Source organism: Pseudoalteromonas sp. SG44-8 (assembly GCF_014164125.1).
GTDB lineage: Bacteria > Pseudomonadota > Gammaproteobacteria > Enterobacterales > Alteromonadaceae > Pseudoalteromonas > Pseudoalteromonas rhizosphaerae.
Genome location: NZ_JACJEQ010000010.1, coordinates 1 through 57671 on the forward strand (window position 1 = coordinate 1; position 57671 = coordinate 57671).

At 40.6% G+C, this 57671-nt stretch carries 46 protein-coding genes (1 of these 46 running past the window's edge); 25 read left to right on the forward strand and 21 right to left on the reverse strand.

What is annotated here, in order from left to right; translation table 11 throughout:
- Positions 1 to 160: 160 nt before the first annotated feature.
- The 7 genes from H5163_RS10050 to H5163_RS10080 all read left to right on the forward strand — a co-directional run bounded on the left by H5163_RS10050 (position 161) and on the right by H5163_RS10080 (position 10006).
- Complete coding sequence (locus H5163_RS10050) at positions 161 to 1750, forward strand: alkaline phosphatase (RefSeq protein ID WP_145238328.1); 1590 nt, start codon at positions 161 to 163, stop codon at positions 1748 to 1750.
- A gap of 11 nt (positions 1751 to 1761) precedes the next feature.
- Positions 1762 to 3552 (forward strand): alkaline phosphatase, encoded by a 1791-nt coding sequence (locus H5163_RS10055; RefSeq protein WP_145238331.1) that lies wholly within the window; start codon positions 1762 to 1764, stop codon positions 3550 to 3552.
- Between the two features lie 120 nt (positions 3553 to 3672).
- On the forward strand, positions 3673 to 4383 hold the full coding sequence (locus H5163_RS10060) for a hypothetical protein (RefSeq protein WP_182735043.1): 711 nt from the start codon (positions 3673 to 3675) through the stop codon (positions 4381 to 4383).
- 278 nt (positions 4384 to 4661) lie between these two features.
- The gene (locus H5163_RS10065; protein WP_182735044.1) at positions 4662 to 5327 is read left to right on the forward strand and encodes an SDR family oxidoreductase; all 666 of its coding nucleotides are present in this window, start codon (positions 4662 to 4664) and stop codon (positions 5325 to 5327) included.
- 127 nt (positions 5328 to 5454) lie between these two features.
- Positions 5455 to 5817: a hypothetical protein gene (locus H5163_RS10070; protein WP_182731668.1), complete on the forward strand. Its 363-nt coding sequence runs from the start codon at positions 5455 to 5457 to the stop codon at positions 5815 to 5817.
- A gap of 4 nt (positions 5818 to 5821) precedes the next feature.
- Entirely contained in the window at positions 5822 to 8155 is a 2334-nt protein-coding gene (locus H5163_RS10075) for a fatty acid cis/trans isomerase (protein WP_182735045.1), read from the forward strand.
- A 123-nt stretch (positions 8156 to 8278) separates the two neighbouring features.
- Complete coding sequence (locus H5163_RS10080) at positions 8279 to 10006, forward strand: response regulator (protein ID WP_182735046.1); 1728 nt, start codon at positions 8279 to 8281, stop codon at positions 10004 to 10006.
- A 5-nt stretch (positions 10007 to 10011) separates the two neighbouring features.
- Here H5163_RS10080 and H5163_RS10085 read toward each other — a convergent pair whose 3' ends face one another.
- Positions 10012 to 10629 (reverse strand): hypothetical protein, encoded by a 618-nt coding sequence (locus H5163_RS10085; RefSeq protein ID WP_182735047.1) that lies wholly within the window; start codon positions 10627 to 10629, stop codon positions 10012 to 10014.
- 145 nt (positions 10630 to 10774) lie between these two features.
- Here H5163_RS10085 and H5163_RS10090 point away from each other — a divergent pair, with 145 nt between their 5' ends.
- From H5163_RS10090 to H5163_RS10100, 3 genes are all read left to right on the forward strand, one after another.
- Entirely contained in the window at positions 10775 to 12217 is a 1443-nt protein-coding gene (locus tag H5163_RS10090; RefSeq protein WP_182735048.1) for an ATP-binding cassette domain-containing protein, read from the forward strand.
- A gap of 498 nt (positions 12218 to 12715) precedes the next feature.
- Positions 12716 to 13498 (forward strand): RES family NAD+ phosphorylase, encoded by a 783-nt coding sequence (locus tag H5163_RS10095; RefSeq protein WP_220494570.1) that lies wholly within the window; start codon positions 12716 to 12718, stop codon positions 13496 to 13498.
- A gap of 592 nt (positions 13499 to 14090) precedes the next feature.
- Positions 14091 to 15773 carry an SUMF1/EgtB/PvdO family nonheme iron enzyme gene (locus H5163_RS10100; RefSeq protein WP_145238352.1) on the forward strand — a complete coding sequence of 561 codons (1683 nt, stop codon included), beginning with the start codon at positions 14091 to 14093 and terminating at the stop codon, positions 15771 to 15773.
- Between the two features lie 117 nt (positions 15774 to 15890).
- On the opposite strand, the gene H5163_RS10105 is transcribed toward H5163_RS10100, so the two are convergent.
- The 7 genes from H5163_RS10105 to H5163_RS10135 all read right to left on the reverse strand — a co-directional run bounded on the left by H5163_RS10105 (position 15891) and on the right by H5163_RS10135 (position 25234).
- On the reverse strand, positions 15891 to 17810 hold the full coding sequence (locus H5163_RS10105; RefSeq protein WP_182735049.1) for a transcriptional regulator: 1920 nt from the start codon (positions 17808 to 17810) through the stop codon (positions 15891 to 15893).
- Between the two features lie 346 nt (positions 17811 to 18156).
- Complete coding sequence (locus tag H5163_RS10110) at positions 18157 to 19035, reverse strand: TraB/GumN family protein (RefSeq protein WP_145238356.1); 879 nt, start codon at positions 19033 to 19035, stop codon at positions 18157 to 18159.
- Between the two features lie 46 nt (positions 19036 to 19081).
- Complete coding sequence (locus H5163_RS10115) at positions 19082 to 20530, reverse strand: sensor histidine kinase KdpD (protein ID WP_182735050.1); 1449 nt, start codon at positions 20528 to 20530, stop codon at positions 19082 to 19084.
- Complete coding sequence (locus H5163_RS10120) at positions 20511 to 21185, reverse strand: response regulator transcription factor (RefSeq protein WP_145238362.1); 675 nt, start codon at positions 21183 to 21185, stop codon at positions 20511 to 20513. Before H5163_RS10120 ends, H5163_RS10115 begins: the two co-directional genes overlap by 20 nt.
- Before the next feature lie 59 nt (positions 21186 to 21244).
- Entirely contained in the window at positions 21245 to 23209 is a 1965-nt protein-coding gene (locus H5163_RS10125; RefSeq protein ID WP_145238365.1) for an LTA synthase family protein, read from the reverse strand.
- Positions 23200 to 23574 (reverse strand): diacylglycerol kinase, encoded by a 375-nt coding sequence (locus H5163_RS10130; protein ID WP_145238368.1) that lies wholly within the window; start codon positions 23572 to 23574, stop codon positions 23200 to 23202. Before H5163_RS10130 ends, H5163_RS10125 begins: the two co-directional genes overlap by 10 nt.
- Entirely contained in the window at positions 23567 to 25234 is a 1668-nt protein-coding gene (locus H5163_RS10135) for a phosphoethanolamine transferase (protein ID WP_182731676.1), read from the reverse strand. Before H5163_RS10135 ends, H5163_RS10130 begins: the two co-directional genes overlap by 8 nt.
- 566 nt (positions 25235 to 25800) lie before the next feature.
- Between H5163_RS10135 and ilvG the strand changes: the two genes are divergently transcribed.
- The 7 genes from ilvG (at position 25801) to can (ending at position 34322) form a co-directional block, all read left to right on the forward strand.
- On the forward strand, positions 25801 to 27450 hold the full coding sequence (ilvG, locus tag H5163_RS10140; RefSeq protein ID WP_145238374.1) for an acetolactate synthase 2 catalytic subunit: 1650 nt from the start codon (positions 25801 to 25803) through the stop codon (positions 27448 to 27450).
- The gene (gene ilvM, locus H5163_RS10145) at positions 27447 to 27689 is read left to right on the forward strand and encodes an acetolactate synthase 2 small subunit (protein WP_182731677.1); all 243 of its coding nucleotides are present in this window, start codon (positions 27447 to 27449) and stop codon (positions 27687 to 27689) included. Before ilvG ends, ilvM begins: the two co-directional genes overlap by 4 nt.
- Before the next feature lie 114 nt (positions 27690 to 27803).
- Entirely contained in the window at positions 27804 to 29660 is a 1857-nt protein-coding gene (gene ilvD, locus H5163_RS10150; RefSeq protein ID WP_182731678.1) for a dihydroxy-acid dehydratase, read from the forward strand.
- A gap of 2 nt (positions 29661 to 29662) precedes the next feature.
- Entirely contained in the window at positions 29663 to 31213 is a 1551-nt protein-coding gene (gene ilvA, locus H5163_RS10155) for a threonine ammonia-lyase, biosynthetic (protein WP_182717671.1), read from the forward strand.
- A 189-nt stretch (positions 31214 to 31402) separates the two neighbouring features.
- The gene (locus H5163_RS10160) at positions 31403 to 32437 is read left to right on the forward strand and encodes an ABC transporter substrate-binding protein (protein WP_404936309.1); all 1035 of its coding nucleotides are present in this window, start codon (positions 31403 to 31405) and stop codon (positions 32435 to 32437) included.
- 32 nt (positions 32438 to 32469) lie between these two features.
- Positions 32470 to 33666 (forward strand): methyltransferase, encoded by a 1197-nt coding sequence (locus H5163_RS10165; protein WP_182735052.1) that lies wholly within the window; start codon positions 32470 to 32472, stop codon positions 33664 to 33666.
- Positions 33663 to 34322 carry a carbonate dehydratase gene (gene can / locus H5163_RS10170; protein ID WP_182731681.1) on the forward strand — a complete coding sequence of 220 codons (660 nt, stop codon included), beginning with the start codon at positions 33663 to 33665 and terminating at the stop codon, positions 34320 to 34322. Before H5163_RS10165 ends, can begins: the two co-directional genes overlap by 4 nt.
- Before the next feature lie 124 nt (positions 34323 to 34446).
- On the opposite strand, the gene H5163_RS10175 is transcribed toward can, so the two are convergent.
- The 4 genes from H5163_RS10175 to H5163_RS10190 form a co-directional block, all read right to left on the reverse strand.
- Positions 34447 to 35244 (reverse strand): AraC family transcriptional regulator, encoded by a 798-nt coding sequence (locus H5163_RS10175; protein WP_182735053.1) that lies wholly within the window; start codon positions 35242 to 35244, stop codon positions 34447 to 34449.
- Between the two features lie 14 nt (positions 35245 to 35258).
- Complete coding sequence (map, locus tag H5163_RS10180; RefSeq protein WP_145238400.1) at positions 35259 to 36044, reverse strand: type I methionyl aminopeptidase; 786 nt, start codon at positions 36042 to 36044, stop codon at positions 35259 to 35261.
- Complete coding sequence (locus H5163_RS10185; protein ID WP_145238403.1) at positions 36037 to 36243, reverse strand: ParD-like family protein; 207 nt, start codon at positions 36241 to 36243, stop codon at positions 36037 to 36039. The genes map and H5163_RS10185 overlap by 8 nt, the downstream gene beginning before the upstream one ends.
- 112 nt (positions 36244 to 36355) lie before the next feature.
- A complete protein-coding gene (locus H5163_RS10190) occupies positions 36356 to 36628 on the reverse strand; it encodes a ubiquinone biosynthesis accessory factor UbiK (protein WP_145238407.1) in 273 nt (90 codons plus the stop codon).
- Between the two features lie 113 nt (positions 36629 to 36741).
- Here H5163_RS10190 and rep point away from each other — a divergent pair, with 113 nt between their 5' ends.
- Positions 36742 to 38760 (forward strand): DNA helicase Rep, encoded by a 2019-nt coding sequence (rep, locus tag H5163_RS10195; RefSeq protein ID WP_145238754.1) that lies wholly within the window; start codon positions 36742 to 36744, stop codon positions 38758 to 38760.
- Between the two features lie 47 nt (positions 38761 to 38807).
- Here the strand turns inward: rep and H5163_RS10200 are convergent, their stop codons facing one another.
- From H5163_RS10200 to elbB, 3 genes are all read right to left on the reverse strand, one after another.
- Positions 38808 to 41381 (reverse strand): diguanylate cyclase domain-containing protein, encoded by a 2574-nt coding sequence (locus H5163_RS10200; protein ID WP_404936310.1) that lies wholly within the window; start codon positions 41379 to 41381, stop codon positions 38808 to 38810.
- A 193-nt stretch (positions 41382 to 41574) separates the two neighbouring features.
- Positions 41575 to 41967 carry a cytochrome c5 family protein gene (locus tag H5163_RS10205; RefSeq protein WP_145238413.1) on the reverse strand — a complete coding sequence of 131 codons (393 nt, stop codon included), beginning with the start codon at positions 41965 to 41967 and terminating at the stop codon, positions 41575 to 41577.
- A 191-nt stretch (positions 41968 to 42158) separates the two neighbouring features.
- Entirely contained in the window at positions 42159 to 42809 is a 651-nt protein-coding gene (gene elbB, locus H5163_RS10210; protein WP_182735055.1) for an isoprenoid biosynthesis glyoxalase ElbB, read from the reverse strand.
- A 567-nt stretch (positions 42810 to 43376) separates the two neighbouring features.
- Here elbB and polA point away from each other — a divergent pair.
- Positions 43377 to 46112: a DNA polymerase I gene (polA, locus tag H5163_RS10215; protein ID WP_182735056.1), complete on the forward strand. Its 2736-nt coding sequence runs from the start codon at positions 43377 to 43379 to the stop codon at positions 46110 to 46112.
- A 136-nt stretch (positions 46113 to 46248) separates the two neighbouring features.
- On the opposite strand, the gene H5163_RS10220 is transcribed toward polA, so the two are convergent.
- Together H5163_RS10220 and H5163_RS10225 are read right to left on the reverse strand one after the other, a co-directional pair.
- Positions 46249 to 47058 (reverse strand): lipase secretion chaperone, encoded by an 810-nt coding sequence (locus H5163_RS10220; RefSeq protein ID WP_182735057.1) that lies wholly within the window; start codon positions 47056 to 47058, stop codon positions 46249 to 46251.
- Positions 47059 to 47061: 3 nt separating this feature from the next.
- A complete protein-coding gene (locus H5163_RS10225; RefSeq protein ID WP_182735058.1) occupies positions 47062 to 47982 on the reverse strand; it encodes a triacylglycerol lipase in 921 nt (306 codons plus the stop codon).
- 437 nt (positions 47983 to 48419) lie between these two features.
- Between H5163_RS10225 and H5163_RS10230 the strand changes: the two genes are divergently transcribed.
- Complete coding sequence (locus H5163_RS10230; RefSeq protein WP_182735059.1) at positions 48420 to 49007, forward strand: YceI family protein; 588 nt, start codon at positions 48420 to 48422, stop codon at positions 49005 to 49007.
- The gene (locus H5163_RS10235) at positions 49007 to 49528 is read left to right on the forward strand and encodes a DUF1285 domain-containing protein (RefSeq protein WP_145238431.1); all 522 of its coding nucleotides are present in this window, start codon (positions 49007 to 49009) and stop codon (positions 49526 to 49528) included. The genes H5163_RS10230 and H5163_RS10235 overlap by 1 nt, the downstream gene beginning before the upstream one ends.
- On the opposite strand, the gene yihA is transcribed toward H5163_RS10235, so the two are convergent.
- Positions 49529 to 50191, reverse strand: a complete 663-nt coding sequence (gene yihA / locus H5163_RS10240) for a ribosome biogenesis GTP-binding protein YihA/YsxC (protein WP_145238434.1) — start codon at positions 50189 to 50191, stop codon at positions 49529 to 49531.
- A gap of 295 nt (positions 50192 to 50486) precedes the next feature.
- Between yihA and H5163_RS10245 the strand changes: the two genes are divergently transcribed.
- The 3 genes from H5163_RS10245 to H5163_RS10255 all read left to right on the forward strand — a co-directional run bounded on the left by H5163_RS10245 (position 50487) and on the right by H5163_RS10255 (position 52972).
- Positions 50487 to 51119, forward strand: a complete 633-nt coding sequence (locus H5163_RS10245; RefSeq protein ID WP_182735060.1) for a cytochrome c — start codon at positions 50487 to 50489, stop codon at positions 51117 to 51119.
- Positions 51120 to 51875: 756 nt separating this feature from the next.
- On the forward strand, positions 51876 to 52460 hold the full coding sequence (gene yihI, locus H5163_RS10250; RefSeq protein WP_145238440.1) for a Der GTPase-activating protein YihI: 585 nt from the start codon (positions 51876 to 51878) through the stop codon (positions 52458 to 52460).
- Complete coding sequence (locus H5163_RS10255; RefSeq protein WP_220494571.1) at positions 52460 to 52972, forward strand: DUF2489 domain-containing protein; 513 nt, start codon at positions 52460 to 52462, stop codon at positions 52970 to 52972. Before yihI ends, H5163_RS10255 begins: the two co-directional genes overlap by 1 nt.
- Positions 52973 to 53033: 61 nt before the next feature.
- Here the strand turns inward: H5163_RS10255 and hemN are convergent, their stop codons facing one another.
- Both hemN and H5163_RS10265 read right to left on the reverse strand, forming a co-directional pair.
- Complete coding sequence (hemN, locus tag H5163_RS10260; protein WP_145238446.1) at positions 53034 to 54407, reverse strand: oxygen-independent coproporphyrinogen III oxidase; 1374 nt, start codon at positions 54405 to 54407, stop codon at positions 53034 to 53036.
- A 110-nt stretch (positions 54408 to 54517) separates the two neighbouring features.
- A complete protein-coding gene (locus tag H5163_RS10265) occupies positions 54518 to 56548 on the reverse strand; it encodes a methyl-accepting chemotaxis protein (RefSeq protein WP_145238449.1) in 2031 nt (676 codons plus the stop codon).
- Between the two features lie 126 nt (positions 56549 to 56674).
- Between H5163_RS10265 and H5163_RS10270 the strand changes: the two genes are divergently transcribed.
- On the forward strand, positions 56675 to 57448 hold the full coding sequence (locus tag H5163_RS10270) for an NADP-binding protein (RefSeq protein WP_182735061.1): 774 nt from the start codon (positions 56675 to 56677) through the stop codon (positions 57446 to 57448).
- Here the strand turns inward: H5163_RS10270 and hutH are convergent.
- Positions 57445 to 57671: the 3' end of a histidine ammonia-lyase gene (hutH, locus tag H5163_RS10275; protein WP_182735062.1), read on the reverse strand. 1306 nt of this gene lie beyond the right edge of the window; only the last 227 of its 1533 coding nucleotides appear in the window; its start codon lies off the right edge, out of view; its stop codon occupies positions 57445 to 57447. The genes H5163_RS10270 and hutH overlap by 4 nt on opposite strands.

Consider the following 57671-nt stretch of genomic DNA (forward strand, 5'->3'; position numbering starts at 1 on the left):
CCGCTGAATCATTGTAACGTTATGATATAACAAACAAAAATAATGTAACTTTTAATTTTTATGTAACATAAAGTCACTTTTTAAGTAACAAAACCTACCTAATATGATGCTCTCATTACTACAGACATTCTTGACCAAATCGTATCAATGGAACTTAAAAATGAAAATTAATAAAATTGCGACTGCAATTGGTTTAACACTGGCGTTGTCAGCGGGTGCTAATGCAGGTGTGTTACCTGATAACCAAATGAAAAGTGATTGGTATAGCGCTGCACAGGCTAAATTAACCTCTAAAGAAACGATGGCTAATGCAACACCAGCCACTAAAGCAAAGAACGTAATTCTATTTGTTGGTGATGGCATGGGTATATCAACCCTCACCGCAGCACGTATCCTTGCAGGCCAAAAACAAGGCGCTTTAGGAGAAGAGGGCTTTTTGAGCTTTGAAGAATTTCCGTATTCGGCACAAATAAAAACGTATAACGTCGATGCGCAAACACCGGATTCAGCAGGCACCATGACGGCTATTATCTCAGGTGTTAAAACGGATGTTGGTGTTATTGGTGTTAACGAAGACATTGAACGTGGCAAATGTGCAACTGTAGCAGGTAATGAATTAATTACAGCTACAGAGCTTGCAGAAATTAAAGGCCTAGCCACAGGTATTATTTCTACTGCACGGATCACCCACGCAACGCCAGCTGCAACGTATGCAAAATCAGCTGATCGTAATTGGGAAGACATTTCCGACATGCCTGCAGATGCAGTCACTGCAGGTTGTGAAGATATTGCGTCGCAATTAGTTAATTTCGAAAAAAATCTTGAAGCGCGCTTTGCGGGTGTTGATGTTGATGGTCTAGAAGTGGTGATGGGTGGCGGCCGTCGTCATTTCTTACCAAAAGATGCTGCATTTAACTCTAATGATGCTATGAGTGCAGTCGAAGGTGATCGTACTGATGAACGTGATTTAACAGCGCAATGGCAGCAAATGTATAGCGATGGTAAATACATTACTGATCAGGCCGGCTTTGACGCAATAAATGGCGATACCAAACGCGTATTTGGATTATTTAATGAATCGCATATGCAATATGAAGCGGATCGCAGTAATGATATTGCAGGTGAGCCTTCATTAACGCAAATGACGACTAAAGCGATTGATATCTTAAAGAATAATGAAAAAGGGTTTTTCCTAACGGTTGAATCGGGTCGTATCGATCACGCCCACCATGCCGGTAATGCTTACAACGCATTAAATGACACAATTGAATTTGCCAATGCGGTAAAAGCAGCAGTAGAAAATACCGATCCAAATGAAACACTTATTTTAGTCACTGCGGATCACAGCCATGTATTTACCATTGCTGGCTATCCAAAACGCGGTAACCCAATTTTGGGTCAAGTTGTAGCAGTAGGTCGCGATACTCCAACCCTTGCAGCTGACGGTATGCCTTATACCACAGTCGGTTACGCAAATGGCTTGGGCTTTAGAGATTTAGGTGATGAAACAGATGCAGACGCTTCATATTTAGCCGCAGCAGTTGCTGGGCGTGTTGAATTAAGTGGTGTTGATACCTTAACACCGGGCTTTCATCAAGAAGCAGCAGTCCCACTTAGCTCGGAAACTCATGCAGGTGAAGATATTTCATTGCATGCTAAGGGCCCTGGGGCACAGTTGGCACAAGGCGTTGTGGAGCAAAATGTTATTTTCCACATTATCAGTCAAGCGCTCGAACTAATAGAAGAATAATGGTGATTACAATGAAAAAACTTAACTTAATATCTCTTGCTGTGGTTGTTGCGTTAGCGGGTTGCTCTGATGATGACGATAAAATTGAGTCACTGACGGTTAAAAATACGCTTGCAGTTGGCTCTGAGCAATGTATCAATGGTGGCATTGAAACCCTAACAGGTGACGACAGCAATCAAAATGGTGAGCTTGATGCAGATGAAGTAACTACAACCACTGTAGTGTGTAACGATGCTGAAACTTCATTGAATCCACAACAGTTAGCGCCGCTTACTACCAATACTTGGTATAAAGAAGCACACACTAAATTAGCTAGTAGCCAAGATAATATTGCTAATATTGTTAAAGAGTCTGGCAAAGCGAAAAACGTCATTTTGTTTGTTGGCGACGGTATGGGGATTTCAACAGTAACAGCTGCGCGTATTTTAGCGGGTCAGTTACAGGGCAAAATGGGTGAAGAACATCAGTTAAGCTTTGAAACACTACCGTTTTCAGGGTTTGCTAAAACTTATAATGTTGATGCACAAACACCTGATTCTGCAGGTACGATGACAGCAATGGCATCAGGCGTAAAAACTGATGTCGGTGTTATTGGTATTGATGAAGCAGTGGTTAATGGTAATTGTTTGTCAGGTAAAGGCCATGAATTAGTAACGTCATTAGAGCTTGCGGAAATTGCAGGTAAATCAACGGGACTTATTTCAACGGCACGTATTACCCATGCCACACCAGCTGCAACGTATGCAAAAGCGGCAAACCGCAATTGGGAAGATGTTTCAGATATGCCTGAGTCGGAAGCGGCTAATTGTGAAGATATTGCATCGCAACTGGTTAACTTTGAAAAGAACTTAGAAGCGCGTTTTGCTGGGATCGATGTTGATGGTCTTGAAGTGGTAATGGGTGGCGGTCGTCGTCATTTCTTACCAAAAGACGCAGCATATAATTCAGCTGATGCAGTAAGCTCGGTAGAAGGCGATCGTACTGATGGCCGTGATTTAACTGCTGAATGGCAAGCTCAGTATCCAAATGGTCAATACGTAATGGATCAAGCAGGTTTTAATGCGATTGATGTGACTAACACTAAACAAATTTTTGGCTTGTTTAATGAATCTCACATGCAATACGAAGCTGACCGTGGCAATGATATTGCGGGTGAACCATCGTTATCAGAGATGACAGCAAAAGCACTGGATGTATTGGATAACAACGAGAAAGGCTTTTTCTTAACGGTTGAAGCTGGACGAATTGACCATGCTCACCATGCGGGCAATGCCTATAACGCTTTAAGCGATACCATTGAGTTATCAAAAGCGGTGCAAGTGGCGCTTGATAAAACCAGCATTGAAGATACGCTGATTATTGTCACTGCCGATCACAGCCATGTATTTACTATCGCAGGCTACCCAAAACGCGGTAATCCAATTTTAGGTAAAGTGGTTGCCGTGGGTGAAACCGAGCCAACACTTGCTGCCGATAATATGCCATACACCACTGTAGGCTATGCTAATGGTGGCGGCTTTAGAGATTTAGGTCAGGAAACGGATGCTGAAGTAGGTTACGACTTTGCCCCAGTAACCGGTCGTGTTGATTTAACCGATGTGGATACGCAAAGTCCAGGTTTCCACCAAGAAGCACTTGTGCCGCTGTCATCTGAAACTCATGCGGGTGAAGATGTTGGTGTTTATGCAATTGGCCCTGGTGCGCATTTGGTAACAGGTACTAACGAGCAGAGCTTTATTTTTCACGTGATGGATTATGCAGCTGACTTAGTAAAACAAGCGGATGCTAAAGTTACAAATTAAGTAATTGTCATGTAATACGCTTTACTAAAGAGCAACTCAAAACTGAGTTGCTCTTTGTCATTAATCTGCAAAATAAACACATTACAGTGACCCACGGTATTAAATCGAAAAGAGAATCCAGTGAAAAAAATTATCCTATCTTTAGCGTTAATAAGTCCATTGGCCAGTGCCACGCAGTGCGCGTTGGACAGTCAATATGTGCAAGCAAGCTATCAGGTTAGTAAGCAAGTTGCGGGCAAAGCTGTAGCTGAATCTCAACAGTTTACATTATGGCGAACACCCCATCAGGTTGCAGAGCAAGGCCTTGAATTAGTTGAAGTGTGGCAACAGTTGAGTAATCAGCAAATTCGGCCAATTCGTTACTTTCAAACACCGCAGCGTGGTATTGAATATCAACCTTCAGAGGTGCAAGGTCAGCAAGATTGGAGTACTAAATACCAATTAGTTAGTGATGATTTTATTGCTAAGATGACTTTAACCGATGAGCAAGGTGATGGCTGCAAGAAAATACAGCATTATCAATTAGTGCAAGGTGATACTACGATTGAGCTTGCATGGTTGGTAAATCAAAAGCTGGTAGGCGCAATGAGTATTAGTAAACCGCAACTTACTCAAACATTAACGTTGGGCACTGTGGACTTTAAAAAAGCTCCGATACAGCAGCAATTTGCCCTATGGGATGCTTATCAAACGACTGACTATGCGGATATCGGTGATAACGAAGGCGACCCATTTTTAGCCAAAATGATTAACTTAGGATTTATCGAGCATGGTGCGTCGGGCTTTTATGATGCTAATGGTAAAGCGCTTGGTGGTGGGCATAGCCACTAAAAAGAGCCGAGTGTTAAACGGCCAAGTTCCAGTTTCAAGATTAATAGCCAGATGGAAAGGTTTGTGTACCACCAACCGATATTCCCGAATTGGGCAGCTTTAGTGTGATCACCGCTCAACAAGGGCGGTGTTTTCAATTATGTTCTCCTTCATAAATGATCTGAAATGCAGCTAGTTATGCTTAATTTAATTGACTAAAAAAGCACTCAGGTGCTTTTTTTATTTTTGTTTGCCCCAAACTCTCAGTTATAGAGTGTATATAGAATGGGAGTAAAAGTATGGCAAAGCACGTGGTAATTACAGGTGCAAATCGTGGCATCGGTCTTAATTTATGTCAGCAATATTTAGCAAAGGGATATCAGGTAACTGCAGTGGTACGAAGCCCTAGTGCCGAACTTAAAGCGTTAGATGTAACTGTGATCAGTAATATTGATGTTGCCAATGCAGCAGATATCGAAACGCTTGAGAGCCAATTGCACGGTCATAAGATTGATGTGTTGATCAACAATGCCGGTATTTTCCATAATGAAAGTATGGCAGAGATGGATTTTGATACCATCAATCAACAAATTGCGGTCAATGCGGTAGCACCGATCCGAGTGACTCATGCTTTGATCCACAGTTTAGGTGTTGATGCTAAAGTCGCTATGATCACCAGCCGTATGGGTTCTATTGCCGATAATGGTTCTGGTGGTTATATTGGTTATCGTATGTCAAAGGCTGCACTTAATGCCGCATCAGTGAGCTTAGCTCATGAATTAAAAAGTAAAAAAATTGCTGTTGGTTTATTTCATCCGGGTTTTGTGCAAACGCAAATGGTTAATTTTGCAGGCGATATCTCAGCAGAGGAATCTGCACAGCGCTTAACACAGCGTATTGATGAACTAAATCTCAGTAATAGCGGTGGTTTTTGGCATTCAAATGGTGAAACCCTGCCTTGGTAAATAATATTTAATGTAGGTTATCTTTAATAGCTAAACAGGCTGTAAATCAGCAGTCAGTTTAGCTAAATTTAATTAATTTTTGCTATAATGCTGTCATATTAACGATTTAAGTATTTGAGAGCAGCACATGGAATTAGAGCAAGATAGTAGTTTAACCCTTCCGTTATTTCTTTTTGATGAGACCTTAAATGAGCGAGATTTATCGACTCCAGATCTCTCAATAAGCGTACTTTTAGATGACGATTTACTGACCCAGCTTTGTCAAAATCCAGCACCGGATAGCAGCATTGCTATTACTATTTCAGATTATATTGTAGAAGCCCATAACCCGGCGTTTGCAGACTTAGCAAGCGATGCACATCAAGCACAGCTAACTTTAACGCGTGGACCATTATTGAGCGCAGTACTCGAGACCCAATCAGAGCAAACATTTGTGTCCCCACAAATGGATATGATGCCGACGTTTGACTTGGGCGATGAGGACGAGTAATTCGATGAGAAAGTCTTTTTTGCTGAGTGCACTAATTATTGTGCTCAGTGGCTGCGCTTATTTAGGTGCCGCTCATTACAATGAGCTATTCGGGCCAGAGCAAACACAGCAGCGTATGGTTGAACATAACTCAGGTAGCGGTGCTGAGTTTTTACAACATGTACAACCGGTGATCGAGAGTCGCTGTGTGGTTTGTCATGGCTGCTATGATGCACCATGCCAACTGAAACTTTCATCTCCAGAAGGAATTGACCGCGGCCTAAGTAAGGAACGTGTTTACAATGGTACTCGTTTATTAGCATCGACTCCCAGCCGCTTACTTTTTGATGCAACGAATACTAGCCAGTGGCGTGATAAAGACTTTACCCCTGTATTGAATGAACGAGCGCAAACAGAGCAAGCAAATCTTGCTGGTAGCGTGTTGTACAACAGTTTAGTTTTAAAAATGAGCTCACCGCTACCAAATGATGAGATTCTAGGTGATGAGTTTGATTTTTCTCTGGATCGCTCGCAAAGCTGCGCCACTATAGGAGAATTTGACAGCCTTGCCAACAGTCAACCTCATTCCGGGATGCCATATGGGTTACCTGGTATTTCGCGTACTGAATTTAAGCACCTTGAAAAGTGGCTTAAAGAGGGCGGTAAAATGGCGCATATTAAACCGCCAAGCAAAGCTGCTTTAGCTCAAGCACAACGCTGGGAGAGCTTTTTAAACCAAGACGATTTAAAGTATCAATTAACAGCACGTTATGTGTTTGAACATTGGTATTTAGCGCATATTTATTTTGCTCAAGATGATGAAAAAAGCTTTTTTAAATTGGTGCGTTCGAGTACGCCACCAGGGCAGGACATTGAGTTAATAAATACCCGCCGCCCTTACGATGATCCTAAAGTGGAACGTGTGTATTATCGCTTAATGCATGACCGTTCGACTATTTTGGCAAAAACGCATTTACCACTGGCACTGAATGACAGTAAGTTAGCGCGCTTGTACAGCCAGTTTATTGCGCCTGATTATCACGTTGAAAGCATGCCAAGTTACTTGCCAGAAATAGCATCCAACCCATTTAAAGTGTTTGCCGACATGCCGGTTAAATCTAAATATCAATTCATGCTAGATGAAGCTGAATTAATTATTATGGGCTTTATTAAAGGGCCTGTTTGTCGTGGTCAAATAGCGTTAAATGTTATTAATGATCATTTTTGGGTGGCATTTGCTGATCCTGCTAAAGTTGCAACGCCAGAAGTGGGTGAAATGCTGCTACAACATGAAGATGCCTTGGCATTGCCAGCGGCTGAAGAAAGCAATACTTTAGCTATATCTAGCTGGGTCAAATACGCCAAACGTCAGAATACTTACCTTAAAGGCAAGGTTACGTTGGCAAATAGTATGTTCAAAAATGGTGAAAACCTAACCACCGACCTATTATGGCGTGGTGACGAGGTAAATGATAATGCTGCTCTGACTATTTTCCGCCATTTTGATAGTGCGACTGTGGTTAAAGGTTTTATTGGCCAAGAGCCAAAAACCATGTGGGTATTAGATTACGCACTTTTTGAGCGGATACATTATTTATTAGTTGCCGGGTTTGATGTCTACGGTAATGTTGGCCATCAGTTGATCACTCGTTTATACATGGATTTTTTGCGTCTAGAAGGCGAGCAAAACTTTTTAGCATTGTTACCTAAGCCACAGCGTAAAGAGTTAAAAGCAAACTGGTATCGTAAAGCACCACCGAGTTTAACTAATTTCTTTGAAAGTGGTGATAAGTTTAGTCAGCCAACAGGAATTGACTACAAAACACAGGATCAACAACACGAGTTATATGGCTTAATTAAACAAACGCTAAAACCGGTGTTAAGTCCGCGCTTCGATTACACACAAGTACCAGAGCCGTTACAGCAATTAAATAATATGCCTGCAAAAGCAATTAATTTACTGCCGCAAATCTCGTTTATATTAGTGAAAGACGGTGCTGCAGAGCATCAAGCGTATACCGTGATCCATCACAATGCTCATTATAATATTTCTAGTTTATTGAACGAAGAAGGGCAGCGCGCTTATGCAGAAGATACAGTCACCATTGTGCCTGGTTTTATTGGTGATTACCCTGAAACAATTTGGTATTTGAATAATCCACAACAACTTGCATCATTTGCCGAGCAACTACCATTGATGCAAATAGAAGCCGATTACAGAGCATTAAAGAGTCAGTTTGCAATTCGCCGAACACATCCGCAATTTTGGCAATACAGTGATATTTTGCACAAAGTTGCCAAGCAATACCGTGGTGTGGAGTACGGTTTGTTTGATTATAATCGTTTAGAAAATCGTTAATTATAAAAGCAAAATTAATAAACCCCGCATTTAAGCGGGGTTTATTTTTTTCATTAATATCATTGCTTAAAGTGTCGCTTTATCCCCTTTGGTCTACACTTATTAAAAAAAATAGGGCCTATTATGATTCAAATTATTGCTAATATTCGGTCGCGTTATCGTTGGGCGTTATTAGCGATAGCGATTCTCTCGAGCGCGAGTGCTCTGCTTATTCAGTTTATGTTTTTTGTGCAAAAAGATGATGCTCATATTATCAATGTTGCGGGTAAGCAGCGGATGTTGTCACAAAAAATCGCTTGGCATAGTAATGCCTTGGTTACTGAGATTGGTAGCAATATTAAATTACACCGTGATGTATTAGCTAAAGCGAGCGCAGAGTTTAGATCAGGGCATGAATTTTTAGTGCAACAGCATTCTAATGGCGATTATTTATATTTAGACGACCAGTTAGTTGCTTATTATTTTTCATCACCAATTAACCTTGCGCAAACGTCGCTGGCGTATTTGGCTAAAGTGCAGCTACTGTTAAATGCTCCTAGTGCAAATACAGCAGAAAAGCGATTTAAAGTTGCTGAGGTTGAACGCTTGCTCAAGGAGCTTGATGGTGCAGTCACGCTATTTGAACAACAAGCAAAGTTCAAAACCCGAGTGCTGTCCAACTTAGAGCTGGCTTTTTGGCTATTAACTTTAGTGTTGCTATTCATTGAGCTGAAATTTATATTTCAGCCTATGGAGCTGCAAATTACCGCTGCGATTAATAAATACCAACAGCAAAAGTTGCGAGCAGAGCAGATAAGCACTTATAAAGAGCGCTTTATCGCACGGGCAAGTCATGAATTTAGAACACCGCTACAAGGGCTGGTAGACTCGATTGAGCAACTTAAGCTATCAGAATCTCAGCAAGCATTGCAAAAACAAGCAAAATATTGTGCCAGCAGAATTGTAAGTATGCTGGATGAGTTATATGAACTACAGCAGTTTAATACTGGGCAATGGCAGTTAAAATTTATCAAGCGTAATTTAATAACCACGCTTGAGTCGGCTATTACACCTTTTCAGTTTGCCTGTGATAACAAACAGTTAAAGTTTGAAGTAAAACTTAGTCCTGAGTTAGATCGCTATACAGAATTTGATCATTTACGATTGCAGCAAATCATTACCGAGCTACTTAGTAATGCCATTAAATTTACTAGCACTGGACAGGTTTCAATATCCGTTAGTTACCAAGATGGTCATATTAAAATAGTGGTCGCTGATAGCGGCGTTGGTTTTGCTCAATGCTATCCATATTTAAATCATCATAGCATCGAACAGGGCAATGATTTTCAGGGCTTACAAACCGGTTTAGCGCGTGTGCAACATATTGTCAGTGCTATGCAAGGCGGCATTGAGTTTAAAGATGTCATACCGCATGGTGCACAGATTAAGATCCGTTTGCCATTATCTAAAGCTGCACTACTAACGAAGCAAGGCAACTTACCTGCACAACTGCATTGCTTAATCGTAGAAGACAATTTATTAAACGCGACAATTTTATCGCGAATTTTAACCGAGCTTAATTACACGGTTGAAGTTGCTGAAAACGGTTTAATAGCAACACAAAAAATTGCTGAAAGTGAGTTTAATGTGATTTTTATGGATTTGAACATGCCGGTGATGGATGGCTTTCAAGCGATTGATATTATCCGCCAAGAACTAAATTCAACGGTTCCGATCATTGTGATCACCGCCAACACTGCGCCAAGTGATTTAGAGCGAACTTATGAACTTGGCTCTAATGTACATGTTTATAAACCATTTTCGGTTGCGGATATTAAAAAAGCCCTCATGAATGTATTTAACGAGGGCTGATAATTTTAGTGGCTGATTTTAATATCACCTACACCGACTTTAACGTTAATGCGGTATTGGCCGTCACCGTTATATTTACTAGTTGAGGTGACCAGCTTACGGCTATGTTTAGCATCATTTTTCATGCCTGCTATTTTGGTGTCGCCAACACCACTATCTAGGGTGATCGTTTGATAGTCAGCTAACGCGCTGCTGATCCTTACTGCGCCCACACCGACATCGATGCTGGCAGTATTAGCAAAATTATTTACTTCAATATCGCCCACACCTAGCTCTAAATCTATCGCCATGGTTGTTGGTATACTTACTAGCCAGCTTTGTTGCACATCGTCATTATCAATCGAGAGGCTCAGCTTATCGCTACTTTGTTGATGTTTTAAAGTGATATCTTCAAGTGCAACATCATCACTAAACCAATTATCATTTTTCGCTTTTAGCTCAATCGACACGGTTACTTGGTTGCCTTGATGGGTGCTAAGGTCTAGGCTGCCAACGGGCACGTTGATCGCCAATGCCTGCTTGGCAGTGACATCAAAGGTCTGTTCAATTTTTTGCTCAGCATGAGCAGCTAAACTACTGGTTAATAAGATTACGGCTAAACTAGAGATACTAAGTGTATTCATTATTTTTACTCGTTGTTAATGGCTTTATAGATTAGACGTTAGCAGATTTAAAAAGGTTTAAACCGCGTGAATTTTATTCTATAGCCATGCTAATAAAAGTCATGTATTTTCAAACTAATTAATTTAAGAGCTAAAAAGGATCGCTGTGCAGTCAATTAAACTCAATAATGTGGCGGCTAACCTTGGTACCAATGAACGCGAAAGTTTTCTCGTAAGTAATCTAACTTGGCAGGTTGAGAGCGCTCAGCATTGGGTGCTGCTTGGCGGTAACGGAGCAGGAAAATCAGCCATAACAGCAGTATTACTCGATCAAGCTAATATTGTCAGTGGTACACGAAGTTGTGATTTTAAGCGTACAGAAATAGTCTCTTCAGATCTGCAAAAGCAATTGATTACTGCTGAGTTATTAGCTGATCAAGACGACATCACCGATGGTAAAACCAGCCCTAAATTGGTGTCAGAGCTGATTTATCAGCAATCAGGCCCATATTTTGATCAACAGCTATGTCAGCAGTTAATTACAGGGTTTGCTTTTGAGGCATTGCTTAAGCAACGTTTGCGCGCACTCTCAACCGGGGAAACACGTAAACTAATGTTAATTAAAGCATTGAGTAATCGCCCCGAATTGATTGTGCTTGATGAACCGTTTGACGGTTTGGATGTGCAAAGCGTTGAGCTATTACGTAGCGTATTAATCGAACTAAGTGCCAGCATGACCATGGTCTTTGTGGTTAATCGGTTAGATGAAATCCCCGTATTTATTACGCATTATGGTTATGTGAAAAATGGCGAATTACAACAGCAACTAGCAACACCTGACCTTAAGCAGCGCGATGATTTATTTAAATTATTACACCTACAACAAACTGATTTAACGATTCCTAGCAAAGACGTGGCACACAGTGCCCCAGAGTTTAATGAGCCTGAGTTAGTACGGTTGCAAAATGCCAGCATCAGTTATAGCGGTAAGGTTATTTTTAACCACTTAAATTGGACAATCAAAGCACGACAGCATTGGCAGCTCAGTGGTCAAAACGGCTCTGGCAAAACCTGCCTGCTTAATTTAATCACTGGCGATAATCCGCAGTGTTATAACAATGATATTAAAGTGTTTGGCTATCAACGCGGCAGTGGTGAAAGTATTTGGCAAATCAAGCAGCATATTGGCTATATTTCGAATGCTTTGCATATGGAATATCGGGTTAGTATTTCTGCGCTCAATACCATAGTGTCAGGCTTTTACGACAGCATTGGCTTGTATCAAAAGCCAACTCAAATTCAGCTTGATATCGCCATACAATGGTTAGCATTATTAGGTTTGAGTGAGTTAAAAAACACGCCATTTACACAACTGTCTTTTGGTGACCAACGCATGCTATTGATTGCCCGCGCTATGGTAAAACACCCCACATTACTGATTTTAGACGAGCCATGTTTGGGGCTTGATGAAGCCAATCGGCAGCGTGTTTTACTGTTAATCGAAAAAATATGCACCGCAGGCAGTAGCACAGTGATTTATGTAAACCATCATGCGAAAGATAAAATCACCGGGATAGAGCACTATTTAGATATGGCTGATTTTAGGTAAGGAAAAGGTTCTAGGTTTTAGGTACTAGGCGCTAGGAAAAACCAGAGCAGCTCGGCGTTAAATTTATCGCCGTAGGTTGGGTTGAGTGCAACGAAACCCAACAGCCATTCTTGCAAAGTAACTCCGTGATATCAAACCCCCTGTGAAACGCTGAATTCTGCATCTAGAGGTGGTTTGGGTATACGGATAGCAAACAGTTACATAATTTGTTATTAATGAGTAATGTAAATAAGAGAACGCGCCTTTTGTATAAAAGAGGAGCGTGCTCTTTGATTAAATTTTTATATGACAAGGATAGCTCAATGGAAGTAACAGCTCAGGTTACATTTATCAAAATTGATAGACCATCTCATGCATTCAGGTATTTTGGTGATAATTGCTGGCCAAGAATATAATATTCACCTGATTTAGATACTAGTAGTAGAATAATTTTGTGGAAGAACGTCACAAAACTGCTTGTTGTAAGTGTTATGTGTTACTACAAACTAAGGAGTATGAATGAGCTTCAAATCTTGGTTAAGCTATTCTGACTTTTCTAAAAAAGCGTGCTCTAAGTTGCGCTACATTTTAGATCATGAGTCGAGTGAATTTCTAAATTCAATTAATGACACTTGTAATGACAGGATTAAAACCTTGAAATCTGGTTCTGTGGTATGGCGTGCACAAACTGGATGCGATAAGGAAAAGGCTACTGATAGTGCAGAACAAGAGTTCCATGTTGATAAGCGTATTCCTTATTCATTCAAACGAATGAAACCCTTGAGCAATAGCCCCTCAGAGGGGAGAGCGAACTTAAAAGGGAACCCTTGTTTATATGTAGCAGCAGATGCAGAAACTGCGGTACACGAAGTGAGGCCTTGGCCTGGATTACCCGTAACAATCGCTAAATTGCATTTGACAAAGGATATGAAGTTGATAGATTTTTCGGAGACTGCTGAGGCCGAGCAGTACCCATATTTTTACATCGACGAACCTTCTATTGAGCAGAAAATTGACGCTGTGTGGGCTGCGATGGATATTGCTTTTTCTTGGCCTGTAACGGAATCTGATTCCAAATCAGAATATGCGCCGACGCAAATAATATCAGAGTTTATTAAATCGAAAGGGTATGACGGGATTATTTATAAAAGCTCTTTAACTAAAGGGCATAATTATGTCCTTTTTAATTTAAATGATGCGGCAGTTGTTCAGTGTGACTTGTTTGTCGTATCTAAGGTTAAATATGACTTCGAGAGGTTGGATGAAAGCTCATCTTTGACAGCGGAGCGTGGCAACACATAACACATACGAGCCTTAACTCTGGCAATAGGTACTAGTGTTCTTTTTGACCGTTTTTATATAGTGATGGTCAATTCTAAATCAATAAACAAATTCGTTTACTTACTCTAAAGCGCAGCGTCTCTTACCCTCGTTATGAATAATTCAATTAAAGATCTTTTTTCATGGTGCAGTCGGGAGGCCAGCATCGCAGGAAGGGTATTGTGAGTATTTACATAGAAAGCGACGAGCAAACGTGAGTAATTGCTAAAAACCCTTAGCCTAGTATTTAACTTCGTATAAATCCCCAGTCAGTAATTCGCAAGCTGCTAACTTGCAGTCATTCACATGTATTAAATTTAGGTTTTACAGCCCATTGACAGTTTTTTCTGTAAGTAGAATAGATATTGTTGAAAAGTAAATAGAGCAAATTAGTCAGCTTTCTGGTTGTTGTCCTAAATGAGAATATTAAGATGGGTATCACTGTATTCTCGATAAAATTAATCTAGGATTTTTCTATTTAACTCTAAAGGTAGGTTTTTTCTAAGATTAATGCCATTCACTATTTCATTGTTATGGCTTAGTTATACCAATTCGAATAACAAAGGATGTACCAATGAAACTCAATAACTACTTACTTACATTTTGCTGTGCTATTGGCAGCGCTCATCTTCATGCTGACGAATTTGCTAACGCTGGTGGCCATGCAACAACGAAACCGATAGAGCCGATTATGGCCACTATTCCTGCTGGCAGTTTTGCTATGGGATCTACTAAAAAAGAAAGTACCCAGCCTGTTACTAACGTCAATGTTAAAGAATTTAGTCTGGGTAAATATGAAGTCACCGTAAGTGAATTTCGTCGTTTTATTGCGGCAACAAATTATGCTGCACCAAAAGAATGCCGACATGAAATGAACGGGTGGTTCTTACAGTATTCAAAAGGCAACTGGGAAACTAATGCCTTAAATACCAGCGAATTTCAGCCCGTTGTTTGTATCAATTGGCAAGCGGCACAGGCTTATACAAAATGGTTAGCGAAGGAGACCGGTAAGCCTTATCGATTACCAACCGAGGCTGAGTGGGAATATGCCGCTAGAGCTGGCACTAAAACCGATTATTATTTTGGTGACGATCCTGATAATACACAAGTGTGTAACTATGCCAATGTTGGCGATTTATACGGTGAAAGTATCTTGCAGCGCGACAGTAATACTAGCTATTACAACTGGAGTGGCGATATTGCCCATTGTAATGATCACTCAGCTTACGCCAGCATTGTTGGTATGTATGAGCCTAATGCTTTTGGTTTGTTTGATGTATTAAGTAATGTACAAGAATTCTTAGCTGATTGTTATGTGCGAGGCTACAAGCATATCGCTAATGATGGTTCAGCTTACGTAAGTGACGAGTGTGAGCTGCGTGCTGCTCGAGGTGGTAGTTGGCATTGGAGTCATAGTCCGCTATTTAGTCGAGGCGCTATTCCAGAAGATTTTGCTGGCGGCGTTGATGGCTTTAGACTCGCACTTGATGGAGCCGCCCCCAAACTAGCTAAAAGCAGTCAAAAATTTCAACGTGAGTTAATTTTTGCTCAACAACAAGAGCAAAAGCGCCGAGATAATCAGCCTGCTATTCCAGCCCAAGTGACTAATGTTGTATTAACGCAAACAGACGATTCGGTAACGCTAACGTGGGATAAAAGTGAGGACAGTGATGTCGATAGCTATCGTGTTTATCGCAATTTACTTTCTGGTGGTATGTTTAAGTTACTTGCAAGCAACCTGACTCAAACAACGTTTACAGATAAAAATATTGGGCAACATAAATATGACTATACCGTGGTGGCTGTTAAACAGCATCTGCAAAGTCACTACAGTAAGCCGATAACCATTGAACCAGGTTGGATAAGTGTTCCCGGTAAAGTAGAAGCTGAATGGGCAGTCGAATTTAGTGATAGTGTAATTTCTTTTAGCTCTGATGGTGAGCGCTTTGGTAGCGTCTTAACGGGGCCAGATGCTATAGGTAAAAACGCTGTTATTACTTATCAGCTTAATGTCGCCAAAGCAGGGTTTTACCAACTTGAATATCGTGTTGCAGCCGAACGAGATACCAAAGGATTTGACGTCTATAGTAATGAAAAAAAATTGGCTGAAAACCCAGTACTTAAAACCGGCGGTTACGATAAATGGCAAATTCAGCAAGGCTCTCTGGTTAAGTTGAAACAAGGTAAGAATACACTAACCCTAAAATCTCGCGACAATAATTGGAAACTGAATTGGTTATCCTTGAAAGCGAGTTAATACCTAGTTAGAAAAAGCAAAAACTACTTGGGTAGCTTTTTAGCGTGGCTCTTGAAATATGCTTGCTACCCTTACTAGCTCGATAAAAAAGAGCAAAAAAATTTTTAAATAGCGTTTTTAAAGATTAAGCGTAAGTAATTTATCTTTATTATAACGTCGCCAATTCTCACCCGCATGCTCAGTAATATATTGAGAATAGAAGTCGTAATTTTCAGAGTCATTGTTATCACTACATAATAACAACGCAACATCCAAACTCAGGTTTCTGTCACCAGAAAGTTGCGCTTGTTCAAAGGTGCGTTTTGCTAAGCGATTAAAGTCCTTTGTTTGTTTACTGGCTTGGGCAAATAAAGTTTTTAGATAAGAGTTTTGTGGACTATCAATAGATGTAGTCGTTACAGATAAATTATCAATCAATGCCTTGGCTTCCGCCAAGCGATTTTCATCAAGGTAATATTGTAGCAAACTCTTGCGGCTACTTTGCGCAACCCAGTGGTCAGGCGTTAATTTGGTAAAGTCGAGTACTTGTTTAAAATGAGGTTCTTTGTCTGCTGGCGTTTGGGCAAAAATAGCATAATGAAAGGGGATTTTAGCAAAGTGATATGGTGGCAAGTTATACGCTTTCATTTTACGTTCAGCTTGTTGTAAATAAAGGTATTGGTCTGTTGCTTGCTTATTTTTATAAGCTAAAACTGAAAGGTAAGTGAGAGCATCTAATTCACGCAGTATATCGTTAACCTGCAGTGATAATTGCGCGGATTTGAGCAAACTTGCTTTCACCGCATTGTAGTTTTTATTTTGGTGATCTAACCAAGATTGAGCAAACCAGGCATCTGCTAGGCGCTTAGCATCATTAATCTTTTTGAATTGAGAAATTGCGCTGGCGAGTTTTTCTGAACTGAGCTCAAACAATTCTTTTCTTGTTAAAATTTCACTTTGTAGTAATAGGGCGTTACCTAATTGTTGTGTGTTTTGTGCTTCAATAGCAAAATTAGCAAGTTTATCAGCCATTACCATGGCTTTTTCAAACTCTTCCATTTGAATATAAAGCATCGCCAACTTGCCTAAGTTAATAAAGTCGTTAGGTTTGCTTTTATGGGCGATAGATAACTTAGCCAGTCTGATTTCAAGTGACTGTGGTGACATTAATAAGTCATAAATGTAATCTTGTGATAAGTGCTGTTTTAGCTTGCTTATCACTGCTTGATTGGAAGAACCTGTTAATTGTCCGCGCCAGTCCGTAATAGGACCTTTCAAGATAAAATCTAGATAGGTGAGTGAATTATAGGTACGTACGTTGGCGGTTAGTATCAGTGGATGCTTATCAGCAAGCTTTGGATATTCACTCTCAATCGATGTTTCAAAGTGCAAAGGGCTTAGTTGGGGTAGTTCTGTAAAATCAAAAAATTCATCATCAGCGAGCTTTATAGTGTTGTTACTAAGGCTTTGAGTAAAAGGTATATAAGCAATGCCAATTGCAGCAGGTGCGGCGACTTTATCAGAACTATGTGGGAATAGGATTAAGATTGCTGTGGCGAAAACAACCAGTAAACTTGTGAGCAAAGCATAAAATCCCATAGGCTTTTTTTCTGCAGGGCCAACTTTAAATATATCGCTTGAGTTTATGTCAGACGTTGCGTTAGCACCGATTTTTTGTGTCAATGGCATAGTTGCAATTGGCTTAGCTTTAATTGTAGTAGTCGTAATGTTTACAGATCGAGGCTCAGTTATTACTGCTGTTTGTATTTGGCTTGTATTCAATTGCCATTGATAACCACGCTTAGGGAAAGTTTTAATCGCGCTATTACCAAAAACAGCTCTTAGATGGCTAATATTTTGAAATACAGCCTGTTCAGACACCACTTTATCGTGCCAAACCTTAGTTAAAATAGCATCTTTACTAAAAACTTGTGTGGAATCAGAAAGCAGTAACGCCAATAGCTTAGCTTCATTAGGACGAATATCAATATCGTCGCCATTTTTGCTGAGTATTAAGTTGTTACTGTCGAATTCAAAATCTAAAAAAGTATATCGCATTATTTAAAGTATTTAGTTTGCTGCTACTATAATCCAACATCATCTTAACCGACCTAATGTTTAAAGGGGAGTATTTATCAATAGCGTGATGACAAGATTAACAGTTACATCATCATCAGCCTCAACTTATCTATGTATTCAAATAAAAGCCTTACCCATTTTGAATAAGTGCATGATTTCGACATGTTGAATTCAGAAATGAAAAAAACGTTCCTACATTTATCAACCAAATAGTAAGGTCAGATATCAGCTACACAACCTTAGCAGAAAGACCTGTCTATCTGCTAAGGAAGTTATATTTACTAATACTTAACAAGTAGCAAAAATAAATTGAGTATCTCTCTATTTATAAGCGAGTTACGCTAAATCCCTGATCTTGAAATTGCTTTAACAAACCGTGTTGTTCTGGCAAATGCAGGGCGCCTACGGCGATAAATAGTTTTTCTTTACCGATGCGAGGCGTGAGCTCTCTTACCCAATTATTGTTACGTTCAATCAGCATTACTTGTTCGCTGATCTCACCGTAGTTGCTGTCGTCAAAGCTTTCATTGTAATACTTAGTTAAGGTCGCCATATCACCATTTTTCCATGCATTAACTAAGCTAATAAAGTAGGTTTCAACGTCGGCAAGCTGTTCAAACGTTTCTTCAATCATTTCGTTACTTAACAACGATAGATTATTAAACATCTCCATTTGATATTCGAGAGTTTCTAATTCGCCAACTGGTATATTGTTGGTTTTTGTATAGGCAAGTACTTGCTTATCAATGCCATATTGATCGGAAAAACCAATATTTTGAAATTCGATTTGCAACATAGTAACCATTACGGCCCATGGCGCCATATTGTTAAACATCGCAATATCAATTGATTTGTTGCTGAAGTATTGGTCAAGCTTCTTATAGTTTTGTTCCGAAAGCTCAGTTTGCAGTGTTTTGCCATTTTTTAGCATCATAAAAGGCATTGAGCGGCGCTGCATTTCCATCGGGCTAATTGCACTAACATTGACTTCAACAATTACTTTATCACTGGCATCAAGCGCGTCGGTTACTTTTTTAGGTAGTCCTTTCATGGTGGCATCACCGACATGCACAGTGCCAAACAAATATGATTTAACACCATTTTTTTCTAATTGCCACAACCCAGGTTCACTGTGGCTAGCAAAACTAATACACAGTAAAAGGGATAAAATAAAGTAACTGCTAATACGCTGAGTGAGGTTCATAATTGTCCTTATTGGTTGGGTATATATCCATATTAAACCAATACGCTTAATTGGGTAACGTTAAAATTAATGCTAAGCGAGAGTTTGGCTTGTTTTTTGCGCTGATGGTAAAGTTATTGAGATTACATAAACTGTTCACTATCGCTAGTCCCAAGCCGTGGCGTTGGTTATTCGTTCGTGAGCTATCAAGCTGGTAAAGGGGGGCAAAAATAGCCTCTAGTTGTTGTTCACTTAAAGGCTTAGCTAAAGCGTTACATAGCGTGATTTTGGTGTGATATTCAGTTTGTTCGACCTGTAAGTTGATAGGTTGGGTGCTAAGCCCATAAAACAATGCGTTATCGAGCAAGTTAGATAAAATGGTATGCAGGCAAAATCGATCAGCGGTGATCATCAGCTCAGTTGCAACATTTAGCAGTAAGCGCTGCTTAATATCGGCATGTTTAAACTGCAGTTCATTGCTTAATTGCGTAATAAAGTCACTTAAATTAACGCTTTCTAAATTGAGCTCTACAGCGCTACTACCAGCGCGCTGTAATAGCAGCAAGTTATTGACGATGGTTTTCATACGCTGAGATATAGCCAATATATCGCTGGTATATGTGGCGCTAATACGCTCATCATCAGGGTAGCGCAGTGCCACTTCTGACAAGCTGATCAGCTCAGAAATTGGCGTTTTCAATTCATGGGCGATGTCGCTGGTTAGGCGTTTTTCATTTTGATAGAGCTGTTGATTGGTGGTAATAAATTTATTTAGCTCATTACGAATAGGTTCAATTTCCTCTACCTGAAAGTCACTTTTGATAGTTTGTGAGGCGCCAGTGATATCGAGTAATTTTATTTGTTCATTTAAGTTGTTCAGTGGAAAGAGGCCACGATTAACGATTCGAGTGACTAAATAACGTACTCCAAAAACTGCGATAATGCAGGTCAGAATAAAAACCACATCAATGATCAGCAATACTTTATTTAATGATGAAATAGGGGCTGCGATAGTTAAAACCATGGTCTTAAAATGACCGCTGCCGCGTGCTGCTTCGTCTTCTTGTTGGGCAATGAAGTGGCTGATCATGGCGCGACCCTCTTCACCGTTAGGCAAAGTGTAATCAATAATTTTAAATTCGTTAATGGGGATAGCGAAATTGGGTAAATCAATATTTTGATATAGTTGCAATGAATCTGATTTTTCAAACGTCTGTTTTTCGTGCCATAGCTGATAAAATTCGCTGGCATTAGCCTGCTCATATTCAGACATAAATTCGCCAGCAAAATCAAACTCTAGTTTGCCATTATGATCTTTCACTAAGGTTTTTAAATAATTAGATTTATTAGTTAACGATTGATGAAATTGGTTTTCAACCCAAGAATCAACGCTCAAATCGACAGTTAAAAAAATAGTAACCAGAATAATCGACAGTACGGCACTAATATTATTGACGAGTTTACGCTTGATAGAGTGACGTTTAGTTTTTGGCAACTCAGTTTTGAGAAGCAACATAACCAAATCCACGTTTATTCTTAATTGGTAGTTCGCCGCCTAGTAGTCGTACTTTTTTGCGGATCGCTGAAATATGTGCTTCTAGGGCATTTTTTGACAGCATATCAAATTGGCCGACCACGGCTTCGCTGATCATCTCAAGGCCTAACACCCGTTCTTTGGCACTAAATAAGCACTCAATGATTTTATATTCGTTGCGAGTAAGGTTTATGGGGTGCTGCTGATAATGCAGTGTTTTTAAGCTCAAATCTAACACGCATTCACCTACACAGAGTGTGTTTTGCTGGTTTTGTAATTGGCCTCGCCGAGACAACGCCAGTACTCTGGCATGTAATTCTTCAAACGAAAACGGTTTCGTTAGATAATCATCAGCACCTTTCATTAAGCCGTTTATTTTGTCTTGTGCTTCAGAGCGAGCGGATAGAATTAATACCCGAGCTTGACTCGAGCTGCTACGCAGTGCTTTGAGAATACTCATGCCATCAACACTTGGTAGCATTAAGTCGAGAATGATTAAATCATAGTCGCCACACAGTGCCATACTTAAACCTTGTGAACCATCACCGGTACCGTCCACGGTAAAACCGAGATTATTAAGGCCTACGTCTAGGCTGCGCCTAAGCGGTTCAGAATCTTCGATTACGAGTATTTTCATGATCTTAACTTAATTAAATAACACGGTTTGCCTTGCTGCTTTAGCAAGGCATCAGTGCGTTAATGATACCAACCATTTTGATAGGCTAAGTTACCTAAATTGGCATGTGCCAGTGCTTTTTTCACCAATTGTGGGTCGTTGCTGGTGGGCACTAATTTATCTTGTGTGTATATATAAGTGGTTGCTGGTTTTTGTGGTTGTAAAATTACGACCTTATTACCTTGACCACTATTACCGGTTATGTAGGCAAAGTTTTTATCGTATTGCATCATTGCGCGTTGTTTGTTATCAGCGATTGGCTGCGCAAGATCGCGACCTATCATCGGATGTTCACCACTGGCTCCAATTAAGGATAATAATGTTGTCGGAATATCAAGTTGGCTGGCAAGCTGATGGTCACGCTTGGCATTGATACCCTTGCCAAAAATAACCGCAGGAATACGAAAGTGCTCAATCGGCACTAAACTTGCGCCCGATACGCGCGAATCATGATCGGCAATTACTATAAAGACGGTATCGTCCCAGTAACTTGATTGCTTTGCTTTTTCGATAAAGGTGCCTAATGCATAATCGGCATATTTTGCCGCATTATTGCGAGTTTGTTTTTGCTTATCGTATAAGGTGATTTTATTATCTGGAAACTCATAAGGGCTGTGATTAGAGCTGGAAAATACCAAGCTAAAAAAAGGTTTACCTTGTTGTTGTAACTTAGTCAGTTCAATATCCGCTTGGTTAAAGAGATCTTCATCAGAGGCGCCCCATGAGCCATTAAAATCAATATTGGCAAAGTCATTACTATCTACAATGTGTTGAAAGCCATTACCCAAAAAGAAGCTTTGCATATTATCAAAGTGACTTTCACCACCGTAAATAAATTGGGTGTGGTAATTTTGTTTACTTAAAAAGTCAGCAATGGTAAAAAAATCACGTTGCGATTTATCAAGCTTTACTACTGCGCGAGAAGGCGTCGGGGTAAAGCCAGTGATAACAGCTTCTATACCACGTACTGAGCGTGTGCCTGTGGCGTATAAATTATCAAACCCCCAACCTTGCTGATAGAGCTTATCTATATTAGGAGTTAAAGGTAAACCGCCTAAAGTACCTACATAGCGAGCACCTAAACTTTCTTGTAAAATGATGACTAGATTTTTGGGTTTCCCTTGATACGCCGCTTGATGAAAGGTTTTGGTTGGAGCGCTGGCATCGTTAAAAACAGCTTGTTCATTTTGCATACTCGCGCGCACTAAGGCTAATAATTCCTCTTCTGGTATTGCACCATAAAAGTCTTGGCTTGATTTTTCGTTACCGAGTTGTTTAATTGCAAAGGCTACGCTATACAATGAGTTAAGGCTAAGATCATTAAGTAAATGATCGGTTGAAAATGCCACCATTGCAGGGTTTAACGGTCGATGACCTAGTGAGTTACGTGCACCTAGAACGGTTAAGCACAGTAGGCTAATCACCAATAAGGAGTGTTTTATGATTGGCAACTGACAGTGGCTACGCCATTGGCTGGTAAAAACTTTTGTAGCCAGTTTAACTCCGACGATCAAGAATAGTAAAGTGGCGAATACTTCTATTTTATACCCTGCAAAAATCATTCGAGAGACTTCTTTTGGGTATATTAAGTATTCAATAAATAAGCGGTTTGGACGTAAGTCATATTCATTAATAAAGGTCGGAGTGATTACTTCAAAGAAGATCAACAGAGCAGCCATTAGCAGTAAATAGTATTTAATAATGCCACGGATAAGGTGCTGTTTAGAGATTAATGTGCTGATAATAATCAACAACAATGCCGGCATTAAAATATAGCTTAAGGTAGCCGTATCAACGCGCAAGCCGCCAATAAAAATATTTAGCCAAGCATGAGAGCTAAATACTCGCTCACCTTGCCATACACTTAAGCTAAAACGAGCCAGGGTTAACATAGTTAGCGATAAGCTAAAAAATGTTAGCAATACCCAGTATGGACCGAGTTTATTTTTTAGTTGCGCAACACTAAATCTATCAGTTATGCCCATAAAATAGCCCACCAAATAAGTGTGCTTATTAGCATCGCTATAAATACACTGGCAGAGGCAATATCTTTAGCCAGCCCAGAGAGTTCATGATGTTCTGTACCAATACGATCAACTACTACTTCAATCGCAGTATTGACTAATTCAGCGAACAGTACAAACAGCAAGCTGGCAATTAAAATAAGTTTATCGCTGGTGGGAATATTCGCCAGCCATGCAAACACTCCAAGTAATAAAAATAGCGCGAGTTCTTGCTGAAATGCAGCTTCAAATCGCGTCATCCATTTTAAGCCATTAAAAGTATGGCGTAAGGTAAATAAAAGGCGTAGTAGTCCTTGACGTTTGAGTACCGTTTTCGAATTATTCATTATTGTTCTTCACTTTGTTATTGATTGTTTTACAGTTACTTACTAAATCTAAAGGTAGTTCATAAGTTTTACTTTTGATGCCTATTAGACTTATTAATGTATGAAAAATATTGTCGTGAGAAGCTGCTTGTTGTTGATCAACACTCTTCAAGCAACTTTCTGTAATGCGTTGATTACCTTTGGCAGCCCATATATACATTGGGACATGTGTTTGGCCACTAGGAGCAAAACTATAGGGAAAGCCATGTAAGTAGGCGCCGTTTTCGCCGAGCGACTCACCGTGATCTGAAATATATACAAAGGTTTTATCAATATTGTCAGGTAAGTTATTCAGTTCGGTTAACATTAATGAGTTTACGTAGTCGCTATACGCTATGGTGTTGTCATAAGTATTAACTAACTGCTCAGTGCTACAGTTTTGTATATCACTGCGGTCGCAGGTTGGTGTAAATTGCTTAAATTGATCTGGGTAGCGTTGAAAGTAAGTGGGTCCATGAGAGCCCATCATATGCAATACAATGACCGTATTGGCTTGGCTTAGATTAGCTAGTTTACGTTTAAGTGGTGCTAGTAACGCTTCGTCATAGCAATGCTGTTGTTCACAAAGTGCAGAGTTATCTACCTTGATGGTAATGTTAGTAACGCGATTACAGACATTTTTACAGCCACTGTTATTATCAATCCACAACACATCAGCGCCAGCGCTTTGGGCTATGTCGAGAATGTTTTGCTGGTTATCAGCTTCGTTACGTGAGAACTCAGCTTGGCTTTGTCGTGAGAACATACAAGGAACAGATACTGCTGTTGCGGTTCCACAGGACACTACATTGTTCAGGTACGTTACTTTGAAAGGTCGAGTGAAGCGGTTGGTGTCGCGTGTATAACCTTGGTAAGCAAAATTTTCAGCACGTGCTGTTTCACCGACTACGATAACGGTTACTTGCGTGTGTTGTGATGCACTTAATACTGGCGTTGGGTCTAAAATTTGAAATGGTTCGTCAGAGACCAGCCATTGATCGCGAATATATTTATAGCCACTGCTTAAGTATTGAAATGGAATTAACTCTTTTTTTAATAATTGATTATTACGTCCGGTGGCGGCGTAGTCAGCATAAAAGCTCAACACAATTACGGCGATTAGAGCAAAGCAGCTAAGTACGAGTTTACTGCGACTTACCAGCTCTTTGGTTAGCGGACTAAAACGAATATTGGTTTTAATTAAAACCAATAGCGGCACTAAGGCAAATAAACAAAAGAACATGATAAATTGCAAGTTCAGATAGCTTGCCGCTTCATGACCGTCAGTTTCAAAGGTGTTTTGAATCATCGAATAGTCAAATACTACTCCATAATTTAAAGTGCCGTAAAGAGCGGCACATGAGCTTAACAATAATATGTAATTAATTGGTTTGAGTAGCCAGCGGCTAGATAATAATGAAAAGAAAATAATTAGTAAGCAAAGTAACAGTAACGGTACTGAGAGTAAAAATAACCATGAAAAAGAGGGCAGTGTGGTGATTGCGTTGAATGCACCATGCATAAAAGGAATATTGATTATTAAGCAGTAATAACATGCCAATGCAATAATAAAAGTATTGGCGCTACAGGTAATGTAGAAGCGCTTTTTAAAACCTGAACTGAAAAATTGGCCTACCAACATAAATTGAGAACTCAATAATAATAATTTAATACCTGCATAGTAGAGTCCAAGACTTAAGAAACACTTAAGGATAGCTAGTCATTTCCTGAATTAGATGATTTAAAAGGAATGATTTATTGTGATTTCGTCAAAAATTAATCAAACCAGTAATTGGTTATAACGAGGTATGAAATATCAATAGTTCCATATATGAGGTAAATTAATCTATATAGGCTTTCATATTGAATTTTTATGCCTTTAAAGTCAGGTGGCGAGCGGTTTTTTAGATTGATTTTAAGGTTGACTTAGCTCTCCCATCGCGGTACTAATATAAAAAGACAGCGGGGGAGTTAATATTCCTTCGTAAACTAACAAATTTTGGTATTTATTACATGCTTACAAACGCACTAAACCTAGTCCTAATTAACGTCGTGGTGATTATTATTACCGCGGGGGCTACTTAGTGCTTTAAAAATACGTAAAGCATTATAAAAGCCCCCCGCACTTAACCAGTCGGGGGGCTTTTTAGTTTCAGGGTTTAGCAATAGTTAAGTATAGATATGTCACTGAGGAATGAGGATTATTTAATGACAGGCGCAGAGTTAACAATTGATTTATTAGCCAAACACGGCGTAAAAGAAGTATTTGGTTACCCTGGTGGGGCAATCATGCCAATTTACGATGCGCTGTATGGTGCGCCAATTAAGCATTATCTCACTCGTCATGAGCAAGGTGCAGGTTTTGCGGCGGTTGGTTTTGCTCGTAGCACGGGTAAACTTGGGGTGTGTTTTGCGACCTCAGGCCCTGGGGCTACTAACTTAATCACCGCGCTTGCTGATGCGATGATGGATTCAGTGCCATTACTTGCGATCACAGGCCAAGTACCAACTGCTGCCATAGGCTCTGATGCGTTTCAAGAGATTGATGTATTAGGTATGTCATTATCCTGCACTAAGCACAGTTATATGGTTGAACGTCCTGAAGATTTAGCCGAAATACTGCAAGAAGCCATGCATTTAGCGCAATCAGGTCGTCCAGGCCCTGTGTTAGTAGATATACCAAAAGATATTCAAATGGCGCAAGTGCCTTTTCATCCTTGGCTTGCGGCTGATGATTACTTACCGGTGTTAGATTTAAAGCAAGTGGCTATTGCTAACCAACTATTAAGCGAAGCCAAGCGGCCTGTTGCCTATGTTGGCGGCGGTGTACAGGCGGCTGATGCGCAAGTACAGCTAATGCAATTTTTAGAAAAAACCCAAATGCCTGCGGTTTCAACGCTAAAAGCATTGGGCAGTGTATTACCTGATTACGAATATAACTTAGGTATGTTGGGCATGCATGGCGGCCAAGCTGCAAATTTAGCGGTACAAGAGTGTGATGTCCTCGTATGTATCGGTGCGCGCTTTGATGATCGTGTAACAGGTAATTTAGGCAAGTTTGCGGCTAAAGCAAAAGTGATCCATTTAGATATAGATGCTGCTGAAATTGGTAAGCGTAAACCAGCTAAAGCATCGTTAGTTGCTGATTTAAAAACCTCATTGCCGCAATTAGAGTGCTTTGTAACTGAACAAGCATGGCGTGATCATGCCAAAGAGATGATGATTGAACATGCATGGCGCTATGACTATCCGGGCGAAAAAGTATATGCCCCGTATTTATTAAGCCAACTAAGCCAGCGGATGCCAAGTACAGGCGTTGTGTGTTGTGATGTAGGCCAGCACCAAATGTGGGTGGCACAACATATGAAGTTTAGTCATCCAAGCAACCACTTAAGTAGTGGTGGTGCAGGCACTATGGGCTTTGGTTTACCTGCGGCCATTGGTGCGCAAGTAGCTCGACCAAATGATTTTGTGATCACTGTTTCTGGTGATGGTTCAATCATGATGAACATTCAAGAGTTAGCCACTATTCGTCGTAACAATTTACCGGTAAAAATATTAATTTTGGATAACCAACGTTTAGGTATGGTTCGTCAATGGCAAGAGTTATTTTTTGAAGGGCGTTATTCTGAAACTGATTTATCAGACAACCCTGATTTTGTGCAATTGGCTGCCGTATTTGGTATTGCTGGGCAAACGATCACCCACGCTAACCAAGTTGATGATGCAATTACAGCATTAGTAAATAGTAAAGGTCCTTATATAGTACATGCCTGTATCGACGATAAAGAAAATGTTTGGCCGCTAGTACCGCCAGGTGCCGCGAATGACGAAATGATGACGGAGAGTGGAAAATGAAACACAGTTTAACAGTCGCTTTAAAAAATCAAAGTATCGCCGTTGAGCGCTTTTTGCGTGTAGTTCGTCATCGTGGTTTTGATTTAACCCATTTTCAATTGAATATGGATGATGGTCAGTATTATGTGGCTATGACGGTCGACAGTGATAAGCCAATTCACTTATTAACCACGCAGCTCAATAAGCTGGTGGACGTTAAGCAAGTAACACTAGAAAATTTACAACAGCAAGCAATGTAGTTTGCTGTGAAAACTAAATCAACAGGGCTATTGGGTCTTTCCCTCTAGCAATAAAAATTTAAGAATGAGGATGTCAGTTACATATTAAAAGTAACTGCAAACACTGAGGTAACTATGGCTAAATTAAGAAGTGCAACAACAACTGAAGGTCGAAAGCGCGCAGGTGCTCGTGCATTATGGCGTGCAACAGGAATGACAGATAGCGATTTTGGCAAACCGATTATTGCGGTTGTAAACTCATTCACGCAATTTGTACCGGGTCATGTGCACCTTAACCAACTCAGTGAGCTTATGGCAGAAACCATTACTCAAGCGGGTGGTGTGCCAAAAGAATTTAATACTATCGCCATTGATGATGGTATTGCCATGGGCCACGGCGGTATGTTGTATTCATTACCATCGCGCGACTTAATTGCTGACTCAGTTGAATACATGGTAAATGGTCACTGCGCCGATGCAATGATATGTATTTCTAACTGCGACAAAATCACCCCAGGAATGATGCTGGCGGCACTTCGTTTAGATATTCCAGTAATCTTTGTGTCTGGTGGCCCAATGGAAGCAGGTAAAACTAAGCTTGCCAATATTGATATCAAACTAGATTTAGTTGATGCCATGGTAAAAGGTGCTGATGAATCAGTAAGTGATGCTGACTCAGAGCAAGTAGAGCGCTCAGCATGTCCTACGTGTGGCTCGTGTTCGGGCATGTTTACCGCCAACTCAATGAACTGTTTACTCGAAGCAATTGGCCTCGCACTACCAGGTAACGGCACTACACTTGCGACTCATAAAGATCGTAAACAACTGTATGTTGAAGCCGGTGCACGAATTGTTGATTTATGCCGTGAGTATTACCAAAAAGATAATAAAGATGTACTACCGCGCGCCATTGCTAATAAAACCGCGTTTATGAATGCCATGGTGGTTGATATTGCTATGGGTGGCTCGTCAAATACCGTATTGCATTTACTTGCAGCTGCGCAAGAAGCCGGTGTTGATTTTGATATGTCGCACATTGATGCGTTATCTCGTAAAACACCTTTCTTATGTAAAGTAGCGCCTGCAACCGCGCAATACCATATTGAAGATGTGCATCGTGCTGGTGGCATGATGGCAATAATTCGCGAGCTTGGCAAAGCTGGCTTAGTGGATCTGTCGGTAAATCATGTTGCTGGCATGACTATGGCAGAGCTAGTTAAAAAATGGGATGCCACTGATCCAAACAACGAAGCAGCGCAAAAGTTTTACCGAGCGGGACCTGCGGGCATTCGTACCACCAAAGCAATGAGCCAAGAATGTCGTTGGGATGAAGGCGATAATGACCGTGAACATGGTTGTATCCGTAGCGTTGAACATGCGTTTCGCCAAGATGGCGGCTTAGCCGTACTATCGGGTAATTTAGCTGTTGATGGTTGTATTGTGAAAAGCGCGGGTGTGGTTGATGAAATGCTACACTTTGAAGGCACCGCCGTGGTGTATGAATCACAAGACGATTCAGTTGAAGGCATTTTAAATGACGAAGTAAAAGCCGGTGACGTAGTCGTTATTCGCTACGAAGGACCGAAAGGCGGACCTGGCATGCAGGAAATGCTTTACCCAACCAGTTACTTAAAATCAAAAGGTTTGGCTGAGCAGTGCGCACTTATAACCGATGGTCGCTTCTCGGGCGGTACGTCAGGTTTATCAATTGGCCACGTTTCACCAGAAGCGGCCAGTGGCGGTGCCATTGCTTACGTTGAAAACGGCGATAAAATTATTATCGATATCGCTACCCGCGAAATCACGTTAGCGTTAACAGATGAAGAACTTGAAGCGCGTAAGCAAAAGCAACTTGCTCGTGGTAAACAAGCGTACAAACCACTCGATCGTGAACGTTATGTATCATCTGCGCTAAAAGCGTATGCGCTACTTGCAACCAGTGCTGATAAAGGCGCGGTGCGTGATTTAGCCAAACTGGAGGAGCTTAGTTAATTATGGTTTCTCAAGAGCTCGATTATTTTCGCGCTATTATCCAGGCTAATATGGAACCACTGGCAAAAGTTACTGAGGTTAGCGAAATGGCTGAACTCAGTGCTCGTCTTGGTAATCAAGTATGGCTAAAGCGCGAAGATCAGCAGCCAGTTTATTCGTTTAAACTGCGTGGTGCATACAACAAACTGGCTAAACTGCCAGCCGGTTCAGTGGTGATCACCGCCTCAGCTGGTAATCATGCTCAAGGGGTGGCGCTCAGTGCATCACACTTAGGGCATCAAGCAACGATTGTAATGCCAGTGACGACCCCTGAAATCAAAGTCAATGCGGTACGTGCGCTTGGTGGCGAAGTGGTTTTGCATGGTCATCATTTTGATGCTGCCAAAGCTTATGCACTGGAACTTACTGAGCAGCGCGACGGCATATTTGTTCCTCCATTTGATGATCCTGATGTGATAGTAGGGCAAGGCACGGTTGCACGTGAATTAATGCAGCAGCTTAATCAACTTGATGCGGTATTTATTCCAGTTGGTGGTGGTGGCTTACTTGCTGGTATGGCCGTGTATATAAAGTCATTGCGCCCAGATATCAAAGTAATCGGTGTAGAAGCTGATGAAAGTGCCTGTTTACAAGCTGCACTTGCAGCAGGCAAACCCGTCGAGCTTGAACGGGTTGGCAGTTTTGCCGATGGTGTTGCGGTAAAAATTATTGGTACCGAAACCTTTCGCTTAGCGCAAAAGTTTTGTGATGAAGTAGTCACTGTAACCGGTGATGAAATATGTGCGGCGATGCAAGATATTTTTGTTTCAACCCGTGCGATTGCTGAGCCATCAGGTGCGCTGGCAACGGCTGGGCTGAAAAAATGGTGTCAGCAAACAGGCCAAAAAGGGCTGCATTTAGCAGCTGTGTTATCTGGCGCAAACTTAAACTTTGACCGCTTACGTTATGTGGCTGAGCGTACTGCGCTGGGAGAGAAAAACGAAGCGTTGTTAGCAGTAACCATCAATGAAGAAAAAGGCAGCTTTAAACAGTTTTGCGCCTCATTAGGTGGTCGCGCTATTACTGAATTTAACTACCGTTACGCAGGCCCTGGTGAAGCGCAAATATTTGTTGGTGTTGCACTGCGCCAAGGTCAGCAAGAGTTAGATGAGCTCACAGCTGATTTAACCACCAATGGCTATCAATTTTGTGATTTATCAGATAACGAACTGGCTAAATTACATGTTCGTTATATGGTTGGTGGTAAAGCACCTGAGCAGATGCATGAGCGGTTATTACGCTTTGAATTTCCTGAATATCCAGGCGCACTGGCGCGCTTTTTAGATACTTTAGGCAGCAATTGGAATATTACTTTGTTTCATTATCGGAATCATGGTGGTTCGATGGGCAATGTATTAGCAGGGTTTGCGATTGAGCCTAGTCAGTATGAGGTATTCAACGAGCATTTAAATCGCTTAGGTTACAGTGTGCAAGATGAAACACTGAATCCGTGTTTTACCCAATTTTTAACTACTCAACGTCCCATCGATAGGGTGAAAGCGGTTAATAATTAAAGATATATACCCAAACCACTTCAAGATACGAATTATGTATCTTGAAGTGGTTTTAGTATAAGCAAGCACCTCAATTGAGGTGTTTTTTTGTCTCTTTGCAAACTTAAAGTCTTGGGTTAATCGAATATCTTATCTATAGTTATAGCAATATTAGCTAACTTATTAGATCACGATTTGTCATTTAAAGGACTGAAACTTAAGCTTTATGCCACTTTGCTTATACTCAGCGGGCAAAGTTTTGCGGCAGCGGATGTGACTTTACAACTAAAGTGGACGCATCAATTTCAATTTTCTGGTTACTATATGGCTCAGCAACAAGGCTTTTACAAAGCGGCAGGGCTAAACGTCACTATTTTACCGGCAGATCCTGATAACCCAGATACCTTCACTAAAGTGTTGGCGGGCCAAGCTCACTTCGGGGTCGGGCACTCAGGTATTTTACAGCAACGGATCGCTGGTAAACCCTTGGTGGCAATGGCTGCTATTTTACAATTTTCTCCTTATTGTTGGATGGTAAAAAAAAGCTCCGATATTTTTCATCCTCGGGATTTTGTCAATAAGCGTCTTAGCAGTATCAGCCGCAAAGAAAATGCCGAATTATTGGTAATGCTCGAACGCAGTGGTATCCAAACGAATAATTTACCTTCTTATGAAAGTGGTAACAGCAGTGCGGATTGGTTAGCTGGGAGTATTGATGCGATGCAAGTGTACGTGACTAATGAGCCGTATATTATGCGTGAGCAAGGCATTGACTATAGACTTATTTGCCCGCAGAAGTATGGAATTAATGTGTATAGCGATATTCTTTACACCACAGAGAATATGCTCGAACAACATCCGCAAACAGTTGAAGCATTTTATCAGGCCAGCTTAAAGGGCTGGCGCTATGCAATGATGCATATGGATGAAGCAATTGCATTAACTCAACACCAATACGCACCCAATAAAAGCTTTTCTCAGCTTGCCTATGAAGCTGAAGTATTGAGTGATTATATTTTACCACCGGGCACTAATTTAGGATCTATGTCGATAGCGAAATGGCGGTTGATTGCTGACCTATACGGGATTGAGCAAGACGAATTTAATCAGGCGCAAGATGGCTTTATTTACCAGTATGTTGAACCTGAAAAAATTAAAATGTCGTGGATGCTTATTGCGGCAATTATAATTAGTTTGTTATCTATACCACTTTATTTACGCTTGATGTTCAGAAAAAGCGTATAATGCATAAATGAAATGACCATCGCTAAAATCACATGATCCTTGCTGAGCAGTTTACAGCCCTAGATAACTTATTACATAGTACTCGCCATTATTGGCAATGCACTGCATTCGATTTTGATCAGCTGCCATGGCCTGAATTAGAACAACCATTAACGCTGTTGAGCGATCAACAAGTTGCCGATCTCGATAGCAATCAAGATGCCTTGTATCAATTTTTTAGCCCGTATATTCCCGTAGTCAATAACTTAGCTACATTGTGTTACTTACCTCAAGCCTCCACTACGCGTAGCGAATATCCGTTTTGGATCAGCAATGGTATTAAAGGGCGCAAGTTTGCGCAGCTGCAAGATTTTGTTTGTGCGCTTGGCCAAGAATCACAATTACCTGTATTAGAATGGTGTGCGGGTAAAGGCCATTTAGGACGTATGCTGGCATTTAACCGTGCGCCGAGTGTGCACAGCATCGAATTGCAACAACATTTATGTGAGCAAGGCCAGCAAAGTGCTCAGCTACAAGGGTTAGCCATGCACTTTAGTCAAGCCGATGTGCTCAAAGATGATGTAACTGGGTATTTTCAACAAGCACAACATGCAGTGGCGCTGCATGCCTGCGGGGCATTACATCAGACGTTTATGAGTAACGCGGCTAGCGCGCAAACGCAAAAAATCAGTTTATCCCCGTGTTGCTATCACTTATTTACCCCGAATGATTATCAAGCTATGAGCGATGCCGGTAAGCGTAGCCAACTGCAGTTAACGCATCGTGATTTAAAATTAGCACTACAAGAAACGGTGACAGCGCCTTCTCGGGTAGATAAAGTTCGTAAAACTGAAGTGCAATGGCGATTGGGTTTTGATGCTTTGCGCAAAAGCCTCACTGGCGAACAAAACTACGTGAGTGTCCCCTCAGTTAATAAAGCTATTTTTTCAGATTCATTTAAAGCTTTTTGTGCATGGGCAGCAGATAAAAAGGCACTAGATATACCGCAAGGCATTGATTATGAATGCTTTTTAATAAAAGGCAAAATGCGCAAAAAAGTCACTGAACGCATCGAACTGGTCCGTCATGTGTTTAGAAGAGCAATTGAGGTTTGGCTTGTGCTCGATCGTGCTTTATATTTGCAACAACAAGGTTACCAAGTCAGTGTGCAGACGTTTTGCGAAAAACAATTAACGCCACGTAATATCCTGATCCAAGCTACCGCCAAAGACAGAAAAGAGATGAAATGAGAAAGTTAAAAAACTTATTTGAAAATAATAAACGCTGGGCTGAACGAACGTGTAAAGATGATCCGGAATTTTTTAAAATCCTATCCATGCAACAAAACCCCGAGTATCTGTGGATTGGTTGTTCTGACTCTCGTGTACCTGCTAATGAAATTGTAGATCTAATGCCAGGTGAACTATTTGTTCATCGTAATGTAGCGAATGTAGTGGTGCATACCGATCATAATTGTTTGTCAGTGATGCAGTACGCTGTCGAAGTGTTGAAAGTAAAGCATATTATGGTTGTTGGCCACTATGGTTGTGGTGGGGTTCAGGCTGTACTTAACGATGCTAAATTTGGTTTAATTGATAACTGGCTTCGTCACGTCGGTGATGTAAAAGAGAAATACACCTCAAAGATTAATGCACTCGCTGAGAAAGACCGCCTCAATAGCCTGATTGAATTGAACGTGATAGAGCAAGTACGCAATGTATGCCGTACTAATATAGTCCAAGAAGCATGGCAACGTGGTCAGGAGTTGACTATTCATGGATGGGTTTATGGTCTTGCAAATGGTCACTTACACGACTTAGAGTCAGTAGTAACTTGTGCCGATGAAGTTGATGTTAACTATAAAAGTTCAGGGCTTAAAGTATTTGAACGTTACGTAGTAGAATAAGTACGTAACCTAAGCACTGCGCCCTATCTGGGCGGCGGCTACCTTCAATAATTGTAATCTTAGTTTTAAAGGCTAAGTCGATGTGCTTTTTTCATTTGGCTTTTTTATATGGTGAAAACACCCTCTATACTTTCGGTGTTTTTCGCTTGCGATATTGCAGTGGTGTTTCAAAAGTAGAATTATGAAAGGCATGACAAAAGTGAGCATGATCATAATAGCCACATTGTAAGGCTATATCTGTTATCGGTGTTTGGCTGTCAGCAAGTAGCGTGCGTGCGGCTTTTAGTCGGTAAAATTGCTGTAATTGAGTTGGACTAACCCCGGCTTCTTTTTTTAAGCGACGCTCAAGAGTACGTCGTGTCAGGCCAAGTTGTTTGCCTATACAGCTAGTGGAATTATTGAGTTGAATAAGCTGCTTGATCACTTTAATGGTATTGCTTTTTACGAGTTGATTGTTGATTGCTTGGCTGAGTAACCACTGCTCGAGTAAATACAGTTGGCTGGTTAGTGGACTGCTTTGCATTTGTTCAACACATGCTATTAAACTGTGATACCAGCTTGGGGTAAAATCTTCACCGAGTAGATAATTTTCTTCAGCTAACTCGTGTAGCGTTATACCTAATAAGTGATAAGCACCAGTAGGCGCAAAACGAATACTGACTAAATAATCCTGATTGCTGAAAGTTGTTGCCTGCGTTTGACGATTAAATGCGAAGGTAATAACGGGTGTCGCATTGCTAAAATCAATTGTTAGGCTTGCGCCTGCATCAGGGTAGAGCTTTTCTGTAAAGAACTGTGTTGTTTGTGTGGTTGTTGAACCTATTTTCCAATAACACTGCACCCAATCAGTTAAGCGTTGATCGGGTGCGAATTTTTGAAAGCTCAAATGGGGCAATGGATCATTTACTAATAAAATGGCCATGGTGTTAACCTGACTTATATCGTCGCAATGGCAATTTCTTCTTCGCGTAAAGTCAGTACTTCATAGCCGTCAGCGGTGACGACAATAGTGTGCTCCCACTGCGCAGAAAGCTTTTTATCACGAGTAACCACAGTCCAGCCATCCGGTTTAGTTTTTACTTTTGCCGCCCCTTGGTTGATCATCGGCTCAATGGTAAAGGTCATGCCTTCTTTAAGTTCAACGCCGGTATTGCGTTTACCATAATGTAAAACTTGCGGCTCTTCGTGCATTTGCTCACCAATACCATGTCCGCAGTATTCACGTACAACGCTATAGCCATTAGTATGGGCAAAATTAGCGATAGCGTTGCCAATATCGCCTAACCTCACTCCCGGTTTTACGAGCTTGATGCCTTGCCACATTGCTTGATAAGTTTTTTCGACTAAGCGCTTGGTCAACGGTGACACCTCACCAAGCATATACATTTTACTTGAATCGGCAATAAAGCCATTTTTCTCAAGGGTAATATCTAAATTGACGATATCGCCTGATTTTAATGCGCGTTTAGAGTCTGGAAAACCATGGCAGACTACTTCATTTACTGAGCTGTTTAACACATAAGGATAATCGTATTGGCCTTTGCTGGCAGGACGTGCAGCAAGTTCATCAACAATATAGCGCTCTACTAAATCATTGATCTCCATTGTGGTGATGCCGATTTTGACCTGTTGATCTAAATAGGCAAACACCTTTGCCAGTAGGCGACCAGACTCACGCATTAGCTCTATTTGTGCGGGAGTTTTAATAATTATTTCACTCATGCAAAGATTCTCCAGCTGTTACATCGGCTTGTGCAAGTTGCTGTTTGATTATTTCGGAGTAGGTCATGGTTGGATTAAGCTCAGCTAGCATGCCTATCTTTATCCAGTATTCAGATTGAGAGTTTATAGATCGTACCATAGTGGTACTGGCTTTGCGGATCTCTTCGTGCAGTTGATCGCTGATTTTTACGATACCCATAACAGTGCCTATATATAAAACGTATACGTATCGTATATAGGTGTTCGCGTGTATGCAAGGCGTAAAACAAATCAGGCAGCCGAAGCTGCCTGAAGTAATAAATAAAACGGTATTATTCGGGTTGCTCGCTTTGCTTATTACTACTGAGTTGTTGCTCAAGTAGTGCAACTTTCGCTTCTAATGCAACGAGCTTCTCGCGGGTGCGAATTAGTACTTGGCTTTGTACATCAAATTCTTCACGGCTGACAAAGTCCATCTCAGCAAGCTTATTTTGAATAGCTTGTTTGGTTTTCGCTTCAAACGTATCGGCAAGGTTTTTAACGCCTTGCGGCATGTTACTGGAAATCTGTTTGGCAATTTCTTCAAGTTTTGCTGGGTTGATCATGTCTGTCCCTTACTGTCGCGTAAATGATAATGGCTAATGTTACCTTATTGGCTAGGCGTATTGTAGTGATTACGTTAAAATTGCCCGTCTTTAATGCAATCTCTTTGGTCGATATGAAACTCAATCCTAAACAAGATGAAGCGGTAAAATATATTAGTGGTCCATGCCTAGTGCTGGCGGGGGCGGGATCAGGAAAAACTCGTGTAATTACTAATAAAATCGCTTACTTAGTACAAAAATGTGAGTATCAAGCACGTAATATTGCCGCGGTGACCTTTACTAATAAAGCGGCGAAAGAGATGCGCGAGCGAGTTTTTCAAACGTTAGGTAAAAAAGAGTCAAAAGGCTTGTGGGTATCTACCTTTCATACCTTAGGCCTTGAAATCATTAAAAAAGAACTAACAACGCTGGGTTTTAAACCTGGCTTTTCATTATTTGATGATCAAGATACTGGGCAATTAATTGCTGACTTAACTGAAGAAGAGCTAAAAAAAGACAAAGATTTACTCAATCTATTAAAAATGCAAATAGGCAGCTGGAAGAACGAGCTTATTTTACCAGAGCAAGCGATTCGCGAAGCGCGAGAGCCACAAAAAGCGCTATTTGCGCAATTGTATGCGCGTTATCAAACCCAGTTACGCGCCTATAATGCTTTGGATTTTGATGACTTGATCATGATCCCCACCTTATTACTGATCAATAATGCAACCTCGCGTGAGCGTTGGCAACAACGTTTCCGTTACCTGCTGGTGGATGAATATCAAGATACCAATACCAGTCAATATCAATTAGTTAAGTTGCTTGTGGGTGAGCGTGCGCGTTTTACCGTGGTAGGTGATGACGACCAATCAATCTATTCATGGCGCGGTGCTCGACCACAAAACTTAGTGTTATTAAGCAAAGACTTTCCAGGTTTACGGCTCATTAAGCTTGAGCAAAACTATCGCAGTGTGAAGCGTATTTTAAAAGCTGCTAATATCTTGATTGCCAATAACCCTCATGAATTTGATAAAAAACTGTTTAGTGAGTTAGAAAATGGCGAGCCGATCAAAGTGATTGGCTGTCGTGATGAAGAGCATGAATCAGAGCGGGTCGTCGCTGAGATCATCTCGCATAAATTTATGAAACGCACCAGTTATAAAGATTATGCTATTTTATACCGTGGTAATCACCAAGCGCGTGGCTTTGAAAAGTCGTTAATGAGTAACCGAATACCTTACAAGATCAGTGGCGGAATGTCGTTTTTTTCACGCTCTGAGATCAAAGATATAATGGCGTACTTGCGCTTATTGGTGAATCAAGATGACGACAATGCGTTTCTACGTATTGTGAATACTCCGCGCCGTGAAATAGGCACAGTTACGCTGGAAAAGTTGGGTACCCTAGCCAATGAAAAACATGCCAGTTTATTTGCCACCTGTTTTGATAATGACTTAGGTTATCGCTTAAAAGGTCGCGGTTTAAACTCGTTAGCGGGATTTGCACGTTGGGTGGTTGAGCTGTCAGATAATGCGGTACGTGGTGATACCCTTGAAGCGGTAAAAGATTTAGTCAGACAAATAAATTACGAAGCTTATTTATACGAGTCATCACCGAGTGCGAAAGCTGCAGAAATGCGCATGAAGAATGTTTCTGAGTTGTACCGTTGGATCACCGATATGCTCACAGGTGATGCGGATAATCCGCCGTTGACGCTTGCTGAAGTGGTGAGTAAGTTAACGTTGCGTGACATGTTAGAACGTAACGAAGAAGAAGATGAAGCCGATGCAGTGCAATTACTAACGCTGCATGCCTCTAAGGGCTTAGAGTATCCTTACGTATTTATGGTAGGCATGGAAGAGGGGTTATTACCGCATCAAGTAAGTATTGATGAAGAAAACGTTGATGAGGAACGTCGCTTAGCTTATGTGGGGATCACTCGTGCTCAGCAAGAGCTGACCATGACCTATGCGAAAATTCGTCGTCAATTTGGCGAAACATCACAAACAGAGTTGAGCCGCTTTATACAAGAGCTACCGCAAGATGATTTAGCATTTGAAAATAAAAAAGCGCCAAATACGCAAGCCGAACGAATGGAAAAGGGCCAAGCCAGAGTTGCTAATTTACGTGCTATGCTGAAAAAGCCTGAGTAGTTCATCTGAGCTGCGGATAATAAACTGGTTATCCGCGACGCATATCGTTAATTTAAAATTTGCTCGTTCGAAGAGTTAGCTGGGAGTGTTGCTGTAGAACTAATTGCATGCTGCCTACCAATAAATAGTGATAAACCATGGGTGTCTAGTAAGGCTCTATAATTTAATATTGAAGGGCCTTTCGCGATTACCTTTATTTGTTTTATCTTAGTTATTGCTAGTACACCTTGTAGTTGTAAATCAAAGCTTTGTTGTTGTAACACTCGTTTACTAAAGGTAGAGCTAAGTAATAAATAATCGAAATTAATATCGCATAGTAAATTAAGTTCGCAGCGATCTTTAGCAAAATCATTTAAGCCAATCGAATAGCCTTGTTTACTCAATACTTTTAAATTACTAATTTGTACCGCTGAGGCGTAACGGATCTCTTGTTCATTAAACAATAAACAAATTTGTTTCGTTATGTTGTGGTTTTGCATTGTTTGGCATAACGCCTGGAATTCAATTTTTTCCAGTAATAAGCCCGAGCAAGGGAATAACACCATCTGCAGTTGTGCCGTTTGGATTTGTTGACACGCTTTAGTTAATAACTGTAATTCCACTTCCAGCTGTTGTGCTTTATCAGCGGCAAACTTCTTTAATATTTCAAAACTAGTGCTACCAAGTACTGGGTGTTCACCAAATGCTTCAAGTAGCGACTCTGACTGATGCTGTTCATCAAGTGTAATAATTTCAGAGCAGCGAAAATGCATTGGTAAAGAGTCTAAGTGATGACTGGTTTCTAACTCATACGGGCTGGTGCCGGCACTAAGCAGTGGATGGTAAAACTCGAACCGGCTGCGACCGGCATTTTTTGCATAATACATGGCAGCATCAGCATCACGAATAATTTCATCCGTATGCTTGTAGTTTGTTTTCGAATAGGTAATACCGACACTGGCACCACTTTGTACACATATACCTTTCATGCAAAATGGTTTTTTCATTAGTTCAATTAATCGCTTAGCAACATCTTCGGCTTGTTGACGATCAGTTAAATGAGTTAATAAAATAACAAACTCATCGCCGCCTAAACGCGCAAGTAAATCGTGCTCCCTAATACATTGTGAGAAAGACTCACTGACGCTAATTAAAAACTGATCACCAGCTTGGTGACCAAGTTGATCGTTAATATCCTTAAACTTGTCTAAATCAATAAACAGCACAGCAAACTGTTGTTCAGGGTAACGTTGATAATGCTGTAGAGTTTTTTCTAATTGGGTTAAAAATAAACTGCGATTAGGCAAGCCAGTAAGTGGATCGTGGTGGGCATCATGATACAGCTGTTGCTCTATTTTTTTACGCTCTTCAATTTGCATTTGTAAATGCATATTGGTTTGGCGGATCTCTTTGGTTTTTTCAGCAACCCGAAACTCTAATTGTTGATGACTTTGTTTTAAGGCTTGAGCAGCCAAATGTGCTTGTAATACAGTCGCTATCTGATGTGATACAAAGGTAATTAATTCAAAGTCGTCTTGATTGAAAATATGCTTATGGTTGTAGGCTTGGCAAGTTATTAAGCCAATTACACCTTGCGCAGTTTTTAATGGTGCACCTAACCAGCTGGTTGCTGAGTTTGAGTCAGAGACTTGTCCAAGTCGCTCGACTTCGCCTGACTTGAGTAGTTTTTGTGCTCTAGTACAATCAATAAGCTGAGTTTGTTCGGTACGTAATACTAATTCGCTATAACCTTTGGCGAAAGGACGCGGTTGGGTGTTATCTCTATATTCATCCACACAGTACGGAAAGTTTAACCAACCTGTTTCGCGATCATATAATGCAATGTATAAGTTTTCAGCGTAAGTTATTGATTTTATTATTTCATGTACTTGTTGATATACTTCATTGATATGCTTTGTTTGCGTCGCTAACTCTGAAATTTTAAACAAAATATGCTGGCGTTCGAGGGTTTTTTTATGTTGTTCTACTTCGAGGTTAAGCGCTTCATTGCTCTGTGTTAATGCACGAGTTCTTATTTTTACTTCAGACTCTAATAGTTCGCGTTTTTTTACTCGTTCGATAGCTGTTGATAAATAGAGCGACATTACTTCTAATAGCTCGATTTGTTGTTCAGAGTAGCTTTGTTGTTTATCGTAACTTTGTGCGACTAGCACTCCAATAATACTTTGCTCTCGGTATACCGGGACGCCTACCCAATGTTCTGCTGGTGTGCCAAGTAACTTAAATAACCCCTTGTTGGCAGCAGCCTGCATTTCATCACCTTGGAAGTAGGTGGTTTTACCTTGCTTAAACACATACCCAGTGACACCTTGGATAAAATTATTATCTTGATTAAGTGGCACAGATATACCATCTTTTTCATCAGCAAAGTAAGATAGTTCAAGGGTGTTACTAAATTGATTTAACAGCACCACGTAAAAACTTTTACTTGGCATATAATCTTGCAAAATATCATGAATCGCAGGGTAAAGTAGCGTTAATTCGGCAACAGAACTAGCTTGCTCTGATAATTGGATCAGGGCATTTTGTAAGTGGTGGGATTGCTTATACTTTTGGACTAGAGCTTTTAAACGATTATTTTTATGCTCCAGCTTATGTAGTAAAGCTGTTATATCTTCCAGTGACATTAAACCGATTTTTATTATTGTATATTTATTGGTCTTATATTTTCACTTTTTTGCTGAATCGTCAAGCGGACAATAGTATTAGAAAATGATAATAATAAATAGTGATAAAGGTAGGTTAATATTTATTTGTATAATAAAAAAGGCTGAAAAAATCAGCCCTTTATAAAAAAAAGTACAGAATTAAGTATTATTTTTTGCTCATGAAATCAATAGCTGCGCTTATTTCATCATCTGAGCAGTCCATGCATGTACCGCGTGGTGGCATTGCGTTAAAGCCATTAATTGCATGGTTTAATAGAGTGTCTGCGCCTTTAGCTAAGCGTGGAGCCCAGTCATCTGCTGATTTTGGTGCACCAAGTGCGCCAGTACCATGACATGCAAAGCACGCCGCTTGGTAAACTTGTTCACCGGTACGAGGACCTGTTGGCACTTCAGCAACTGCTGCTTTATCGCCTTCAAAGTAAACGGCACCTATAGGCGCGATACGTTTTTTGATCGCATCTTCAGTCATAGAGTTATCATATGGCTGTGCGTATGCGGTGGTTGCTAGCAATAATAATGCTGCTGATAGTTTTTTCATTTTGCCTTGCTCACTTCGATTTGAACGTGATCAATCACGATAGATGACGGAATTTAGAACGATTATAACGCTAAGCCGCAATTTATAAAACGCTACGATGTATTTTTCTTATGAAAAAACACTATTTTTTGCGTCAGCGCAACAAAACACCTACTTTAGAATAACTGATTTGCGGTTTTTGTAGCACCTAATTAGCTCATTTTCAAAAGCGCAGCGACTAGTTTTTCAATACCTGCATCAGCATCTAAAATTGACTGCGCTAACATATAAGCTGGAGTGCTTACGAGTTTATGTTGCTCATCAATTACGATATCATCTACGGCACAATCAATGTGTTGAGCGCCTAAACTTTGTAGTGCGTTAGCAGTATCAACATCATTACCAATAGTGGTTTTTACGCCAGCACTGTAGATCAATGGGATCATTGCTGGAGCAATGCACATATAGCCTGCTGGTTTTTTGGCATTCGCAAATGCTTTAGCAGCACGGAGCATTTCAGGGTTTAATTGTGCTTGCGCACCATTGATCGCAAAATCACACAGGTTTTTAGCTGCGCCAAATCCACCAGGCACAATCAAAGCATCAAAGTCATTAGCATCTAACAGTGTTAACGCTTTGATATCGCCACGGGCAATGCGTGCCGCTTCGACTAATACGTTCCGGTTAGGGGTCATTTGTTCCCCATTCAGGTGATTGATCGTGTGCAATTGCTCAATATCAGGGGCAAAACACTGGTAGCTTGCTCCGGCTTTGGCAATATGTAATAACGTTAATACGGCTTCGTTGATTTCTGCACCGTCATAAACTCCACAACCTGCTAAAATTACAGCTATTTTTTTCATATACTATGCCCTTATTTATTATTCATAAAGTCAGTTTAGCATGACTTTTGCTGACTGTTATGGCCTTATTAAGATCATTTTGTGATCATCAATAATGATGAGTTAAAGATTATTTTTATTCGATCAATCCACTCGAGGCAGAGCAAAAACGCGCTATATGCTTTTTTTAAAGTTGGCTAATAGGAAAAAATTATAAAGGATCGCTATGATCTTTGATCCATTGTGGTAGAATGCTCGTCCGGTTATTTATAAGGAATGAATTAACCGTTTTTTAGTTGTAAAAAGCCACAATCAAGCAAAGCAATAAAATGTTTTTCCACATTGTGATAAAAATAATAAAAAAAGAACCTCGTATTATCTTTTTAAAACAAAACATACACTTAACTTGTTTCTAAGTAGTTTTAAATTACTTTGGAGGTATAGCTTGTGGGTGTTATCTACATAGTTATCCACAACTTACTCTTATTTAACGGTTTAAACAAAGCTTAATTCACAGTCGTTTTATGCGTGCCCTTATGGCATGCTTACAGATATTTCGTTTTCTCTCATTTAGGATCCAATTACATCATGGCTCAGATCCCTGAAAATCCACTTATTTTAGTCGATGGCTCTTCCTACTTATTCCGTGCATATCATTCACCACCGCATTTAACTAACTCAAAAGGTGAAGCAACAGGCGCTATTTACGGCGTTGTTAACATGATGAAAAGCCTGATCAAACAGTATGATCCAAGCCATATGGTGGTGGTTTTTGATGCTAAAGGTAAAACTTTCCGTAATGATATGTACAGTGAGTACAAAGCCAACCGCCCGCCAATGCCCGATGATTTGCGCACGCAAATAGCGCCACTGCACGATATTATTAGGGCGATGGGTTTTCCGCTTATTAGTATTGAGGGTGTTGAAGCTGATGACGTAATTGGTACATTCGCCCGTATTGCTTCAGAGCAGCAGCGCCATGTATTGATCTCAACCGGTGATAAAGACATGGCTCAGTTAGTGAATGAGCATGTCACTTTGATCAATACCATGACCGACAGTATTTCTGATCCAGACACTGTGGTTGAAAAATTTGGCGTTGGTCCTGAACTGATCATCGATTACTTAGCTTTGATGGGCGATAAAGTAGATAATATCCCAGGTGTCGATGGATGCGGCCCTAAAACGGCGGTTAAGTGGTTACAAAAATACGGATCATTACAAGGTGTGCTTGATCATGCCGGTGAGATCAAAGGTAAGATCGGCGAAAAGCTTGCCGCCGCAGTCGATCATTTACCGCTAAGTTATGAACTGGCTACCATTAAATGCGATGTTGAAGTTGAATCAGACTTAGATACCTTTAAATTGCAAGAGCCAAATCGCGATGAACTGATTGCCTTGTATGGCGAGTGTGAGTTCCGTCGCTGGTTAGCTGAGTTATTAGATAATCCAAAAGATGCAGACACTCACTTGGCTGTCCCTAGTGAAGCGAATGAATTACCGCAAGTGGCTGATGCTCATTATGAAACAATCCTGACAACAGAGCAATTAGATACTTTAGTCGAGCAATTAAATGCCGCTGAACTATTTGCCTTTGATACTGAAACAACCAGCCTTGATTACATGCAAGCTAAACTTGTCGGGATGAGCTTTGCTGTTAAAGCTGGCGAAGCCGTGTATTTACCGGTTGCCCATGATTATCCTGGCGCGCCTGAACAGTTAAGCTTAGAGACGGTGATGGCGAAGATCGGGCCAATTTTAGCTGATGAAAACAAAGCTAAAGTTGGTCAAAATTTAAAATATGATAAGAGTGTATTGGCTAATGCCGGTTTTGAGCTAAAGGGTATTAAATTCGATACTATGCTTGAATCTTACGTATTTAATAGTGTTGGTACTCGCCATGATATGGACTCGTTGGCGCTAAAATATTTAGGCCATAAAAATATCAGTTTTGAAGACATTGCTGGTAAAGGTAAAAAGCAGCTGACATTTAATCAAATCGAACTTGATAAAGCGGCACCTTATGCCGCAGAAGATGCGGATATTACGCTTCGTTTACACCAAGTATTATGGCCGAAACTTGCAGCCGATGAAAAGCTTAAATCGGTATTTGAAGATATAGAGATGCCGCTTGTCAGCGTTATTTCAGATATTGAGCGTACCGGTGTTGCGATTGATAGCAAAATGCTTGCCGCGCACAGCCAGCGTTTGGGTGAGCGTTTAATTGAGCTGGAAAAAGAAGCGCATGAGATTGCTGGTGAACCATTTAACTTAAGCTCACCAAAGCAATTGCAAGTATTGTTGTTTGAAAAGCTTGAACTGCCAGTTATTAAAAAAACGCCAAAAGGCGCACCTTCTACAGCTGAAGAAGTACTACAAGAGTTGGCTCACGATTACCCGCTGCCTAAAGTTATTATTGAGCACCGGGGTTTATCTAAGCTTAAATCAACCTACACTGATAAATTACCACTGATAGTTAATGAGCAAACGAAGCGTGTGCATACTTCTTATCATCAAGCGGTAACGGCAACTGGCCGATTAAGTTCAAGCGATCCTAATCTGCAAAATATTCCTATTCGTTCAGAAGAAGGACGCCGTATTCGTGAGGCTTTTATTGCTGCAGATGGCTATAAAATAGTTGCTGCCGATTACAGCCAAATCGAACTACGTATCATGGCGCACTTATCGCAAGATAAAGGCTTGTTAAATGCGTTTGCCAATGGTCTTGATGTACACAGTGCAACTGCTGCGGAAGTGTTTGGTGTTGAGTTAGAAGATGTAACCACGGATATGCGCCGTAAAGCTAAAGCGGTTAACTTTGGTTTAATTTATGGGATGTCAGCATTTGGTTTAGCACGTCAACTTGATGTACCGCGCCATGAAGCGCAACATTACATTGATAAGTATTTTGAACGTTTCCCTGGTGTGCTTGAGTACATGGAATCAACCCGTGAGAAAGCTGCCGAAAATGGCTATGTTGAAACTATTTTTGGTCGTCGCTTACATTTACCAGAGATCAACGCCCGTAATGGCGCGCGCCGTAAAGGAGCCGAACGTGCTGCGATTAATGCACCAATGCAAGGCACCGCTGCTGATATCATCAAAAAAGCCATGCTAACAGTCAACAAATGGGTGTATGAACAAGCACCGAATACGGTTAAATTACTGATGCAAGTACACGATGAATTGGTATTTGAAATCAAAACTGAGTGTGTTGAGCAATACACCGCAGAAATTTGCCAGTTAATGTCTGATGCTGCGAAATTAGATGTGCCATTAGTGGTTGAAGCTGATAGCGGAGATAATTGGCAACAAGCCCATTAATCACTGAGCTTTTTAAATCATATAAGCGCGGCTGCATTGAGTGAAGCCGCGCTTTTTTATGTCTGTGAATAGGGTAGTCAGTTTTTTAAAAGGTGGCCATTCGGCTACTTTCTTAACGCTATAGTAGGTCACTCATTTAATGCAATGGATATAACACTAAAAACCGTCGCTTTTGATTTGTGGTTAAATGCTCATCAAGTAGCTGGGTAATTTTTTGCTCTGCTTGTTGTGGCTCATAGTGTTGTTTTAACTGTTTAATTTGTTGTTTGAGTTGCTCACTCAATGTTTGCCATTGCTGGCGCTGCTGCTCTAGAGCGATTAACCTTGTTGCCGCAGCATCGCCAAATTCCGCTGCCAGTTGATTGTAGTCTTGTTGTTGCAGGGCATCTTTTAGCTCAGTGTTTAAAGCTTTTAGATCGTTACTAGGTTTAAGTGCCTGGGTAATACGCTCAGGTTGTTCGCCCTCTAAATTAGATAACAATTGTTGCTTTAATTCATCACTAATATGGTTGTTCTGATTAATTTCAAGCTTGGCAATTGTATAGTGCTGCCACTCATTATCATCGTTAAATAAAAGAGTGATTTCAGCTGCATTGAAGTAGCGTTGTTGAAAAGCGATCATTGCAATTAATTGTTCGCTTAGCGGCAAATGAGCGAGTTGTTGCTGCAGCTCTGCCAGCGCTATTTTAAAGCTGAGGTAGCGATTAAATAGCTCACTATTGATTTCGCATGCAGCTAACTTTTCGCACTGTTCTAGAGCCTGCGAAGCACTAAACTCACCGGACTCTTGGCTAGCTAAAATAACGTGTTCAAAAATGCTATCGATTGCCATCGGTTGATCGACATGTGGTGGCGTTGCACTTGTAAGCTTATCGTCGCTGAGTAAAAAAATCATAGCGGTGCTAGTGATAGATATCACTAACACTAAAATGAGCAACTGCTTCATTGTTTATAAGCCTAATTTTTTCAAGCGATTAGCATGTTGACGGTAGACTGTCAGTGGATCGGTTGTAAATAAATGATGAAAGCCAATCAGTTGATTCACTTCATCAAGGTGATTCATGCGGTAATTATCTTTTAATACATAACCTAAATGGCTACTACAACGAGAGACTAAGCCATCGTCATCGCCTGGGATCAGTATTGCAGTGATCGCCAGTGCTGCATCTGATGGGTCAAATATATTTGTTAAAGTTCGAGTACCACTCCAAGAAAAGTAATATACGCCATTACTGGCATACATAGGTCCTTGCTGGCATTGCTCAGCAGGTAGGCCTTCTGGATATTTTTGATTAAAGGCCAGGGCACCCTCAGTGGTTAAGCTCTCCAGTGCACCAAGCGCATCTTGTGGTAACTGACTATTGCCAGAGAGTAATGCGATTAACCCGCCAAATGCATCAAAGGCTGTTTTAGCTATACCTTCTAGCTTAGATCCAGGAGTCAGTCCTTGGCGCACCACATCAGCAACAGGGCTACCAAAATTAACACCGCCAACACTGGTCGCTGAGGCAACTAAGTCGGGGCGTAGTGAGGCAACATAGCGAATACTTTGCGCACCTTGACTATGACCAATGAGATTTACTTTTGTTGTACCAGTTAGTGCAATAATCTGTTCAACTTGCTGTAGTAACTGCTCGCCTCGTTGTTCAGAATTATTCAGCGAGGATACGGCCGTGACGAAAACCTGTGCGCCATCACGACTGAGGCTTGCTGGTACCCGATAAAAATAATCGACACCTAATACATCGTCAAAACCCATCAAGCCATGTGCTAATACAATTGGGTATTTGGTTTGGGTATAGCCTGCATTAGCGCTATTACTGAAGATAAATAGCAGGCAGCATAAGTATAGAGTGGTTATTTTTTTCATGATCAGTGCTCTTTTATTGTGTGTGTTTGATCACGCTTTGAACTGCTGTTTACAGACAAAGTGTGTGGAGTTTTTATTCTAATTAGTTAATAGAGCAAATTTTGAGCTGAAATTCAATGTTAATATTAAGTTAAATTAACATGCAATTTGTAGTATTAGTTATATGTTTATCAATTCGACTAGTTAGTACCTGTATTTAGTTTATTTATCATGGTTAGTTTGGTAAAGTCCGCGTCGTCCTCATCCTGTAGGACATCCTGTTGATGATGCACTCGAAAGAGTGCTCGTATTGATAGCTTCTCCCCAGTTTGCTATACCGACCCAGCATTAATTTGTTGGGTCGTTTTTTTGTCTCTGTTATTTATTATGCTATTGATTGCACTTCATAGAACAAGTGATACCATTGAATCTCATTTTCATTTTGAAAGGAATGCGTGATGGTTAAATCAATTGCGATATTAGGTCTTTCGTTATCAAGCCTATTAGTCTCTGGTGTTGCCTGTGCTGATTGGCAGGTTAACAATGATCAAAGCAAAGTAAGTTTTGTGTCTATTAAGTCAAATAGTATTGCTGAAGTGCATCACTTCAAAAATGTGTCAGGTAGTTTAGCTGAAGATGGCTCTTTCTCAGTTGATATTGATCTGAGCTCAGTTGAAACGATGATCCCTATCCGTAATGAACGCATGACCAAGTTGTTATTTGAAACAGCGAAGTTTCCAACCGCAACCATAACAGCTAATTTAAGCACGCAATTAAAAGCGCTTAAGCCTGGCCAACATGTATTTAAAGGTATTAGTGCTGAACTTGATTTTCATGGTGCTAAGAAAGAGATTACACTGGATGTTATAGCCAACTTGTCATCGCAAGGGGATATCAGCGTTTCATCAATGAGCCCAATTATCATAAATGGCGCAGACTTTGCTGTCATTGATGGCATTATGCAATTGCAAAAGTTAGCAGGTTTACCATCGATAGCAACGGCAATACCTGTTAGTTTTTCATTAACGATGAACAAGCTTAAATAATGCACTCTTTGAATGAGCTTGCCACTGCACTTGAGCAGCCAAGCAAGCCATTTTCTCAATGGCAGCCGCAGCATTGTGGCGAGCTGCCAATTATCATCAATCAGCAAGGTGAGTGGTTATACGGTGGCAGTAAAATTACTCGTATCGCTATGGTTAAGCTGTTTGCCTCAGTTCTTTGCAAAGAGCAGGATACTTTTTACTTAAAAACACCAATCGAAAAAATAGCTATTACTGTCCATGATGCTCCCTTTATAATCGTAAATTGGCGCTTTGAAATGACAGAGCAAGGGCAAGTGTTATGTTGTGTGGATAATTTACAGCGAACTTGGCTAGTAACCTGCGAACAACCTTTAGTAGTACAAGATTATCAGGGCAATGATGTGCCGTATTTACAGTTACCGTATGGCTGTAGTGCTCGGGTATCAAGAAGTGTGTTTTATCAGTGGGCAGAAATAGCACAAGCTGATAAGCAAGGCTATTTCATTCAATCTGCGGGTCAGCGTTTTTACTTAAACGTGTGATTAAGCATCTGATTCAGGCGTTTGTTCAACATCAGTAGGTGGTATTGCAACAATTGGCCCTAGGAACCATTCATCTAATTTCTTAGCAACTTCAGGTAATCCTGTGCCTTTTAAAGATGAAAACGCGTGAACGGTAATATCACCCTCTAAGCTGCTTAACTCGCGACGAACTTGCAGCACCTGTGCTTTACGTGCACCTTGCTTTAGTTTGTCGGCTTTAGTTAATAGTGCCAATACTGGAATTTCACTACCAATTGCCCAATTAATTAAATCGCGGTCTAAATCTTTAAGAGGATGACGAATATCCATTAAGATCACGATACCTTTTAAACTTTGACGTTTTTGCAGGTATTCACCTAATGACTTTTGCCATTTCTTTTTCATTTCGATCGGTACCTTAGCAAAACCATAGCCAGGTAAATCGATTAGACGCATATCATCAACATCGGCTAATTCAAATGTGTTGATCAGTTGCGTACGGCCAGGGGTTTTACTAGTACGTGCCAGCTTTTGGTCAGTTAATGCATTTAGGGCGCTAGACTTACCGGCGTTGGAGCGGCCAGCAAAGGCAACTTCAATTCCCGTATCAGCAGGCAATTTAGTGATATCTGGAGCGCTGGTAACGAACGATGCAGTGTTATATTTGATACGAGATTTGAGCACAGGCTCTCCTAGAAACTTAATTAAGTATTACAGCGAGTAAACTTTACTTAATTAAAGTTCACTTAAGGGGCGCATTTTATACTATTACTACACTATTAAAAAGCGCATTTGGACTAAGATAACAGCCTAAAATCAACTAAAATGATATGGTCAAAGCTTAATCTAGGTCAAAACCCTATAATTTATAAGTTTAATATGAGTAGAAAACGTGTCAGAGAATTTATTATCGTGTAGAATATATAAATCACAACATCCATATTGTAGATGATACAGGGTCGGAAACAGAGAATTCACCATGAAAAAAATAGCACTATCTTTAACTATATTGCTTGGTGCGTTGTCAGCAAGCAACGCAACAGCATTTGATGGCGATGTAAACGCAGGTAAAGAAAAATCAGCAACGTGTGCGGCTTGTCACGGCCCAGACGGTAATGCGCCGGTTAATATCTACCCAAAACTTGCAGGCCAACACGCGGATTATATTTATAAGCAACTTACTGAATTGAAGTTAGGTATGACTTCAGGTGGTAAAGAGGGTCGTATGGATCCAGTCATGAGCGCGATGGCAATGCCATTAAGCGATCAAGACATGAAAGATTTGGCTGCTTATTTTTCGTCACTTAACATGTCTGAAGGTGAGACACCTAAAGATATCGTTGACGTTGGCGCCATGCTTTATAAAGCAGGTGACGCAGAACGTGGTATTCCAGCATGCGCAGCATGTCATGGTCCACGTGGTAATGGCTCATCATTAGCTAAGTTTCCAAAAATTTCTTTTCAACATCCAGAATACATCAAGTCACAGCTTGAGAAATTCCGTGATGGTGTGCGTCATAATGATTTAAATGGCATGATGCAAGATATTGCCAAAAAGCTAACTGACAAAGATATCGAAGTGCTTTCTAAGTACTTAGGTGGACTACACTAAAGTAGTATAGATTAATTTTATTATTAATCCTAAAATCTATAGTGGTTACAAAAAGCAGCTCAGGCTGCTTTTTTTGTATTTTTTGTTTTGTCGATATTACCTCTTTCCTTGTAAGACATTGACCATATCCTGCTGTAAGCCAAATCCTATTTTTATTTTTGTTTTTATTATAACTCATTGTAATTTAATGTTTTGGTTATGTTGCAATTTGTATTGCGTAAGAAAAATTATATAAATTAGTTGTAACAAAATTATTAATGCGTAAATTAACCCCTGTCGCTGAAACAATAAGAACAAAATGGACTAAACTACACGGAAAGTAGTGTGACGTGATTGTCGGGGATAAGACATCGGTTGATGTCACCGAAGGAATATTAAAAAAGAGTCAATGAAGACCGAGAATAATAAAATCTCACGGAAGTTTAAAATAAAAACAAAATGGAATGTTACATGGAAGGTAAAAATAATAACAACATGGAACAACAAAAATAATAACAATAATAAAGACTAAAAAGTCGAAGGGAGAAGTGTCCAGTTAAATGGCGCTCAGATTAGCAGGCGGTAGAGATGTTTTCTCTACCGCCTTTTTATTTGTCCTGTTACAATAGCCATTGTTTATACTTAAATGTATAGAAAGTGCGCAAGTAGTCGAGTTACCCAACCTCAATCCGCACAAACCGAATTCTTCTGGCAAGGCCAGCATCGCAACGCTAAAATGCGCGTTGCTCAAAACCTCTTAAGTGAGATGATCAAGATATGAGTAGAACTAAAAAGTCACGTAAAATCCCGTCTAACGGTCCTGTTCGTTTAAGCAAAGATAAGCTTAAAGAAATGCGTGCATTGAAAGAACAACGCGTTAAAAAGACCAAAGGTGCAAAGCCAGGTTCACGTAATTCGATAGACGCTTTACAGCCTGAGAGTAATAGTAATCAGCAACATAAAGATAAACGTGTTGGTAGTAAAAAACCAATCCCTTTAATTGCCGTTGCAGCTGAACCAGTTATTGAGCTTAAACGTAACTTGAAGCCACAAGTTGAACTGAAAAAAGTAGTTCAGCCTGAACTTTCACCAGAGCAAGAATTAGAAGCGCTAGAAAATGATGAGCGCTTATTGAAGCTGGTTGAGTTACATGAAAGTGGCCAGTTATTAACAGGTAAAGATGCTAAATACTTCAACAGCCGTATTGCACGTCATCAAGTGTTATGTGAATTGCTTGGTATTGAAGACGAAGCTGACGATTTTGATGATGAAGAGTTTAGCGAAGAAGCTAATAGTGACTTTGATCATTACTTGTCGAATGATTTAGCCAATGAATGGTTAGATGACGAGGACGATAAATAATGAACATAATGATCTTGGCTCTGAGTGTTGGCGCTGTGATCATTGCGGGGCTGGCATTTTATGCTGGCCAATTACTGTATAAACTCAGTGCGCAAAAAAAACTGATCGCGAAAGAGCATGTAAAGCAGCAAGCTAAGTTAGCTAAGTCACGCTTAGAGCGAAATGCCAAGCTCGCAGACAGCATTCATTTAATCGCCCGTGCTATGCACCAAGAGCAATGTGAGTTCTCAGAAGGGAGTTTGCGTATTTGGGTGCTAATGTCGCAATACAGCTTTACGGATGACGAAGACCTTCCAGGGCGTTATCCAGGCATATTTGCGATGTATGAAGTGGTAAAAGAAATGCCAACTCATGACGCTCGTAAAAAATATTCGAAAAAAGAAATATTTAAACAAGACAGCGCTCGCTGGCGTGCTGAAGAAACTCATGCAGAGCAAATTAAAGCTGACTGTGAGAAAATCATTGAAGAGTTTAAAGCAGCCCCTGGTAGCGAAAACGTGGTGTTTAACTAATTTTATAGTATCAATAAAAAAGCAGACCTCGGTCTGCTTTTTTTATGCTTGTGCACTCAGATTAAATTACCCGAGAGAACCGAGTCGCGTTAATCTGTTTTTGTAAATGAGCATCAAAACACATACAAATGATACGAATAAACAAATTGCCGCGTGCTGTGACGGTTATTAAGTCTGCATTGATAGTTACCATGCCATCTGCTATTAGCGGCTCAAGAGCTTGCAGTGAGCTGGCAAAGTAATCTTTAAAGTCGAGTTGATAGCTATTAGCAATACTTTGCATATTCAGTTCAAAGTGGCAAATAAGCTGTTTTATCACATCAGCGCGAATAACGTCATCATTATCAAGTTTCATACCTTTGCTGATTGCACTGCCAAGCTGATTATCAATCGCGTGATAGTAATGCTTTAACTCTTTTTGATTTTGCAAAATAGCAGTGCCAATTTGTGAAATTGATGACACCCCTAAACCCAGTAAATCACAGTCACCATGAGTGGTGTAGCCTTGAAAATTACGATGTAATTGCTGACTATTTTGTGCAATAGCTAACTCATTACTGGTTTTTGCAAAGTGATCCATACCAATAAACTGATAACCTGCGTTACTCATTTGTTCTAAGGTATTCTTAAACATGGTGAGCTTATCGTGAGCGCTAGGTAAATCTGCATCCTTAATTTTTCGCTGAGCGGCAAAGCGATCCGGTAAGTGCGCGTAATTAAATACCGATACACGATCAGGACTAAGGGCAATTAATTGCTCAATAGTCTCTTTAAAGCTCTCAGGGGTTTGCAGTGGTAAGCCATAAATCATATCTGCATTGATTGATTTGAAGCCGAGTTCACGCGCTTCACCAATCAAACTTTTTACTGCATCAGCACTTTGTGGACGGTTAACGGCAAGCTGTACATCATCATTAAAGTCTTGAATGCCAAATGATACACGGTTAAAGCCAAGGCTACGCAAGTGGCTGAGCATGTCAGTTGCCAGTGAGCGAGGGTCTATTTCAATGCCACGCTCCGCATCGGGAGCAAACTTAAAGTGCAGCTCAAGTAGCGCGATTAAACGGCTCATTTGGCTGGTTGTTAAAAAAGTGGGCGTGCCACCGCCTAAATGCAGTTGCTGTACTTGATAGCTATCAAATAGCAGCGCTTGAGCGATGATTTCTTTTTCAAGATAATCTAGGTATAAGTCAGCTTTTGATTGATGGCGGGTTATTACTTTATTACAGCCACAGTAATAGCAAAGCTGACTGCAAAACGGAATGTGGATATATAAAGATAAGCTGCGACTGTTTGATGAGTTAATTGCACTGATCAAGTCTTGTTGTTGATAGCCATCATTAAACGACAATGCTGTGGGGTAGGAGGTGTATCTTGGTCCAGACACATTGTACTTATTTATTAAGCTTTGATCCCATTTGGGTAAATTAATCATCACGCGCACCTTTTATATCATTTTCGTTAGTATAAAAAGGATGCGTCGAGGGAATATTGATCTACAACAAAAAAGAGTGCCGGAGCACTCTTTTGCTTATCAATATTGGCTTACTTAAGCTTAAACTGATTAACGGTTTTATTTAGTAAGCTGGCAAGCTCGTTAAGGTCCCTGGCTTCATCAGCAAGCTCAAGGGCATGATCTGCAGTGCTGTTCACTAAGTGATTAATTGCCGCTAAACTATTATTTATATCTTCGGCAACCACCGTTTGTTGCTCGGTTGAGGTGGCAATGTGATGACTTTGATCTTGTACTTTAGTCACTGAGTCAGCAATGTTTTGCAATGCATCTAGTACTTCTTGAGTTTGCGTAACCGAGCTTTGCGCGCGCTCTTGTCCTTGTTGCATCATAGTTGAAGCTTGCTGTGCAATTTGCTGTAAGCGTGAGATCATGTTGCGAATATCATCAGTTGACTCTTGTGTGCGACTGGCCAACGAGCGAACTTCATCGGCTACGACCGCAAAGCCACGGCCTTGCTCACCAGCACGGGCGGCTTCAATTGCAGCGTTCAGCGCCAGCAAATTGGTTTGCTCTGCAATGGAATTGATCACATCAACTACGGCGCCGATGTTACCACTTTCTTGCTCTAGGCCTGCGACCACTTTAGCAGCTTCGCCAATATGGTCAGCTAAGGCGGTCATCACGCTTTGTGCATTTTGCGAGCGAGTGGCGCCATCTGCGGTGATCTGTTGGACTTCCTCAGCTGCATTGTTGGTGTGTTGTGCATTACGCGAGATCTCCATAACCGTGGTCGCCATTTCGGTTACTGCCGCGCTAACACTATCAACCTGCTGTTTTTCTTGTTGAATTTCGTCATTAGTTTGTTGCGAAACCGATTTTAATTGTGCCGCCGCATCGGTAAGTTGTTCAGCCTGTGCTGCGGTATTAAGCATCATAACGTGCAACTTATCAATAAAGGTATTCATATGATGAGCTAACTGGCCAACTTCATCTTTGCTATCAATAGTAATTTTTTGGGTTAAATCGCCATCCCCAGAAGCAATATCGCGCATGATATGGGTCAAGGTGATGATCGGCTGTGAGATCATTTTTGTAGCCCACAAAATCATTGCCATGATGATTAATAAAATAATAATGACCGAGCTGGTGGTGGTCATGACCGCGTCATTTACTGGCTCATCAATCATAGTGCGTGGCACTAAAATACCCACGTACCAGTTTAGATAAGGATGCTCTAATTGTAAGCGGTTATAAACCACAAAGTACTCTTGTCCTTGTAAGGTTACCTTGGCATCACCAGCGACGTTATTTTTCATTTGCTGGTTGAGCGAACTGAAGCCTTGCGTGTCGCTAAATTGTTTTTCAAGTACTTCTAACCCCTCTTTACCGTTAGGACCTTCATCGGTGATTGAAAGTTTATGGTTGGTACGTTTTGATAAATGCACCACTTTTTGGTCGCCATCGAGTAAAAAGCCAAAACCTTGACCGTTAAAACGAATATCTTCGACCATTTTATTGATTTTATTCAGTTGTAAATCGACGCCACCAAAACCAATTAGTTCGCGTTGCTTATTATAAACAGGCTGTTGCACAACCGCAGAGGCATTACCTGTGGTTAAATCAACTGAAATGGGCCCGACATATAAACGGTTAATTTTTAATGCATCTTGCCACCAACCACGTTTATAAGCGTAATACGGCTGGCCATTATAGTGGGTAGTACGTTCATGCTCTTTAAAATATTCACCGGTTTTGGCGGAGGCAAAAAATGCCGAGAGAATATTTTCATCATTGCCACTAATGCGTATAAAGTCTTGATTTACTTCTTCGTAGCCTGGCGCGCCTTGGAGTGTTTGGTCGCGTTTATCCCATGCGTCAAACCAGTTAACGAGATGAGGATTATTCACAAAAGTTTCTACAACTTTGCCATATTGAGCAAAATAGCTCTGCATTGACAGCTGTTCGCTTTGTAAGTAGCTGTATGCTTCACGTTCAATACTTTGACGAGACAAGGCGGCGATATGGTTCACAAAGTAAGCCGAGGCAATAAGTAACAGCACACTGATAGTGCCACCAATTAATAACAGGATTTTTTTTCGTAATGATAGATTTCGTAACATAAGTGCACACATTCTTATTATTTAGTAGAGTAAGCACTCTTATCTAATCATATCTTTATCTTAATCGCTATTGTGTGCGATGAGAGAAGTGAACAAATTTCTATTTAATTGTAAGGGTGATGTTACGTGGCGGGTAAAAATAAAGACCAATTAATAGTATTGGGCGCAGGTTGGTTGGGTCAGCCATTGTGCTTACAACAGCTCGCAAAAGGTTGGGATGTTCAAGGCACCCATCGCAGCGCAGAGCATCAACATGCTTTTCAGCGCCAGTTAGTATTTGCAGATCAGCAATTAGCTCATCAACTAGATTTACATAATGCGTGGTGGGTGTGTGCTATACCACCACGTAGTCGCCACGCTGATAGCCATTATTTAGCCACGTTAAAATTAGCCATTGAACTGGCAGGCACCATGAATGCAAAAGGCTTTTTGTTGTGTTCATCAACGGCTGTGTATGCTCAAGATAATCTAACCTATACAGAGCAAAGTGAGATTAAAGTAAGCACTGCACGCCAACAGCCATTAATTGATGCTGAGCAACTGGTATTAAATGCGGGTGGAAAAGTACTTAGACTCGGTGGTTTAATTGGGCCAGAGCGAGAGCCTGGGCGTTTTGTGGCAGGCAAAGAACTACAAAGTTCGAGCAACCAAACCGTTAATATGGTGCAGCAACAAGATGTTATTAATGCGATTGTTACTGTGTTGGAGAATTGGCAAGTTGCAGCGTCAATTTACAATGTAGTCAACCCAGCTCATCCAACCAAAGCAGATTACTATCAGCAAAAATGCCAGCAATACGGAACAACCCCCCCTACATTTACGAGTGACGAAAGCGCCGAACGCATCATTGATGGTTCGGCTATTGAATCACTTGGTTTTAACTATCAGTTTGCTATTTAAAACGACGGTAATACGCCTTTAGGTAATAAATTACACAACTCACCTTGCTGTAATAATAAATTAGCTGCTTCGATATCTGGGCCAAAATAACGGTCTTTATCGTAGTAGCTCACTTTTGTGCGCAGTGTTGCTTTAGCTTGTTCAACTTTGGCTGATGCCTGCAATGGCTTTCTAAATTCTAACCCTTGCGCAGATGCCAACCATTCAATTGCCAGTACGCCTT

Bases quoted from the DNA above. Each gene is read 5' to 3' on its own strand.
- map (WP_145238400.1), bottom strand. From the start codon at position 36,044: ATGAGTGAAATAATTATTAAAACTCCCGCACAAATAGAGCTAATGCGT.
- ilvM (WP_182731677.1), top strand. From the start codon at position 27,447: ATGAAACACAGTTTAACAGTCGCTTTAAAAAATCAAAGTATCGCCGTT.
- H5163_RS10265 (WP_145238449.1), bottom strand. From the start codon at position 56,548: ATGTTACGAAATCTATCATTACGAAAAAAAATCCTGTTATTAATTGGT.
- elbB (WP_182735055.1), bottom strand. From the start codon at position 42,809: ATGAAAAAAATAGCTGTAATTTTAGCAGGTTGTGGAGTTTATGACGGT.
- H5163_RS10085 (WP_182735047.1), bottom strand. From the start codon at position 10,629: ATGAATACACTTAGTATCTCTAGTTTAGCCGTAATCTTATTAACCAGT.
- H5163_RS10220 (WP_182735057.1), bottom strand. From the start codon at position 47,058: ATGAAGCAGTTGCTCATTTTAGTGTTAGTGATATCTATCACTAGCACC.
- H5163_RS10165 (WP_182735052.1), top strand. From the start codon at position 32,470: ATGATCCTTGCTGAGCAGTTTACAGCCCTAGATAACTTATTACATAGT.
- H5163_RS10075 (WP_182735045.1), top strand. From the start codon at position 5,822: ATGAGAAAGTCTTTTTTGCTGAGTGCACTAATTATTGTGCTCAGTGGC.
- H5163_RS10095 (WP_220494570.1), top strand. From the start codon at position 12,716: ATGAGCTTCAAATCTTGGTTAAGCTATTCTGACTTTTCTAAAAAAGCG.
- ilvA (WP_182717671.1), top strand. From the start codon at position 29,663: ATGGTTTCTCAAGAGCTCGATTATTTTCGCGCTATTATCCAGGCTAAT.
- rep (WP_145238754.1), top strand. From the start codon at position 36,742: ATGAAACTCAATCCTAAACAAGATGAAGCGGTAAAATATATTAGTGGT.
- H5163_RS10225 (WP_182735058.1), bottom strand. From the start codon at position 47,982: ATGAAAAAAATAACCACTCTATACTTATGCTGCCTGCTATTTATCTTC.
- H5163_RS10070 (WP_182731668.1), top strand. From the start codon at position 5,455: ATGGAATTAGAGCAAGATAGTAGTTTAACCCTTCCGTTATTTCTTTTT.
- H5163_RS10190 (WP_145238407.1), bottom strand. From the start codon at position 36,628: ATGATCAACCCAGCAAAACTTGAAGAAATTGCCAAACAGATTTCCAGT.
- H5163_RS10110 (WP_145238356.1), bottom strand. From the start codon at position 19,035: ATGAACCTCACTCAGCGTATTAGCAGTTACTTTATTTTATCCCTTTTA.
- ilvD (WP_182731678.1), top strand. From the start codon at position 27,804: ATGGCTAAATTAAGAAGTGCAACAACAACTGAAGGTCGAAAGCGCGCA.
- polA (WP_182735056.1), top strand. From the start codon at position 43,377: ATGGCTCAGATCCCTGAAAATCCACTTATTTTAGTCGATGGCTCTTCC.
- H5163_RS10135 (WP_182731676.1), bottom strand. From the start codon at position 25,234: ATGTTGGTAGGCCAATTTTTCAGTTCAGGTTTTAAAAAGCGCTTCTAC.
- H5163_RS10080 (WP_182735046.1), top strand. From the start codon at position 8,279: ATGATTCAAATTATTGCTAATATTCGGTCGCGTTATCGTTGGGCGTTA.
- H5163_RS10050 (WP_145238328.1), top strand. From the start codon at position 161: ATGAAAATTAATAAAATTGCGACTGCAATTGGTTTAACACTGGCGTTG.
- H5163_RS10175 (WP_182735053.1), bottom strand. From the start codon at position 35,244: ATGGCCATTTTATTAGTAAATGATCCATTGCCCCATTTGAGCTTTCAA.
- H5163_RS10255 (WP_220494571.1), top strand. From the start codon at position 52,460: ATGAACATAATGATCTTGGCTCTGAGTGTTGGCGCTGTGATCATTGCG.
- H5163_RS10115 (WP_182735050.1), bottom strand. From the start codon at position 20,530: ATGTTGCTTCTCAAAACTGAGTTGCCAAAAACTAAACGTCACTCTATC.
- H5163_RS10185 (WP_145238403.1), bottom strand. From the start codon at position 36,243: ATGGGTATCGTAAAAATCAGCGATCAACTGCACGAAGAGATCCGCAAA.
- H5163_RS10100 (WP_145238352.1), top strand. From the start codon at position 14,091: ATGAAACTCAATAACTACTTACTTACATTTTGCTGTGCTATTGGCAGC.
- ilvG (WP_145238374.1), top strand. From the start codon at position 25,801: ATGACAGGCGCAGAGTTAACAATTGATTTATTAGCCAAACACGGCGTA.
- H5163_RS10230 (WP_182735059.1), top strand. From the start codon at position 48,420: ATGGTTAAATCAATTGCGATATTAGGTCTTTCGTTATCAAGCCTATTA.
- hemN (WP_145238446.1), bottom strand. From the start codon at position 54,407: ATGATTAATTTACCCAAATGGGATCAAAGCTTAATAAATAAGTACAAT.
- H5163_RS10055 (WP_145238331.1), top strand. From the start codon at position 1,762: ATGAAAAAACTTAACTTAATATCTCTTGCTGTGGTTGTTGCGTTAGCG.
- H5163_RS10235 (WP_145238431.1), top strand. From the start codon at position 49,007: ATGCACTCTTTGAATGAGCTTGCCACTGCACTTGAGCAGCCAAGCAAG.
- yihI (WP_145238440.1), top strand. From the start codon at position 51,876: ATGAGTAGAACTAAAAAGTCACGTAAAATCCCGTCTAACGGTCCTGTT.
- H5163_RS10245 (WP_182735060.1), top strand. From the start codon at position 50,487: ATGAAAAAAATAGCACTATCTTTAACTATATTGCTTGGTGCGTTGTCA.
- can (WP_182731681.1), top strand. From the start codon at position 33,663: ATGAGAAAGTTAAAAAACTTATTTGAAAATAATAAACGCTGGGCTGAA.
- H5163_RS10205 (WP_145238413.1), bottom strand. From the start codon at position 41,967: ATGAAAAAACTATCAGCAGCATTATTATTGCTAGCAACCACCGCATAC.
- H5163_RS10105 (WP_182735049.1), bottom strand. From the start codon at position 17,810: ATGCGATATACTTTTTTAGATTTTGAATTCGACAGTAACAACTTAATA.
- H5163_RS10120 (WP_145238362.1), bottom strand. From the start codon at position 21,185: ATGAAAATACTCGTAATCGAAGATTCTGAACCGCTTAGGCGCAGCCTA.
- H5163_RS10065 (WP_182735044.1), top strand. From the start codon at position 4,662: ATGGCAAAGCACGTGGTAATTACAGGTGCAAATCGTGGCATCGGTCTT.
- H5163_RS10130 (WP_145238368.1), bottom strand. From the start codon at position 23,574: ATGAATAATTCGAAAACGGTACTCAAACGTCAAGGACTACTACGCCTT.
- H5163_RS10125 (WP_145238365.1), bottom strand. From the start codon at position 23,209: ATGGGCATAACTGATAGATTTAGTGTTGCGCAACTAAAAAATAAACTC.